The sequence below is a fragment of the Nocardia sp. NPDC049149 genome, from assembly GCF_043197455.1.
Lineage (GTDB): Bacteria > Actinomycetota > Actinomycetes > Mycobacteriales > Mycobacteriaceae > Nocardia.
Genome location: NZ_JBICTD010000006.1, coordinates 1821 through 57616 on the forward strand (window position 1 = coordinate 1821; position 55796 = coordinate 57616).

Annotated in this window: 57 protein-coding genes; 34 read left to right on the forward strand and 23 right to left on the reverse strand. The window is 66.6% G+C overall.

Features of this window, described 5'->3' with window-relative positions:
• Window positions 1–279: hypothetical protein (locus tag ACGFNJ_RS24220; protein ID WP_393452298.1), on the forward strand; the 279-nt coding region annotated here is incomplete at its 5' end.
• Between the two features lie 350 nt (window positions 280–629).
• Here ACGFNJ_RS24220 and ACGFNJ_RS24225 read toward each other — a convergent pair.
• The 5 genes from ACGFNJ_RS24225 to ACGFNJ_RS24245 all read right to left on the reverse strand — a co-directional run bounded on the left by ACGFNJ_RS24225 (window position 630) and on the right by ACGFNJ_RS24245 (window position 4741).
• Window positions 630–935, reverse strand: coding sequence for a response regulator transcription factor (locus ACGFNJ_RS24225; RefSeq protein WP_393452301.1), 306 nt, complete (start codon window positions 933–935; stop codon window positions 630–632).
• Window positions 936–1059: 124 nt separating this feature from the next.
• Window positions 1060–2223 carry a hypothetical protein gene (locus tag ACGFNJ_RS24230; RefSeq protein ID WP_393452304.1) on the reverse strand — a complete coding sequence of 388 codons (1164 nt, stop codon included), beginning with the start codon at window positions 2221–2223 and terminating at the stop codon, window positions 1060–1062.
• Between the two features lie 211 nt (window positions 2224–2434).
• A complete protein-coding gene (locus tag ACGFNJ_RS24235) occupies window positions 2435–3631 on the reverse strand; it encodes a sensor histidine kinase (RefSeq protein ID WP_393452307.1) in 1197 nt (398 codons plus the stop codon).
• Window positions 3628–4323: a response regulator transcription factor gene (locus tag ACGFNJ_RS24240; protein WP_069160161.1), complete on the reverse strand. Its 696-nt coding sequence runs from the start codon at window positions 4321–4323 to the stop codon at window positions 3628–3630. Before ACGFNJ_RS24240 ends, ACGFNJ_RS24235 begins: the two co-directional genes overlap by 4 nt.
• Window positions 4324–4546: 223 nt before the next feature.
• Window positions 4547–4741, reverse strand: coding sequence for a hypothetical protein (locus ACGFNJ_RS24245; RefSeq protein ID WP_069160160.1), 195 nt, complete (start codon window positions 4739–4741; stop codon window positions 4547–4549).
• 358 nt (window positions 4742–5099) lie between these two features.
• Here ACGFNJ_RS24245 and ACGFNJ_RS24250 point away from each other — a divergent pair, with 358 nt between their 5' ends.
• From ACGFNJ_RS24250 to ACGFNJ_RS24265, 4 genes are all read left to right on the forward strand, one after another.
• The gene (locus ACGFNJ_RS24250; RefSeq protein ID WP_393452310.1) at window positions 5100–5267 is read left to right on the forward strand and encodes a hypothetical protein; all 168 of its coding nucleotides are present in this window, start codon (window positions 5100–5102) and stop codon (window positions 5265–5267) included.
• A 77-nt stretch (window positions 5268–5344) separates the two neighbouring features.
• A complete protein-coding gene (locus ACGFNJ_RS24255) occupies window positions 5345–6091 on the forward strand; it encodes a PRC and DUF2382 domain-containing protein (protein ID WP_393452313.1) in 747 nt (248 codons plus the stop codon).
• A gap of 162 nt (window positions 6092–6253) precedes the next feature.
• Entirely contained in the window at window positions 6254–6427 is a 174-nt protein-coding gene (locus tag ACGFNJ_RS24260; protein WP_167837545.1) for a hypothetical protein, read from the forward strand.
• 210 nt (window positions 6428–6637) lie between these two features.
• The gene (locus ACGFNJ_RS24265) at window positions 6638–7345 is read left to right on the forward strand and encodes a PIG-L deacetylase family protein (RefSeq protein WP_393454100.1); all 708 of its coding nucleotides are present in this window, start codon (window positions 6638–6640) and stop codon (window positions 7343–7345) included.
• A 130-nt stretch (window positions 7346–7475) separates the two neighbouring features.
• Here the strand turns inward: ACGFNJ_RS24265 and ACGFNJ_RS24270 are convergent, their stop codons facing one another.
• Complete coding sequence (locus ACGFNJ_RS24270; protein ID WP_393452317.1) at window positions 7476–8051, reverse strand: HD domain-containing protein; 576 nt, start codon at window positions 8049–8051, stop codon at window positions 7476–7478.
• A 123-nt stretch (window positions 8052–8174) separates the two neighbouring features.
• Between ACGFNJ_RS24270 and ACGFNJ_RS24275 the strand changes: the two genes are divergently transcribed.
• The 3 genes from ACGFNJ_RS24275 to ACGFNJ_RS24285 all read left to right on the forward strand — a co-directional run bounded on the left by ACGFNJ_RS24275 (window position 8175) and on the right by ACGFNJ_RS24285 (window position 10896).
• Entirely contained in the window at window positions 8175–9338 is a 1164-nt protein-coding gene (locus ACGFNJ_RS24275; protein ID WP_393452320.1) for a glycosyltransferase, read from the forward strand.
• A 128-nt stretch (window positions 9339–9466) separates the two neighbouring features.
• Window positions 9467–9658 carry a DUF3046 domain-containing protein gene (locus ACGFNJ_RS24280; RefSeq protein WP_069160226.1) on the forward strand — a complete coding sequence of 64 codons (192 nt, stop codon included), beginning with the start codon at window positions 9467–9469 and terminating at the stop codon, window positions 9656–9658.
• Entirely contained in the window at window positions 9622–10896 is a 1275-nt protein-coding gene (locus ACGFNJ_RS24285; protein WP_393452325.1) for a phosphotransferase, read from the forward strand. The genes ACGFNJ_RS24280 and ACGFNJ_RS24285 overlap by 37 nt, the downstream gene beginning before the upstream one ends.
• Window positions 10897–10949: 53 nt before the next feature.
• Here ACGFNJ_RS24285 and ACGFNJ_RS24290 read toward each other — a convergent pair whose 3' ends face one another.
• Window positions 10950–11468, reverse strand: coding sequence for a CGNR zinc finger domain-containing protein (locus ACGFNJ_RS24290; RefSeq protein WP_393454103.1), 519 nt, complete (start codon window positions 11466–11468; stop codon window positions 10950–10952).
• 153 nt (window positions 11469–11621) lie between these two features.
• On the opposite strand from ACGFNJ_RS24290, the gene ACGFNJ_RS24295 reads away from it, so the two are divergent.
• From ACGFNJ_RS24295 to ACGFNJ_RS24305, 3 genes are read left to right on the forward strand one after another with little or no spacing between them, the layout of a single operon-like run.
• Window positions 11622–12083 (forward strand): VOC family protein, encoded by a 462-nt coding sequence (locus ACGFNJ_RS24295; protein ID WP_393452328.1) that lies wholly within the window; start codon window positions 11622–11624, stop codon window positions 12081–12083.
• A gap of 56 nt (window positions 12084–12139) precedes the next feature.
• Window positions 12140–13027 (forward strand): pyridoxamine 5'-phosphate oxidase family protein, encoded by an 888-nt coding sequence (locus tag ACGFNJ_RS24300; RefSeq protein ID WP_393452331.1) that lies wholly within the window; start codon window positions 12140–12142, stop codon window positions 13025–13027.
• Window positions 13028–13039: 12 nt separating this feature from the next.
• Entirely contained in the window at window positions 13040–13489 is a 450-nt protein-coding gene (locus ACGFNJ_RS24305; RefSeq protein ID WP_393452334.1) for a nuclear transport factor 2 family protein, read from the forward strand.
• Window positions 13490–13572: 83 nt separating this feature from the next.
• On the opposite strand, the gene ACGFNJ_RS24310 is transcribed toward ACGFNJ_RS24305, so the two are convergent.
• Window positions 13573–14979 carry an MFS transporter gene (locus ACGFNJ_RS24310; protein WP_393452337.1) on the reverse strand — a complete coding sequence of 469 codons (1407 nt, stop codon included), beginning with the start codon at window positions 14977–14979 and terminating at the stop codon, window positions 13573–13575.
• Window positions 14980–15077: 98 nt separating this feature from the next.
• On the opposite strand from ACGFNJ_RS24310, the gene ACGFNJ_RS24315 reads away from it, so the two are divergent.
• The 3 genes from ACGFNJ_RS24315 to recX all read left to right on the forward strand — a co-directional run bounded on the left by ACGFNJ_RS24315 (window position 15078) and on the right by recX (window position 18231).
• Window positions 15078–16115: an Lrp/AsnC family transcriptional regulator gene (locus ACGFNJ_RS24315; protein WP_393452340.1), complete on the forward strand. Its 1038-nt coding sequence runs from the start codon at window positions 15078–15080 to the stop codon at window positions 16113–16115.
• A 168-nt stretch (window positions 16116–16283) separates the two neighbouring features.
• Window positions 16284–17324, forward strand: coding sequence for a recombinase RecA (gene recA, locus ACGFNJ_RS24320; RefSeq protein WP_393452343.1), 1041 nt, complete (start codon window positions 16284–16286; stop codon window positions 17322–17324).
• Window positions 17325–17682: 358 nt separating this feature from the next.
• Window positions 17683–18231, forward strand: coding sequence for a recombination regulator RecX (recX, locus tag ACGFNJ_RS24325; RefSeq protein ID WP_393452346.1), 549 nt, complete (start codon window positions 17683–17685; stop codon window positions 18229–18231).
• Between the two features lie 173 nt (window positions 18232–18404).
• On the opposite strand, the gene ACGFNJ_RS24330 is transcribed toward recX, so the two are convergent.
• Window positions 18405–18725 (reverse strand): hypothetical protein, encoded by a 321-nt coding sequence (locus ACGFNJ_RS24330; RefSeq protein ID WP_393452349.1) that lies wholly within the window; start codon window positions 18723–18725, stop codon window positions 18405–18407.
• 75 nt (window positions 18726–18800) lie between these two features.
• On the reverse strand, window positions 18801–19058 hold the full coding sequence (locus tag ACGFNJ_RS24335) for a hypothetical protein (protein WP_393452352.1): 258 nt from the start codon (window positions 19056–19058) through the stop codon (window positions 18801–18803).
• A 72-nt stretch (window positions 19059–19130) separates the two neighbouring features.
• On the opposite strand from ACGFNJ_RS24335, the gene ACGFNJ_RS24340 reads away from it, so the two are divergent.
• Together ACGFNJ_RS24340 and ACGFNJ_RS24345 are read left to right on the forward strand one after the other, a co-directional pair.
• Window positions 19131–20069 (forward strand): MerR family transcriptional regulator, encoded by a 939-nt coding sequence (locus ACGFNJ_RS24340; protein ID WP_393452355.1) that lies wholly within the window; start codon window positions 19131–19133, stop codon window positions 20067–20069.
• 380 nt (window positions 20070–20449) lie between these two features.
• Window positions 20450–21109 carry a VOC family protein gene (locus tag ACGFNJ_RS24345; protein WP_393452358.1) on the forward strand — a complete coding sequence of 220 codons (660 nt, stop codon included), beginning with the start codon at window positions 20450–20452 and terminating at the stop codon, window positions 21107–21109.
• A 12-nt stretch (window positions 21110–21121) separates the two neighbouring features.
• Here ACGFNJ_RS24345 and ACGFNJ_RS24350 read toward each other — a convergent pair whose 3' ends face one another.
• Window positions 21122–21583 carry an Lrp/AsnC family transcriptional regulator gene (locus tag ACGFNJ_RS24350; RefSeq protein ID WP_393452361.1) on the reverse strand — a complete coding sequence of 154 codons (462 nt, stop codon included), beginning with the start codon at window positions 21581–21583 and terminating at the stop codon, window positions 21122–21124.
• Between the two features lie 127 nt (window positions 21584–21710).
• Between ACGFNJ_RS24350 and ACGFNJ_RS24355 the strand changes: the two genes are divergently transcribed.
• From ACGFNJ_RS24355 to ACGFNJ_RS24365, 3 genes are all read left to right on the forward strand, one after another.
• On the forward strand, window positions 21711–22574 hold the full coding sequence (locus ACGFNJ_RS24355; protein WP_393452364.1) for a hypothetical protein: 864 nt from the start codon (window positions 21711–21713) through the stop codon (window positions 22572–22574).
• 48 nt (window positions 22575–22622) lie between these two features.
• A complete protein-coding gene (locus tag ACGFNJ_RS24360; RefSeq protein WP_393452367.1) occupies window positions 22623–23090 on the forward strand; it encodes a DUF6299 family protein in 468 nt (155 codons plus the stop codon).
• Window positions 23091–23159: 69 nt separating this feature from the next.
• Complete coding sequence (locus ACGFNJ_RS24365) at window positions 23160–23891, forward strand: YitT family protein (protein WP_393452370.1); 732 nt, start codon at window positions 23160–23162, stop codon at window positions 23889–23891.
• Window positions 23892–23894: 3 nt separating this feature from the next.
• Here ACGFNJ_RS24365 and ACGFNJ_RS24370 read toward each other — a convergent pair whose 3' ends face one another.
• The 5 genes from ACGFNJ_RS24370 to ACGFNJ_RS24390 all read right to left on the reverse strand — a co-directional run bounded on the left by ACGFNJ_RS24370 (window position 23895) and on the right by ACGFNJ_RS24390 (window position 29640).
• Complete coding sequence (locus tag ACGFNJ_RS24370; RefSeq protein ID WP_393452373.1) at window positions 23895–26129, reverse strand: M20/M25/M40 family metallo-hydrolase; 2235 nt, start codon at window positions 26127–26129, stop codon at window positions 23895–23897.
• Window positions 26130–26278: 149 nt separating this feature from the next.
• Window positions 26279–27169, reverse strand: a complete 891-nt coding sequence (locus tag ACGFNJ_RS24375; protein WP_393452376.1) for an amino acid ABC transporter permease — start codon at window positions 27167–27169, stop codon at window positions 26279–26281.
• Entirely contained in the window at window positions 27166–27846 is a 681-nt protein-coding gene (locus tag ACGFNJ_RS24380; protein ID WP_393452379.1) for an amino acid ABC transporter permease, read from the reverse strand. The genes ACGFNJ_RS24375 and ACGFNJ_RS24380 overlap by 4 nt, the downstream gene beginning before the upstream one ends.
• Before the next feature lie 170 nt (window positions 27847–28016).
• Window positions 28017–28853 carry a glutamate ABC transporter substrate-binding protein gene (locus ACGFNJ_RS24385; protein WP_393452382.1) on the reverse strand — a complete coding sequence of 279 codons (837 nt, stop codon included), beginning with the start codon at window positions 28851–28853 and terminating at the stop codon, window positions 28017–28019.
• 58 nt (window positions 28854–28911) lie between these two features.
• Entirely contained in the window at window positions 28912–29640 is a 729-nt protein-coding gene (locus ACGFNJ_RS24390) for an amino acid ABC transporter ATP-binding protein (RefSeq protein ID WP_069160224.1), read from the reverse strand.
• Window positions 29641–30001: 361 nt separating this feature from the next.
• On the opposite strand from ACGFNJ_RS24390, the gene miaB reads away from it, so the two are divergent.
• From miaB to ACGFNJ_RS24405, 3 genes are all read left to right on the forward strand, one after another.
• On the forward strand, window positions 30002–31507 hold the full coding sequence (gene miaB, locus ACGFNJ_RS24395; protein ID WP_393454111.1) for a tRNA (N6-isopentenyl adenosine(37)-C2)-methylthiotransferase MiaB: 1506 nt from the start codon (window positions 30002–30004) through the stop codon (window positions 31505–31507).
• Window positions 31508–31555: 48 nt separating this feature from the next.
• Window positions 31556–32308, forward strand: coding sequence for a hypothetical protein (locus ACGFNJ_RS24400; protein WP_393452385.1), 753 nt, complete (start codon window positions 31556–31558; stop codon window positions 32306–32308).
• Between the two features lie 146 nt (window positions 32309–32454).
• Window positions 32455–32895: a hypothetical protein gene (locus ACGFNJ_RS24405; protein ID WP_393452388.1), complete on the forward strand. Its 441-nt coding sequence runs from the start codon at window positions 32455–32457 to the stop codon at window positions 32893–32895.
• Between the two features lie 112 nt (window positions 32896–33007).
• On the opposite strand, the gene ACGFNJ_RS24410 is transcribed toward ACGFNJ_RS24405, so the two are convergent.
• Window positions 33008–34375: a DUF349 domain-containing protein gene (locus ACGFNJ_RS24410; RefSeq protein WP_393452391.1), complete on the reverse strand. Its 1368-nt coding sequence runs from the start codon at window positions 34373–34375 to the stop codon at window positions 33008–33010.
• Window positions 34376–34628: 253 nt separating this feature from the next.
• Here ACGFNJ_RS24410 and ACGFNJ_RS24415 point away from each other — a divergent pair, with 253 nt between their 5' ends.
• The 6 genes from ACGFNJ_RS24415 (at window position 34629) to ACGFNJ_RS24440 (ending at window position 41162) form a co-directional block, all read left to right on the forward strand.
• Window positions 34629–35381: a hypothetical protein gene (locus ACGFNJ_RS24415; RefSeq protein ID WP_393452394.1), complete on the forward strand. Its 753-nt coding sequence runs from the start codon at window positions 34629–34631 to the stop codon at window positions 35379–35381.
• Window positions 35378–36307 carry a tRNA (adenosine(37)-N6)-dimethylallyltransferase MiaA gene (gene miaA / locus ACGFNJ_RS24420; protein ID WP_393452397.1) on the forward strand — a complete coding sequence of 310 codons (930 nt, stop codon included), beginning with the start codon at window positions 35378–35380 and terminating at the stop codon, window positions 36305–36307. Before ACGFNJ_RS24415 ends, miaA begins: the two co-directional genes overlap by 4 nt.
• A complete protein-coding gene (locus ACGFNJ_RS24425; RefSeq protein ID WP_393452400.1) occupies window positions 36304–37140 on the forward strand; it encodes a TrmH family RNA methyltransferase in 837 nt (278 codons plus the stop codon). Before miaA ends, ACGFNJ_RS24425 begins: the two co-directional genes overlap by 4 nt.
• A gap of 34 nt (window positions 37141–37174) precedes the next feature.
• A complete protein-coding gene (gene dapF, locus ACGFNJ_RS24430; RefSeq protein WP_393454114.1) occupies window positions 37175–38104 on the forward strand; it encodes a diaminopimelate epimerase in 930 nt (309 codons plus the stop codon).
• Window positions 38105–38395: 291 nt separating this feature from the next.
• Window positions 38396–39844 (forward strand): GTPase HflX, encoded by a 1449-nt coding sequence (gene hflX / locus ACGFNJ_RS24435; RefSeq protein ID WP_393454117.1) that lies wholly within the window; start codon window positions 38396–38398, stop codon window positions 39842–39844.
• A 412-nt stretch (window positions 39845–40256) separates the two neighbouring features.
• A complete protein-coding gene (locus tag ACGFNJ_RS24440) occupies window positions 40257–41162 on the forward strand; it encodes a lysophospholipid acyltransferase family protein (RefSeq protein ID WP_393452403.1) in 906 nt (301 codons plus the stop codon).
• Window positions 41163–41286: 124 nt separating this feature from the next.
• Here the strand turns inward: ACGFNJ_RS24440 and ACGFNJ_RS24445 are convergent, their stop codons facing one another.
• Complete coding sequence (locus tag ACGFNJ_RS24445; RefSeq protein ID WP_393452406.1) at window positions 41287–43278, reverse strand: ArnT family glycosyltransferase; 1992 nt, start codon at window positions 43276–43278, stop codon at window positions 41287–41289.
• Between the two features lie 256 nt (window positions 43279–43534).
• On the opposite strand from ACGFNJ_RS24445, the gene ACGFNJ_RS24450 reads away from it, so the two are divergent.
• Window positions 43535–44680 carry an acyl-CoA dehydrogenase family protein gene (locus ACGFNJ_RS24450; protein WP_393452409.1) on the forward strand — a complete coding sequence of 382 codons (1146 nt, stop codon included), beginning with the start codon at window positions 43535–43537 and terminating at the stop codon, window positions 44678–44680.
• A 63-nt stretch (window positions 44681–44743) separates the two neighbouring features.
• Here the strand turns inward: ACGFNJ_RS24450 and ACGFNJ_RS24455 are convergent, their stop codons facing one another.
• From ACGFNJ_RS24455 to ACGFNJ_RS24475, 5 genes are all read right to left on the reverse strand, one after another.
• Window positions 44744–46153, reverse strand: coding sequence for a lipase family protein (locus ACGFNJ_RS24455; protein ID WP_393452412.1), 1410 nt, complete (start codon window positions 46151–46153; stop codon window positions 44744–44746).
• A gap of 210 nt (window positions 46154–46363) precedes the next feature.
• Window positions 46364–47752: an FAD-binding protein gene (locus ACGFNJ_RS24460; RefSeq protein WP_393452415.1), complete on the reverse strand. Its 1389-nt coding sequence runs from the start codon at window positions 47750–47752 to the stop codon at window positions 46364–46366.
• 162 nt (window positions 47753–47914) lie between these two features.
• A complete protein-coding gene (locus tag ACGFNJ_RS24465) occupies window positions 47915–48631 on the reverse strand; it encodes a hypothetical protein (protein WP_393452418.1) in 717 nt (238 codons plus the stop codon).
• 193 nt (window positions 48632–48824) lie between these two features.
• Window positions 48825–49337 (reverse strand): hypothetical protein, encoded by a 513-nt coding sequence (locus ACGFNJ_RS24470; protein ID WP_393452421.1) that lies wholly within the window; start codon window positions 49335–49337, stop codon window positions 48825–48827.
• Window positions 49338–49381: 44 nt separating this feature from the next.
• A complete protein-coding gene (locus ACGFNJ_RS24475) occupies window positions 49382–50851 on the reverse strand; it encodes an FAD-dependent monooxygenase (RefSeq protein ID WP_393452424.1) in 1470 nt (489 codons plus the stop codon).
• Window positions 50852–50944: 93 nt separating this feature from the next.
• On the opposite strand from ACGFNJ_RS24475, the gene ACGFNJ_RS24480 reads away from it, so the two are divergent.
• The 5 genes from ACGFNJ_RS24480 to ACGFNJ_RS24500 all read left to right on the forward strand — a co-directional run bounded on the left by ACGFNJ_RS24480 (window position 50945) and on the right by ACGFNJ_RS24500 (window position 55792).
• Window positions 50945–51592 carry a TetR/AcrR family transcriptional regulator C-terminal domain-containing protein gene (locus ACGFNJ_RS24480; RefSeq protein ID WP_393452427.1) on the forward strand — a complete coding sequence of 216 codons (648 nt, stop codon included), beginning with the start codon at window positions 50945–50947 and terminating at the stop codon, window positions 51590–51592.
• Between the two features lie 68 nt (window positions 51593–51660).
• Complete coding sequence (gene hypA, locus ACGFNJ_RS24485) at window positions 51661–52035, forward strand: hydrogenase maturation nickel metallochaperone HypA (RefSeq protein ID WP_069160124.1); 375 nt, start codon at window positions 51661–51663, stop codon at window positions 52033–52035.
• On the forward strand, window positions 51993–52847 hold the full coding sequence (gene hypB / locus ACGFNJ_RS24490; RefSeq protein ID WP_393452431.1) for a hydrogenase nickel incorporation protein HypB: 855 nt from the start codon (window positions 51993–51995) through the stop codon (window positions 52845–52847). Before hypA ends, hypB begins: the two co-directional genes overlap by 43 nt.
• Before the next feature lie 81 nt (window positions 52848–52928).
• Complete coding sequence (locus ACGFNJ_RS24495) at window positions 52929–53984, forward strand: hydrogenase expression protein HypE (RefSeq protein WP_393452434.1); 1056 nt, start codon at window positions 52929–52931, stop codon at window positions 53982–53984.
• An 11-nt stretch (window positions 53985–53995) separates the two neighbouring features.
• Window positions 53996–55792, forward strand: coding sequence for a nickel-dependent hydrogenase large subunit (locus ACGFNJ_RS24500; RefSeq protein WP_069160121.1), 1797 nt, complete (start codon window positions 53996–53998; stop codon window positions 55790–55792).
• The last annotated feature ends 4 nt before the right edge of the window (window positions 55793–55796 follow it).

Here is a 55796-nt window from a genome sequence, read left to right on the forward strand (position 1 = left end):
AGTGCCGGATGGACCGATCCCGTATGTGCCGGATGGACCGATCCCGTATGTGCCGGATGGACCGATCCCGTATGTGCCGGATGGACCGATCCCGCGCGTGCCGGATCGACCGATCCCGCGCGTGCCGGATCGACCGATCCCGCGCGTGCCGAATGGATCTCCCTCGCACGTGCCGAATGGACCACCCTCGCGCGCGTCGGATCGGCCAACCCCGCGATGGCCGACGAGACCCGTCCGATGCGTTCTTGCATGAACTCTCCTCCGAACGATGTCCGGTGATCGTCACACTCGGCGCGTGGGCTGCGCTTCCAGAAACCTGCGGTCGGCGAGGTGCTGCTCGCCGTCAGGTGATCGAATCTGTGCGGGGCGGCAGGCTCGGGACCGCGCAGCCCTCATTTTCTGCGCGGCCCCGAGCACTACCCGGCGGCGTTGCCGTGCGAAAGGCCAGGGGCACCACGGTCGGCGGGCGTTGCCGCCGCCCCGGAAGGGAGGCGGGCGGCGGCAACACCCCTCGGCGCGCGGTCGGGTAGCGGCGCCGTATCGGGCGGTTCCCGGTGCGGGTAATCCGTTGGGGTACCAGGGAACCGGGGTGTGGGATTGTCGGGGCCTGCGCCCAGGGGAGGCGTCGACTACAGGTCTTCCAGGCCGACGAGACCGTCCTGCAGGGCTCGAACCACCAGTGCCGCTTTGGTGTTGGCGGTGCGGCCGACGGCGGCGTACTTTCCGCGGATGCGGGTGATGTGGGTGTTGACGGTGCCTAGCGAGAGGTACAGGCGCTGCGCCACATCGGTTTTGGAATCGCAGACCACCCAGGTGATCAGCACTTCACGTTCGCGTTGCGAGAGGCCCGCGTCGGGCCAGTGATGGGCCGGTACCGCCGCTAGCGGGGAGGGGTGCATCGGCTGGGGGAGCGAGTGCGAAACTGCGGCTATCATTATTACATTCCTTGCGTTTGACACCGGCGGGTCTCGTTCGAGGGCAATCGCCCCGGGAATCCGGCGGCCGGACATCGTGGATCGACTCTATGCCTCGGCAAACAATCAGGAAATTCGCTACTACTCAGCCCTTAGTTTCGGGGGCTCCGTTCGTCGCGCTAACGGAACTCTGGTGATCCAGGTCGGATCGCACGACCCCCGCCGCGCTCACATCGATCCGGAGTTCTTCCTTGTCACGCAACAGAATCGATACCACGGTGGCCCGTCCCGGCGGAAGTACCCGCGCGGTCATTTCTCCGCCGTCGGCGTAGTCGAGCGCGTCACGTAACACCGTACGCACCATGTCTCTAACCTGATCGTCGGCGTCGTCGAGCCCTCCGCCATCATCGAGCACCACTCGCACACCGCGTTGTCTGGCGAATCTGGCAGCCGCCGTGACCGCCTCGTCGACCATCAGCCCACCGATGATCTCGTCACGCAACTGCGCTTCGACGAGCCGGCACTCCTGTTGTTCCTCGAAGGTCAATGGTCTTCCAAGCGCGATGATTTCGAGCAACGGCCGCGCCGCGCCGTCCAGCCGGGCGATGCGCGCGTCCCGTTCCGACTGTGCGGCAAGCGCTGCCGCCTCCGCCGCGGCGCGCTCGGTCTCCTGCCTGCGCAGGCTGAGGATCGAACGGGCAATGGGGCGAACGACTTTGGCGAAGAAGGTGGCCATCAGCAGCGGCGTCGCATTGATGAAGGAGAACCCTGCGCCGAGCAACGCCCCCTGCCCGGTGGCCGCCGTCCACCAGGTGCAGGCGATGATCTGGCCGAACAGCGCGAGCCACGCCAACAGCCCAGCGCCTCGAATGCACAGAAAGTTGAGATACGCCGAAGCTGCACCGAGGAACCAGATCTGGGTCGAATTCACCATCGGCACCGGCAGCTGCCACAGGGCGAGCACCGTGCCGAGCGGCGCTGCCGCGGCCAGCGGAATCGCCACGCGCAGCGGTATTTTGTCGCCGGAGGCAAGGATGGTGCCGACTCCGGCACCGAGGATGATCGTCGCCGCCAACCCGGTGATCCAGAGATGACGAATCCCATCGTCGGCCGCGAACGCCATCGAGTAGATCGCGACCGTGAACAACCCGCACAGCACCCACGCCGTCGGCGTGCGCATGCCGAGAATGTCGCGCACGTCCGCGGGTTCGTCCCGCTGCGCCGCGATCCCCAGAAACCCGCGCCGCACCGCAACACTGAACGCACCGCGCTGCGCCGCCGCAGCGCGGATACTCCGCAACGCCGTCATGTCACCCACTCGTCATCGACGTCGGCACCGCGTTCACCGCTGGCTTGCCTGCACCATCGTGCCGCACCGCGACATCGGCCCGCGCCCTCATGCCGCACTCCAACACCGGTCCGCGCCCTCATGCCGCACCGCGACACCGGTCCGCGCCCTCATGCCGCACTCCAACACCGGTCCGTACCTTCATGCCGCACCACGACACCGGCCCGCACCCTCATGCCGCCCACCCCACGCTGACCCGGCTGCCGCGTCCCGGCGCGGACTCGATGGCGGACCACCCGCCGGGCAGTTGGGCGATGCGGTCGACGATGCTGGCGCGTAGCCCGAGGCGGTCGGGGGGAACGGCTTTCGGGTCGAACCCGATGCCGTCGTCCACCACGTCGATCCGGATGTCGGCGGCGCCCGCGGTCACGGTCACCTCGCAGGCGGCGTCGTGCACGGGCGAGGCGTGCTTCTTCCAGTTGCGCAGCGCCTCGCCGGTGGCCGCCGCCAGCGCGGTGGCCACATCGGGCGGCACGGTGAGTTCGGTGCCTGCCGCCGGTTCGACGCGCAGCGGAATCGAGTCGTCGATCTCGGCGGCCGCAGCCCGGATGCCCGCGACGACCAGTTCCAGATCGAGATCGTCCTGGGCGGGCAGCCCGGAGCGCAACCTGCCGAGGTTGCGCAGTGTCGTCTGCGCGTAGTGCGCGAGGATCGGCGAGTTCGGCGCGCGTGAGGCCTCGAGCAGTGTCGCGATGACACCGTCGTGGGTGAGCGCGTCGAAGCGGCGCCGTTCGAAGCGACGAGCTTCGGCCGCGGCGGCCGACGTCGCGGTCGCCAGCGCGGAGGAGGAGGTCTGGTCGAGCATTCGCCCGAGCCGCACGAAGACCACGCACGCGGCGCACGGGAACGCGGAATAGGCGAAGGCGAACAGGATTTCGGGCAGCAACGGATTGTGCACGTCGGGCCCGCGGGCGAGCATGCCGTCGACTTGCGCGACGATCCCCGCACAGGCCAGATAGGCGAACGGCACCCGACGCCAGAACAGGCACAGCGCCACCGCGGGCAACCCGGGAATCCACACCAACCACAGCGACGCTTCGGGTTCGAGCAGCTCTCCGGTGCGAACCAGCGGCCAGCTCAATGCGGCGAATGCGTAGCCGAAGGCGAAGGCCGCCACCGCTTTCCGCACCAGGTCCATCTGCCACCTCGCGGCCGCGACGATGATCAGGACCGGCGGCAGATAGGTCGTGAGGAACGCGACCGGCGTCCACCATGCCGCGGTGAAGTGCGCCTGGGTGAATGCGGTCGGCGCGGTGAGCGCCGCATAGAACAGCCCACCCGAACCGACGAAAAGGCTTGCGCCTCTGACCAGTTTGGCTTCGGCGCCGCGTGGTGCGTCGGTAACGGCAGGCTGCTGCGTGCCGGTCATCGATCCCGCGGCTCCTCGCCGATGATGCCGTCGCGGGCCGCTTCTCGGTACAGGTCCACTCTGGTGCGCACCGGCCTGCCTGCTTCGGCGTAGCGGCGACGGATGCGCGCGAGGTAGTCGTTGACGGTGTGTTCGGACAACTCGAGTTTGCGCGCGACGGAGGCCGCGGTCTCGCCGTTGGCGTAGAGCTCGAGCACTTGGCGTTGCCGCGGCGGCAGGTCGATGTTGGTCAGTGCCGGGTCGCTGTCGATGGCCGAGGCCCACACCGTCGTCGCCACTTGGCGTCCGGAGGCGGCGGCTCTGACCATCGCGGTGGTCTTCTCGGCCGGGTCACTCTTCAATGCCACCCCGAGCACGCCGGCCTGGGCCGCGGAGCGGATCAGGTCACGCCAGTCGCCGGTGGTGTACACGAGGACGTCGATGCCGTGTTCGCGGAGCAGTTCGACGTTGGCGCGCGGGCTCGACCCGTCCGGCAGGCGCAGGTCGAGGATCGCCAGGTCGAGATCCTTGGTTTGCTGGAGGAGCGCCGGAACTGTCGGCGCCATCGCGACCACGGTCAGATCCGGTTGCTCGGACAGGATCGCGGCGAGTCCGACCGCGACGGCCTGGTGGTCCTCGACGCAACCGATCCGGCGAACTTGGCCAGGTACCGCGTAGGCGCCTGGTAGGTCGGTGACGGCGACACCTGCCATGGCAAGTAGGCGGCGAATCCCCATGAACCGGATTGAAGCATCAAGAGACCTTGCCTGCCAAGGAAATTCGGCAATTGTGTACCTGATGGAAATATCCTGCGCGAAATTCGAGACCGGCCAGTACCTTTGCGATTGCTGCCGGATTGCAAGTGGTCAATTGACCTGATGGTTAAGCACTTCCGCGACATCGGTGGCGAACCCGCCGCCACCGATGCCCGGCGAATCAGCTGAGACGGTCCTTGCGGCGTAGTTCTTCGGCCCTGGCGCGCAGTGCGGCACCGACCAGTTCACGGCCTTCGGCCATCAGGTCGAGCACTTCCCAGGACGCCTTGCGGGCGGCTCCGCCGACAATGCCTGCGATGGCACCACCGTGGCGGCGGGCGGCCGCGGCGAGCTCTTGAGCGAGTTCGTTTTCCATCAGTCACCGACCGTTACGTGGGATTCAGTGAATAACTGTGTGCTGAGCGTGGTGTGTACATAGGCCGACCATCCCTTCCTGACTGCCGCTAACCGCAACGCTACGCAAGAGTTCAGAGTACAACCGTACACTGATCTTGAGCAGGCTCGGCAGCGCACAAGATCGATAGCTCCGCGAAGCATAGTCGGAAGATTGTCCGGTTGGAACCAGGCGTCTGAGCAGCGGCGGCCGGTCGATCGCCCATTTCGACGGCGAGGTGTTTGGTGCCGACAGCGTCGGGTAGTTGCCACTTTGTAGCTGATCGGCCCGATCTCGAAGCGGGATCGGGAACTCTCACCTACTGGGCAGGAGCAGACCGATGCTTGACATTGCCTACCGAAAATCCGTGATCGATCAGGACACGCAACGGCTCGACGTCCGTCGATATCTGGCCATGGACGCCGCCGACGATCCAGCGCGCCGGGCCCGGCGCGCGCGACGGATCGCCGACGAGCTCGAGCATCTCGACCAAAAGGCAAGCGCCTGAAGATCTTTCATCCCACGCGGTAGCCGGGCCGCACCCGTGGCCCGTGCATCGCGCCGAATCGGAACACGGAGGAAATCATGACCGGAATGCTGGAAGAACTCATCGGCAGCGCCGTCTACGACCCCGAGGGCGACAAGATCGGCAAGGTCAAACGGATCTACATCGACAACTCCTCGGGCTCGCCCACCTGGGTCGCCGTCTCCACCGGACTGTTCAGCGGCGATTCGCTGGTGCCGTTGGCGGGCGCTCAGCTGCGCCACGATCCGGAGGCACTGCAAGTGCGGGTCGAGAAGGAAGAAGTGAAGACCGCGCCACATCTCGATCGGGACGGCCTGATCAGTCCGCAAGCCGAGCGCGAACTGTTCGAGCACTATCACATCGACCCGAGCCAGGCCGCCTGGGACATGGGCGGTAAGCAGCAGATGCGCGGCGGCACCAAGCCCTCGGATGCCGGACTGGTGCGGTCCGAGGAGCGACTCGCGGTCGACAAGCAGACCGAGGCGGCAGGCACCGCCCGCCTGCACAAGTACGTGGAGACCGAGGAGCAGTCCGTCACGGTGCCGACGATGCACGAGGAAGTCCGGATCGAACGCGAGCCGATCACCGACCCGTCCGCCGTCCGCCGCGCCGACATCGGCGAGCAGGAACGCGAGGTCACCTTGCATGAGGAGCGAGTGACAGCGCGCAAGGAGACCGTGCCCGTCGAACGGGTCCGCCTCGCCGTCGACCAGGTCCAGGACTCGCAGACCGTGTCCGACACCGTGCGCAAGGAGCGGATCGAGACCGAGGGCGTCGACCGCGACCGCAATCGCGGGCGTCGATAACCAGTCCTGCGGCGGATCGATAGTGCCGGGTGCGGCTCAGGGTTCACCCTGATCTTCACCCGGATATCGGTTTTGACCTGGTGATTTCTCGTCGCGCAGCTGCCAGCATGGAACATGTCGGGTCGTCGAGGGGCGGTTCGCGAAGACATCGGAGGCTGGCAAATGTTGTGGAAGATTATCGGAATCGTCGCGGTCGTCTGGATCGCGCTGGCCATCATCGGTGCGCTGATCAAGGGACTGTTCCCGATCCTGGTGATCAGCGCCATCGTGTTCGGGCTGTACCTGCTGTACAAGGCGGTGTCGAGCTCGGACAACTCCCCGGTGAGCAAGCTGTAGGTTTCCGCACGCGAAGCGGCTTCAGCGCGCACGGGTAGCGCTGCGAAGCCGGATCGTGAGCGGGGGGTCGGGCGGTTTTTCCAGGTGTGGCCGGGATGCCACCAGGTAGTGCGAGCGAAGTCGCACACCGTCCGGCGCGGGGCCGTGCGTGAGTCGTCGGGACAGCGCACGGCCCTTGTTCGTGTCTGAGACTCTGTTTGAATGACACGTGTGGAGCAGTTTCCGGAGGACTGGCAGCGCGGGGTGGTGATTGTCGCCCACCCCGACGACATCGAGTACGGGGCGGCAGCGGCGGTGGCCCGCTGGACGGGGCAGGGCAAGGACATTCGCTATGTCCTGGTCACCAGTGGCGAGGCCGGGATCGCCGGACTGCCGCCCGCCGAATCCGGGCCGCTGCGTGAGGCCGAGGAGATCGCGGCCGCCAAAGCCGTTGGCGTGCAGCAGGTGGAGTTCCTCGGCCATCCGGATGGCCGGGTGGTGGAGTCGCTGGAGTTGCGCCGCGACCTTGCCGCCGCGATTCGCCGCCATCGGCCGGAACTGGTGGTGCTCTTCAACTTCGGCGATACCTGGGCGCCCGGCTTCGCCAACAGCGCCGACCATCGTGCGGTCGGCCGCGCCACGCTCGACGCCATCTCGGATGCGGGGAACGAGTGGATCTTCCCCGAGCTCACAGATAAGCCGTGCTCGCCCCGCTGGGGTGCGGTGGTCGGTCCGACGGCTACCCATGCCGTCGATGTCACCGAGGTGATCGATCAGGCAACGGCGTCGTTGGCCGCGCATCGCCGGTATCTGGAGGTGCTCAGCGATGAGCCGGTCGAGGACCAGGTGCGCGCCATCGTGGACCGGGCGACCGGGCCGATAGAAGGTTTCGCCGCGGAACGTGCGGTTGGGTTCGAGCTCTACTACTTCGGCGGCTGATCATCGTCGAAACAGGCTGCGATGCAGGCGGTATCGGTGTGGTTCCGCGTGGTCGCCGACCGATGCGTCGGATGGAATCTCTGGTGTAGGGGATGGAATCTGTTGTGGTGTAGCCGGTCCGAGCCTGCGGTCACGGTGTAGACACTGACGCCGTTTGTGCGGCAACACGTTCGATGACCGGCCGCCACTCGTCCAGTGGGGCGACGGTGAGGCCGACCACCTTGCCCGCGTCGTCGGCGTGCCGTAGCGCGATGGCGGCGTCGAAGTCGGGGTCGGTGCGGAATTCGGCGATTTCCGCCGCGCTCATCGGACCACCCTGTGCGATGAGGGTGCGCGCGCTGGAGGGGGACAGGGTGTGCGCCGAATCCGTCGCTGCCAGATAGCGTTTGGCGACAACGTGCAGCTCGACCAGGCGAGCGACTCTGGCACCGAGCAGCGCGCGGATCGCGTCGGCGCCGTGCCTGCCGTGCCCCGCGTCGTCGCCGGGGAAGAGTTGGTGGCCTACGTCGTGCACCAGCCCGGCGACCTGGAGTTCCTCGTCGTGCGGGTAACGCTGCCGGAGCAGTTCGGCGCACTGCCGGTCGTGGTCGAGGATGTCGACCGGATCGCCGCTGCGGTCCGGCATGTCCCAGACGTCCTCGCCGTTGGCCAACAGCACCATCAATTCGTCCACGGTGGACACCCGCACGATCGCTCCCTCGCTCATCCTTATTGGTCTAGACCATATCGCTGCGCGCGGTCGAGGTCACGTGAAGTTCTGTTGTCCACCAGGTGAAGACGCGGGTCGAGGGGGCGGCCCGGCCGGAATCGGGTGTGGCAGGCTAGGCGGATGCGAGTTGCCGTAGTCGCGGGGCCCGATCCGGGGCATGCCTTTCCCGCCATCGCGTTGTGCTTGCGTTTCCTGGCCGCCGGAGACGAGCCGGTGCTGTTCACCGGGCCGCGCTGGTTCGATGCGGCCCGCGACGCCGGGATCGGCGTGCGCAGGCTCAAGGGCCTGGCTCCGCGCCCTGCCGACGACGACGCCGACGCGGGCCAGCGCATCCACGAACGTGCCGCGCACATCTCCACCGAGATCCTGCCCGACCTCAGCGCCATGCTGCCCGAGCTGGTCGTCTCCGATGTGCTGACCGCGGGCGGCGGTCTGGCCGCCGAGCGGCTCGGCGTGCCGTGGCTCGAGCTGTCGCCGCATCCGTTGTATCTGCCGTCGAAAGCCTTGCCGCCCATCGGGAGTGGGCTGGCGCCGGGCGAGGGGCTGCGCGGGCGCATGCGTGACGGGGTGTTGCGCACGATGACGGCTCGCGATATCAAGCACGGTCTGCGGCAGCGGGAACAGGCGCGCGAGAGCGTCGGCCTGCCTGCCACCGATCCTGGTCCTGCCGCGCGCTTGATTGCCACCTTGCCCGCTCTCGAGGTGCCGCGGCCGGACTGGCCCGATAACGCCCACGTCATCGGGCCGCTCTTCTGGGAACCGACCGACGCGACCCTGGCGTTGCCGCCCGGCGACGGGCCATTGGTGATGGTCGCGCCCTCGACCGCGCACACCGGCGTGCACGGGATGGTCGAGACGGTGCTCGAAGCGCTCGACAACACCGGTGTGCGCGTGGCGATCTCGTCGCTCGACCCGCCACCCGCCGACTTACCCTCCTGGGCCACTGCGGGTTTGGGGCGCCAGGACGAACTGCTGACCCACGCGTCGGTGGTGGTCGGTGGCGGCGGACACGGGCTGCTGGCGAAGTCGCTGTCCGCTGCCGTGCCGGTGGTCACGGTGCCCGGCGGCGGCGATCAATGGGAGCTGGCCAATCGCGCTGTCCGGCAGGGGAGTTCCCTGCTCGTCCGGCCCATGACCGCCGAGGCGGTGCGCGCCGCCGTCCTCGAGATCCTGTCCGAACCGCGGTTCACCGCCGCGGCCGAGCAGGCGGCCGCGAGCGCGGCCGCGGTCGCCGATCCGCTCGAGTTGTGTCACGCCGTGCGCGATTCGGTCAACGCGGGATAGGTCGGGCGGAGCCGTCCGATGGTCCGCGCAGCGCGCTCCTCGCCGGCTGTTGCCCGGCGCAAATGTCCTGATAGCCGGGGATAAGGCAGGTTCGCGGGCCGTCACGCGAAACGAGTATCTTGGGCACGGTGCGATTGACGGAGTTTCAGGAGCTGTTGCATACCGAGTTCGGGACGGCACGCGGAGACGCCCTGCTGACCGATCACGTGATCCCCTCGCTGGGCCGAACGGGCTCCGCCGCCATCGAAGCGGGCGTCGATCCGCGCGACGTGTGGCGAGCGCTGTGCTCGGAGTTCGACGTGCCGCGGGGCCGGTGGTGAGCACGCCGGGGCGGGCCGTTGACGCGGACGGACTATTCCGCTTCGACGAGCGGCACCGGATGATCCCGGTCGATCCCGAACGGCTGGCCGCGCGGCTGGCGGCGGCCGATCCGGTTGATTTCGCCGGGTACCGGCAGACCGGGATCGAGGCGATGCTGCTCGGACATTACGACGAAGCACTCGACCTGCTCGATCGGGCGCTGGAGCTGGTGGACACCGAGGAGCGCCGGATCACGGTGTGGATCAACCTCGGTGACGTGTACCGCTATCACGGCGAGGGACCCACCGCGGAGATCCTGTACCGGCGGGCGGTCGAGCACGCGCGGGTCGCCGCGCCGGATGTGCTGTCGTTCGCCGTGCAGCATCTGGGAAAGGCGCTGGCCGAACAGGATCGGCTGACCGAGGCGCACGACCTGCTGCGGGAAGCGCTCGATCTGCGCATCGCCGAGGGCGATCCCGAGTTGATCGAATCCACCAGGGTCGCTTTGGAGACGCTGCCGTCGTTGCCGATTCCGTTGCCGCAGCGGGTGGCCGCGCTGCTCGGGCCCGCGCCGACCTGGTCGGCGGAGCACGAGGGCATGAGCGGTGGCGTCGCGCTCGTCAACGACAGGTATTGGCTGAAGCGGGGTCCCAAAGCGGTTGCCGAAGAGCAGCGGCTGAACTGGTTGCGGGACCACGGAATTCGGGTGCCGGAGATCGCCGTGTTCGACGGTGATGTGCTGGTCCTTGCCGACGCGGGTGCGCCGAGTTTGGCCGCGCGAGCCGAGGCCGGGACAGGCGCGGACTCGGTCGGCGCGATCATGGGTGCGCTGTTGCGCAGGCTGCACAGCCTGCCGATCGCGGAGTGCCCGTTCGATGGGCGACTCGACGGCGTGCTGGCCCAGGCGCGCAGGCAGGTGGTCGAGGATCTGGTCGATCCCGACGACTTCGATGACGACAACCAGGATTCCGGCCCCGACGAGGTGCTGGCGCGGCTGCTCGCCGAACGCCCGGACGGCGAGGATCTGGTGGTGGCGCACGGTGATTTCACCCCGCCCAACGTGCTGGAGGGCGCGATCTTGCTCGACGTCGGTGCCCTCGGGGTGGCGGATCGCTACCGTGACCTGGCGTTGGCCGTGCGGGATCTGCGGGAGGATTTCGGTGCGGACGAAGTGGCTGTGTTTTTCGCCGCGTACGGCCTCGACGATCCGGATGAGCAGCGCTTGGAGTACTACCGTCTGCTCGACGAATTGTTCTGAGCTCGAAGGGTGCTGACGACTCGAAGGGCGCAGCACGCCGAATGTGCTGCGGCTCAGACCTTTTTCGCGTAGTGGCGGGCCGCCTTGGTGCGGTTGCCGCACGTCGACATCGAATGCCAGCGGCGGGTGCCGTTTTTCGAGGTGTCGTAGAAGAAGAGCACGCAGTCGGGGTGGGCGCATTGCCGGATGCGATCCGGCGCTTCGGCCAGTAGATCGAGCAGATTGGCCGCCGCCAACCAGGCGGGCAGCCAGGTGGTATCGGGTACGTCGATGACCTGCGATGGCCCAGTGTCGGTGAGCGCGCGCCGGATTCGGCCTCGGTCGAGTACTTCGTTCAATGCGGCGGGGGCGGCGTGCCGCACGACGTCGTAGATGGCCGAGCGGGCGGACAGTACCGCGTTCAGCGTCGCCTCGTCGGCGTTCGCGCGATCGGTCAGCCCGGCCGAGGACAGCCAGACGCCGAGGCCTGTCACATCGGTGAGCAGGTCCTGCGGCTGTCCGTGCGCGTTCCACCGCGTGTCCAGCAGGTCGAGTGCCAGCGGTTCGCCGAGGTGGGGGCGTGGATCGTGCATGCCTGAGGGTATCGACCTCCTTCTGGTCACCTCGATCATCACGGTCATCTAACCGTCTATATGCACTTTACAGGTTGACCGCACTGGCCCGTTGTCGTTATTGTCTAACCAGTTAAACCACTTAAGACGGTTTGACCCGTCGAGGAGGATCACATGACCGCAGTTGCCGCACCCCAGCTCGTCACCGGGCACATCGGGCTGAACGTCGCGGACCTGAACCGTTCGGTGGAGTTCTATCGCAGCGCGCTCGGCTTCGAACCGCTCGGCGCGAGCACCGACGGCGACAAGAAGTGGGCGTTCCTCGGCGTGGACGGCAAGCTGCTCGTGACGCTGTGGGAGCAGAGTGCGGGCACGTTCTCCACGGAAACGCCGGGCCTGCACCACCTTTCGTTCCAGGTCGACACCATCGAGCAGGTGCGGGCGATCGAGGCGGTGCTGCGCGCACAGTCGGTGCCCTTCGCCTACGACGGCGTCGTCGCGCACGGCGAAGGCGCGGCCTCGGGTGGCATCTTCTTCACCGACCCCGACGGCATCCGGCTGGAGATCTACGCGCCGACCGGCGCTGAAGGGGCGTCGGCGCCGAGCGGTGGCGCACCGACCTGTGGATTCTTCTGACCCGCTCGGCTGTTGACCATGCCGATGAGCCTCTCTTCGTGACAAGGAGCCCGCTGATGACGCCCTTTCATTCCGGCGAACTCGAGGTCCAACGACGGATGGGTCAGGCGGAGATCGCCGGCCGGGTCGGCAGGGGCATCCGGGCCGACATTCCGGATGTTGCCGCGGCGTTCCTCGCCGAGCAGCCGATGATCGTGATCGCGGCCGCCGATGCCGCTGGCCGGTTGTGGGCGAGTGAGCTGGTCGGTCCCGCGGGCTTCGTGCACGCGGTCGACGCGGACACCATCGCCGTCGACGCCCGGCCCGCCGAGGGGGATCCGTTGCGGGAGGCGCTGACTCATCCGGCTCGGGTCGGCATGATCGCCCTGCAACCACAGCGGCGCAGGCGAATGCGCGTCAACGGCAGTGCCACCGCGGTGGGTGCCGGGTTGCGCATCAGTACCGACCAGGTCTATGCGAACTGTCCGAAGTACATCTCCCGCAGGCAGGTCGAGTCCTATCGGCCGGATGTGATGCCGCCACCGCCGCGCCGCACAACCGAGCTCGACGCGGCTCAGCAGGCGGCGATCAGGGCGGCCGACGCGTTCTTCGTCGCGACCTCTGACGCCGACGGCAATGCCGACGCCTCCCACCGCGGCGGGAATCCCGGCTTCCTGCAGGTGCTTTCGCCGACCAGGCTGCGCTGGCCGGACTACCGCGGCAACTCGATGTTCATGACCCTCGGCAACATCGCGGTGCAGCCGCGCTGCGGAATCCTCGTCCCCGACTGGACGACCGGCGGCACCCTCCAGCTCACCGGCACCGCCGAACTGCGCTGGGAGCACGAGACGTTCGCCGTCGGCGCCCAATGTTCGATCGACTTCACCATCACCGAGATCGTCGAGCGATCCGGTGCGGGCCCGCTGCACTGGGGCCCGCCCGAACTCTCGCCCGTCAACCCTTGAAAGGATCGTTTCATGCGACCCCCACTGCCGCCGTTCGACCTGGAATCGGCCAAGACCAAGGTGCTCGCCGCCGAAAACGCCTGGAACACCCGCGATCCCGAGCGGGTCGCCGCCGCCTACACCGAGGACTCGGTCTGGCGTAACCGGGACGAGTTCTTCACCGGCCGCGCCGCCATCGTCGAATTCCTCACCCGCAAATGGTCTGTCGAGAACGGGTACGCGCTGCGCAAAGACCTCTGGGCGTTCGACAGCAATCGCATCGCCGTGCGCTTCCAGTACGAATGGCACGACGAGACAGGCCAATGGTGGCGCAGCTACGGCAACGAGCAGTGGGAGTTCGCGCCCGACGGGCTGATGTCGCGCCGCGAGGCCAGCATCAACGACGTCCGGATCGCCGAAGCCGATCGCCGCATCTTCGGCCCGCGCGAGGCAGGGGACACCTCGATTCAGCCGCAGCAGTAGGGATCTCCCGCCGCCCCTATGACCGCCGGCACGCCGCGCACCTGATCTGGTGCGCGGCGTGCCGATAGTCGTGGCGGAGCACGTCAAGCGGCGACGACTTGCTGCTCCTCCTTGGCGGATTCGGCCTGCGGACGCCGGTGGAACAGGCCGAAGGCGATCGCGCCGAACACGATGCCGACCGCGGCGGCGACCGCGAATGCCGCGTCGAGGCCGGCGACGAAGTGCGGCAACGTCATCGGGTGACTTGCATCCGCCACCCCGCGAAACACCGTGCCGAGCACCGCGACACCCAGCGCGAGGCCGAGCTGCCGCGCGGTGTTCACCGCACCCGCCGCGGTGCCGCCCTGGTGTGGCGGCACCGCGGCCATGCCCACCGACACCAGCGCCGGCGCGTTGATGCCGATGCCTGCGCCGATCACCACCAAACCGGGAACCAGTGCCACCCAGGACGATCCGGCATCGACCACGGTCAGCAGCCCGCTGCCGACGCCGACCACCACCAGGCCTGCACCGATCGTCCACTTCGGCGCCGCGTTGTGCGCGAGCCGTCCGAACGCGCCGGCCACCACGAACGCGGTCACCGCCATGGGCAGCAGTGCGAGACCTGCGTGCAGCGGCGACATCCGCAGCTGTTGCTGCAACCACAGTGACACCAGGGGAGTGCACGCGAACGCCGCAAAGGTCTGCCCGCTCGCTCCAAGCAGCGTCGCCCCGAAATTCCGGTTGCGCAGCAGCGTCAGCGGGAACATCGGTGCGGCACTGCGCGATTCGACGGCGACGAAGACCGCCACCGCGAGCGCGCCGACCACCAGCGCGATCACCGTGCGGCCGTCGGTCCAGCCGTGCTCACCGCCGCGAATGACACCGTAGGTGAGCCCGGTGGCCGCGGTGGCGAAGGAGAGCATGCCCGCGATATCCACGGAACGGTTCGCGTGGCGGGCCGACGCCGGAAAGACGAAGGCGGTCAACACGATTGCCAGCACCGCGATGGGTAGGTTGACGAAGAAGATCCACCGCCACGACAGCGCTTCGGTCAGCACGCCGCCGAGCACGACACCGATGCCCGCCGCCGCACCGGCCACCGCACCCCAGATGCCGAAGGCGGTGCCGCGGTCACGGCCGAGGTAGGTCGCGTGCAGCAGCGAGAGCGTTGTCGCGAACATCGCCGCGCCGCCGATGCCCTGAAGCACCCGTGCCGCAATGAGATTCGTCGCGGTATCGGCGATGCCGCAGCCGAGCGAGGCGAGGGCGAACAGGACGAGCCCGGCGAGATAGGTGTGTTTGGCGCCGATCCGGTCGGCGAGGGAACCGAGCACGAGCAGCAGCGCGGCCAATGCCAGCGCGTAGCCGTCCACCACCCATTGCAGGCCGGCCAGTCCGGCGTGCAGATCGGTGGCGATGTCGGGCAGTGCGACGTTCACGATGGTGACGTCGATGAGCAGCATGAGCGTGCCGAGGCACGCGGCGAACAGGGGGAGCCATTTCTTCACTGGAGCCTCCATGGCGGAATCGAACGATATCGACGCCAAGCGTGCGATAATCGAACGTATCTACCTAGCCAGATGGCCTTCTGCGTTAGATTCCTCCTATGCAGTCCGAAGAGCCCTCGGAATCCTCCGCACTGGACGTTCTCGACAAGCAGATCCTGTACGCGCTGGTCTACGACGCCAGGATTCCGTTCGCGAAGCTCGGCGGCCTCCTCGACGTCTCCGAGCAGACGGTCGCGCGTCGCTACCGTTCGCTGCGCCAGCGCGGCATCATGCACGTGTCCGGGCAGGTGAACGCGGTGCCGCTCGGACACGCGCGCTGGGTGCTGCGAATCAGGACCGCCCCGGACAAAGCGCTGCGCTTGGCCGAATCCCTGGCCAGATTCCCGGATTTGAGCTGGGTCAGCCTGCTGTCCACCGGATCTGAGGTGACCTGTGTGAGCAGGCCGCGCTCCATCGAACAACGCGACGCCTTGCTGCTGCACACGCTGCCGAAGGCGAGTCAAGTGCTCGGGGTGAGCGCGCACGAGGTGATGCATCGGTTCGTGGCCGACGAGGAATGGCCGCGGTTCAGTCGCCTCTTCACTGAGCAGCAGCTGTGCGAACTGGGGCAGCGCTCGGGTTGTGCGTTCGGCTCGCCGCCGGACAGTGCCGGTCCGGATGCGCCGGTGGATCTGTCCGCTGAGGACGAGGCCATGCTCGCGTTGCTCGGGCGGGACGGGCGGGCGCCGTATGCGCAGATAGCCGCCGAAATCGGTTGGACCGCACCACGAGTCGCGCGGCGGATGGCCGAGCTCGAGCAGGCGGGGGTGCTGTACTTCGACCTCGACTTCGCGGTCGAGCGGATGGGATACGCGGTGCGTGGTGCGCTGTGGTTGCGGGTGCGCCCGTCCGATCTGGACGCGGTGGGCCGGGCGATGGTGACCCATCCCGAGATCGTTTTCGTGGCTGCGACCACCGGGTCGACCAATCTGTTCGCATCGTTCCTCTGCCGCGACACGCCCCACCTCTACCGCTACATCACCGAGCGTTTGGGTGCGCTCGATGGCATCACCGACCTGGAGGCGACACCGTCGTTGCGGGTGCTGAAACAAGCCCAGACGCTGCTGACCAGCGCTCGCGTCGCACCGCTTCGGTGATCGCGCCGCGTTTGCCGAGGACAGCGAAGTCCGTTCGCGTGTTGCTGGGCGCGTCGCTTGACTCGAACACCTGTTCGTCTACTCTTGGCGCCAGAACTTGTCGGTGCCGCCCTCTAATGTTGGCGCCAACCACGGAAGAGACTTACCCGTCGAAAAGGGGATCAGGACATGGCACCACAGGCGTACGACCGCGACAAGGCTCTCGAACTCGCGCTGTCCCAGGTCGAGAAGAGCTTCGGCAAGGGTGCGGTCATGCGCCTCGGCGAAGAGGTGCGTCAGCCTCTTGCGGTGATCCCGACCGGCTCCATCGCGCTGGACGTCGCGCTCGGCATCGGCGGCCTGCCGCGCGGCCGCATCATCGAGGTCTACGGTCCGGAATCCTCGGGTAAGACCACGGTCGCGCTGCACGCGGTGGCGAATGCGCAGGCGCAGGGCGGTATTGCGGCGTTCATCGACGCGGAGCACGCGCTCGACCCGGAATACGCCAAGAAGCTCGGTGTCGACACCGATGCCCTGCTCGTCTCGCAGCCGGACACCGGTGAGCAGGCGCTGGAGATCGCGGACATGCTCGTTCGCTCGGGCGCCATCGACATCATCGTCATCGACTCGGTGGCCGCGCTGGTGCCGCGCGCCGAGATCGAAGGCGAGATGGGTGACAGCCACGTCGGTCTGCAGGCCCGGTTGATGAGCCAGGCGCTGCGCAAGATGACCGGTGCGCTGAGCAACTCCAACACCACCGCGATCTTCATCAACCAGCTGCGCGAGAAGATCGGCGTGATGTTCGGTTCTCCCGAAACCACAACGGGTGGTAAGGCGTTGAAGTTCTACGCCTCGGTCCGTCTCGACGTGCGCCGCATCGAGACGCTGAAGGACGGCACCGACGCGGTCGGCAACCGTACCCGGGTCAAGGTCGTGAAGAACAAGGTCAGCCCGCCGTTCAAGCAGGCCGAGTTCGACATCCTCTACGGCCACGGCATCTCCAAGGAAGGCTCGCTCATCGACATGGGTGTCGAGCACGGCTTCGTGCGCAAGTCCGGCTCCTGGTACACCTACGAGGGCGACCAGCTCGGTCAGGGCAAGGAGAACGCCCGAAAGTTCCTGCTGGAGAACACCGATGTGCGGGACGAGATCGAGAAGAAGATCAAGGAGAAGCTCGGCATCGGCGCCGATGTGACCGCGCCTGCTGCCGAGGTCCCCGCCGATTTCTGATTCGACGAACAGCCGGCGCTCGCCCCAACCGCGCCGGACCGCGCCCGATGAGTCGCGGTCCGAATCGGTGCAGGAGATGCGGCGCCGGCTCCAAGAACTCCTGTCTGCCCACGGTGCCGCCACCGATCCTGTCGGATCTTGGCCCGGCGGACAGGAACCCGGACGAGTCCGGTCGGCCGAAGGTGGTTCGGCTGCACAGGACACCATGGGAACTCGGTCGAGCGCGCCCGATCCGCAGCGGGCGCGTTCGACTGGGTCCCGCGCGGGGTCGTCCCGTCGTGGACGTCGAAAGACGTTCCAGCCCACAGACTCCCATTCGGCTGACGCTGAACGTTCCGAAGGCCGATGGGCGGATCCGGTGGCGGCCGGATCCGAGCGGGATGCGCGCTCCTCGGAGTCCGCTCCGCAAGGCGGGACGGTCGAGCAGGCGAAAGAGGCGTGTCTTCGTCTGCTCGCCGTCCGCGCCCGCAGCCGAGCCGAACTTGCCCAACGCCTGGCCGCCAAGGGCTACACCTCCGACGTCACCGACCGCGCCCTGGATCGGCTCACCGAAGTCGGCCTCATCGACGACGCCGCCTTCGCCGAACAATGGGTCCACTCCCGCCACACCTTCTCGGGCAAAGGCAAACAGGCTCTGGCGCAAGAACTCCGCCGGAAAGGGGTAGACCCCGCCGACGCCGCGCCCGCCCTGGAAGCCATCAGCTCCGACGACGAAGAGTCCCGCGCCCGCGAACTGGTCCGCCGCAAACTCCGCACCATCCCCGCGAGTCTCGACCGCGACAAAACAATCCGTCGTTTGGTCGGCATGCTCGCTCGGCGCGGATACAGTCAGTCCACTGCGTACGCGGTGGTCAAATCTGAACTGTCCCAAGGTGATGCCGACCTGTCCGATCCTGAGCTGGATTGACATCGCGCTGGACGGGTCGCTGCGGGGGATGGTGAAACAAGATGGGTGGTTCCTGACAGGGCCTTCTGCCCTGGGGCGGAGTCGGGTGGCACACGCAGATCTCTGTCCCTTGCCAGGTGGATGGGTTCTGGCGCAAACAAGCCCTCGACGAGGCCGCTCGCAGGGGCGCGAGATCAGCCTTTTTCCCGGCCCGGCAGGGACGCACCCGCCAGGAAGGCGTGATAGGTCTCGACAGTGTCCGGCTCGATTTCGGGGTTGAAGGGGCCGTAGCGGGTGTCGGTGCGATCCCGCTTCGGCCCGGAGACCCAGAACCTCTCGTAGGTCTGCACGTCGTAGAAGTTCGCATCGAACATCCCCCCGAACCGGCGCAGTGTCCTCCCGTGAAAATACGCAGTACTCCAGGTCTTCGAGAAGTCCACCCACCCGATCCACGAGGGTCCGCGGTCGGTGTTGTAACCAGTCTTCAACTGCACGAACATGAGACGTCGAGGCATAGGCTCAGGGTCCTATGCAGACCGCATCCATGACCAGCCATTTTTGTGGGCCCCAACCTCGACCTTTCGTGACGTTCAGTCGGCGCGACAGCACCTTGCCCAGATCGTGCTGCCGGTTGCCATCGCTAAAGTCCTTGCCAGATACTGTGTTTCGTCCGTGTGCAGGGTATCGGGGTCACGCATGATCCAGCCGGTCACCACGCGGATCTTCGGTTTCGGCGGTGGGACGGTTACTGGCCGAGTCGATGTCGGGCCGACGCGGTAAGGCCGCAGGAACCGGTAGACGTTGTTGGGGCTGCCGCGATAGCCCAGTTCGTGCAGTTCGGCGCTCACGGCCGCGATGGCGCGGATGGGTGGATAGATCAGACTTGAGTCTCCATCAGGGGGAGACAGCAGGGTTGAGGCATGGATGACGCGACGCTCTTCACGATCGGGGCACTGGCCGAGCGGACCGGTTTGACGGTCAAAACGATTCGGTTCTACTCCGACAAGGAAATCGTCCCGCCGACCTGTCACAGCCCGGTCGGCTACCGCCTCTACGACGTCGATGCTCTCGCACGTCTGGAATTGGTCCGGACGTTGCGCGAGCTGGATATCGACCTGCCCACCGTCCGGCGGATCCTGGCCGGTGAGACCTCATTGGCCGATGTCGCCGCGGCGCATGCTGCCGCGCTCGACGCGCAGATCCGTGTGCTGCGCCTGCGGCGCGTGGTGCTGCAGGCGGTCGCCGCCCGGGAATCGAACCCCCAGGAGATGGATCTGATGCACAAACTGGTGAACCTGACCCAGTCCGAACGACACCGCTACATCCACGAGTTCATCGATGACACCTTCGGCGGCGTCGACGCCAACCCGGCCATGGTGGAGCTGCTGCGCACGAGCATGCCCGACCTACCGGAGGACCCCACCGCCGCGCAGGTCGAGGCATGGATGGAACTCGTACAATTGGTGCAGGACAACGACTTTCGGCTTGCGGTTCGGCAGATGGCCGAATATCAGGAGCGGCAGCGCGCCGAAGGCGACAACACCGGCCTGCACCATGACTTGACCGAGACGGTGCGCGAGCAGGTCGGCCGAGCCCTGGCCGCAGGCACCGCACCGGATAGCCCCGGTGCCGCGGCCATCGTCGACACGTTGACCGCGCGCTACGCCGAAACATTCGACCGGCCCGACGACACCGACCTTCGACGCTGGGTGCTCGAGCGCTTGGAGATCGCCAATGACACTCGGGTCACCCGCTACTGGCAGTTGGTGGCGACGATCAACGAGTGGCCGCCGATGGCTGATCTGGAACCGGTGTTCACCTGGTTCGGCCAAGCCTTGCGCAGCCACCCCACCAAGTAACAGCCGAGTCGGGGCCGAGCCGGGCGGATAACGGGCCGTGGTCATCGACGGCACCCACCCCTGAGTCGGCAACACGGCCAGCCTCGCCCCAACGCCGAAATCCGCACCCCTTCTGTGTATCCGCACCCTTTCTAGGTGTCCAGAGCTAGTGCGGATCCACGGAACGAGTGCGGATTTTTGAATCCCGAACTTCGTCATTTCGTATGGTCTGGAGGCTCTTTGACGCGAGTGGTCGCCGCGAATGTGTGCATCGTCACATGAGTGCGTGTGTGGGATTTTTCGATATTGCGCGACCCAAAGGTTGTCTCTACAGTTGCGAATTCGCACAGGAGTAGTACGCGTTCTTATTGGTTCATCTCTGACTAGAGACGGGTGCCGGTATGGATGACATTACGAGGCGGACGTTGTTCGGTGCGGGGGCGGTCGGGGCCGGACTGGGCCTTGCCGGTTTGTCGGGGTTGATGGCTCCGCGTGCCGCTGCGGCCGATATCTCTGTTGGGCCGCTGCCGATGCCATTCGGTGCTGATGCGGCGGGCCCGAATCGCCTGCTTGTTCCCGTTTTTCATCAGGTCGCCTGGATCGTCGACGATATCGAAGCCGCGGAGCAGTACTTTCTGCACAAGGTGGGGACGACACCGTTCGTGCGGATGCGGAACGTGCGCGCCGAGGACACCAACGGGACGTATCTCGGCCAGCCGGGGCAATGGTCGGCGGACCTCTACAACGGGTTTCATGGTGACCTCAACGTCGAACTTATTCGGCCACTTTCGGGCGAAAGCATCTACTCGACCTGGTTACGGGATCGTGGGCCGTCGATCCAGCATGTGGCGTATCTCAGTAGCGATCTGGCCGGAGACCGAGACAACATGGTGGCCAACGGTTTCCCCATGGTGCAAAGTTTCTGTCTGCCCAGCGCGCAACTTCCGCTGATGACGATCAACTATTTCGACACCACCAAGCTGCTCGGCCACATCACCGAGCTGATCGGTCTGGATCCCAATGGCGGCGCGGAGTTTCTGTACAAGGCCAAGCAGCTGTGATGGCGGTGCGCATCACCGAAGCGTTGAAATCCCCAGCAGCCGAGACGGATCCAGCTCGACCTCGCTGAGGACGACCCTGCTGCGGAGTTGGCGCGCGCCGTGTCCACGCTTGAGGATTTCCACGACTTGCTCGAGCTCGCCCGGGTCGGTGCACGCTATCCGGAGCTGGTAGTCGTACTCGCCGGTGGTGTGTGCGGCGGAGACTACCTGCGGCACGGCATGCAGACTCTTTTCGAAGTCCCGGCCGGAGACATCGTCGCGCAGCCGCACATCGGTGAGCGCGACCAGGGTGCGGCCGAGCACCCGAAGATCGAGCTCGGCATGGTAGCCGCGCAACAACCCGCTGTGCTTGAGGCGTCGGATCCGCTCCGCAACAGCGTTGGCGCTCAACCGAACTGCACGAGCGAGCTCCTGGTAGGTCATTCGACCGTCGCGCACGAGGGCGCCGAGCAGGTCTCGATCGATGTCGTCCATAGCGAGCCACTCTATCTGCGGCATTCTCGGTAGATCAACTGAAATACTGCGGATCTACCAAGTCATCGAGGCAATTTGCCGCAAACTCAGTGACAATCTCAGCGGTTTTGCTGAGAAAGTCGAGGTCGTGGTTGTTCTGCTACTGAAACTCCTGCTCAGTCCACTCTTGATCGTCGCGGTGACGCTTGCTGTGCGCCGGTTCGATCCCCTCGTCGGGGCGTTGCTGGTCGCGCTGCCGTTGACGGCGGGCCCGGCGCTGGTAGCCGTGCGATTCGCCTACGGGTCGGAGTTCGCCGCCGAGGTCGCGCGCGGTGCCTTCGCCGGTTTGCTCGCCTACGTCGGCTTCACCGTCGCCTATGCCGTCACGGCACGAAACTGGTCCTGGCCTGTCTCGCTCGCGATGGCCCTGGGGTGCTACGCCGGTCTGGCGACCGTGCTGCACTGGTGGGCGCCGTCACCGCTGTTCGCCGCGTTCACGGTGCTGGTCGGGATCGGCGTGCTGCTGTCCTGCTGGCCCGAGCGACAGCCCGTCGCCGGTGCCGCACCGGTCGACCCGAAACCTTGGGAATTGCCGGTGCGCTGCGCGACCGCGGTCGCCGTCACCGCCGTAACCACCACGACCGCCGGCGAAATCGGCAGCTACGGAACCGCTTTGATCGGCCAACTGCCCCTCTTCGGCGTCCTCATGACGGTCTGCACCCATCGGCGTACCGGCGGCACAGACGTAGTGCGCTCCCTGCGCCGCGCGATCATCAGCGCACTGTCCTGCGCGGCCTTCTATGCCTGCCTCGCATCGACTTTGCTCGACTGGGGACCAGCCGCCGCCTTCACATGCGCGACACTCACCGCCCTCGCCGTCACTACCTCGAGCTACCTGACACGAATCCGTCTCGACAGCATCCAGCGCACGTGCCGAGCGATACTGGCCCCAGCCCGCCAGCTTCCGCGATTGGGGCCCGACTGGGCTGGCCGCGCCGACTCTCGGTGGTGACGGGAGGTCCCTGGTGTTGGACCCATCCGGGCTTATGTTCGGTGGCGAATGTCGTTCGTCAGTTGTTCCCCTGCCGAAGAAGGAACACGAATGCCTAGTAGGCCCGGCTTTTCTGCGGCGGTTGCTGCTCTGGCGGCGGTGGCGGCAGTAGCTACCGCACCGACAGCAGCCGCGGCCGGAGCGACGATCACGGTTGACAAAACCGGCACTACATCCGGAGACGGCACGGCGACCGTCACCGGCACCGCCTCGTGCAGCGGCGGCGGTAAAGGTGCAGTACAAGTTCGCGTGAGTGTGCAGGGTTCCTCCTATCGAGGGAATTCCGACAAGTACATTCCGTGCGATGGCGAAACCCTCGCGTGGGAAGCTCGGGTGTACCTCGACCCCCACGGCGAGGCGGACCAGCATCACAAGGTCCAGCCTGGCGAAACCGGGACAGCACAGGCCTCGATATCCTGGGACCTCAAGGACTTCGCCCTCGCCTCGAATGTGACGGTCGAGTTCGAGAAGGCGTGACGCGCAACAAAACCAGCAGCCTGCGTCTGGCTATGGAATCACCGACCGGAAGTCGTCGAGGATGGGCTGATGCCATCGCCTACCTCGCCGAACAAGGAACCGGGCACAGAAACCCATCGCGGTGACGGTTTCGTCATCCGCCGCCTGAACGCGGCCGAGCAACTGCGTGCTGGGCGGAAGCTGCGCAGGTTCCCGCAGTTGCTCATCGGCCTGGTTGGTTACGGTGCGTCGGTGATGGTGCTCGTCACCTCCGGTCTGGGCGCGGCAAGTTGGAGCGTTCTCACGGATGGCTTAGCCAAGACGGTCGGCATTTCTTTCGGTACAGCAACGAATCTCATCGCGGTGATCGTGCTTGTCGCGTGGATCCCGATGCGAGAGCTGCCCGGTGTGGGCACGCTGCTCAACGTTGTCCTCGTCGGGGTGGCTGCCGACGCGACGGCGCTGATCCTCCCCACGCCGACCGGTCTCGGCGCCCAAGCATTCTTCTTGGTCGCCGGAATTGTCGGGCTCGCGTTCTTCGACTCGGTCTATCTCGGTGCGCAGTTCGGCGCCGGCCCCCGGGACGGACTCATGACCGGCTTGGTCCGGCTCACCCGGCAACCGGTCGCGGTGGTGCGTACCTGCATCGAGGTCACCGTCGCCACGATCGGCTGGGCGCTCGGCGGCATCGCGGGCATCGGGACCGTGCTCATCGCGGTGACGATGGGCCCGCTGGTCGGCTACTTCCTTCCGAAGGTGGCCGTCGAAATCTCCTACGGCAGGGGTGAATTCGGAGCCGCTCGGCAAGAGTCGTCCGACTGACGCTCAGAGCCCGGGGATGGTGCGGAAGACGGCGGCGGTGCTGTCTTGACGGAGGAAGACGTCGGGAGGTGGCGAGAGGGCGAGGCCGGCGTCGGAGAGCCAGGTGTAGTCGACGAGGTGCAGGGGACCTGCGGGGGACGTGACCTGCACTTCGATGCCTTCAGACGGAGGTGCGTTGAAGAGGATGCCCTTCGCGGGGACAGGAGTCAGATCGCGGCCTGCCACGGTGAGAGAGCTGGGCGCGGTGTCGTAGCGGAGGGCGATGCTGGTGGCGTCGCGGGTGCTGCGGAGGCGGAGGTGGACGGTGCGTTGGTTCGATTCGGTGGTGTCGGAAAGGATTTCGGCGGTGGGTGGTGAGAGGGGCTGGGTGGCGGCCGGTCCGCTGGAGACGGCGTTCGACCACAACTGAGCGAATGGTGTTGTCGGGGTGGTTTTGTCGACGAGCGTGTGGGTCCAGCGGTTGGGTGCGTCGCGAGAGAGCCATTGTGCGGCATTGTGATCCGCATCGAGGGCGTAGACGAGTTGGGAACCGAGCGGATGGTTGTCGTCGCTGCGGTCGACGGCCAGTCCTACCGTGGCGAGTGCAATCGCGAGGACGAACGCGGCGGCGGGGATGGTCCAAGCGCGATGCGTGGGCCAGGCTCGGGTGAGCGTCAGGGCGAGGAGCCCGCCGAACAGCAGCACCGCAGGAGCCACCAGGAACGGTGCAGTGGTGATTCCGGTCTGGAGCAGCGGCCAGGTCGCGGTGCCGAGGAATACTGCTGCGGGCGTGAGGAATACGGTGAGCACCGGCAGCCGCCATCGTTCGGGCAGGACGAAGGTCGCCGCTACGCCCAGTGCGGCCGCGCACGCGGGCACGATCAAAAGGTGTGCGGTCGTGGGGAGTAGGGCCGCGCACACCGCGCCGATCACCGTCGAGGTGCCGAGCATGCCTGCCGCCGCCGCTGCGGTGTCGAAAAGGCGTCGCGCCAGCAGGTACCAGGCCGCGAGCACGCTGGTGGACAGCACGAGGATCGCGAGGTAGTAGAACTCCGGCCGGTAGGGGTCGACGACGAGGGGCCTGTAGTCGGGGCGGATCAGTTTGATCACCTCCCACAACCCGTAGGCGGCGCCCGCCGCGATCGGTGCGGCGACGAGAACGGTTGCGGCAGCACCGAGTACGCGCGCCAGGCTGGTGTCGCCCGCCCGGATGAGGTGCCGGATGATCCAAGTCACCGCGAGGACCGTGGCGACCGCGAGGGCGATGATCACCCACACCGGCAGCACCACGAGGATGCCGAACGGCAGCTGGAAGTACGTGCGATCGACCGCGTCTTCGGCGGTGAGGTCTTGCCCGCCGAATGCTTCGGCCAGACCGAGGCTGTTGTCGCCCAGCTCCTGCACGGTCGGCAGATCGACGTGGGCCGGGTCGTCGAGCCGGTTGTGGTAGTACGCGCTGCGGCCGACGTAAGCCCAATCCAGCACCCGCAATCCGCTCGGGTCGAATGCGGAGTAGTCGGTGCTGCTGGACGTCCGAGCACTGGCCACCATGGTGGCCACCGAGTCGGTGTTCGGGCGGGGCGCCGCGTCGGCGACGGTGCGGATGAGCGCGCCGTCGGGCCTGCTGGTCCGCCACAGCAGCAGCGGTCCGCCTGCACCACGCGCCTCGTGGTTGATGACGACGCCGGTGTCTCTGCCGTCCTTGCCCGCGGTGACGAACGCTTCCGCGCCGAGCAATCCGGCTTCCTCGCCGTCGGTCAGCAGGACGACCACGTCGTTGCGCAGCGGCTGTGCGCTCGCGCGCAGCGCCCGCACGGTTTCCAGCACCGCCGCGACACCGACACCGTCGTCATTGGCGCCGGGCCCGGACGGGACGGAATCGTAGTGCGCGGTCAGGAATACCGTGCCCTTCGACTGCGTACCCGGCAGTCGGGCAACGATATTCGCGACCCGCCCCATCGACAGCACGTCGCGTTCGATCGCCGCAGGAGCCCGCCCGACTCCGGTCTGCACTTCGGTGTCGAGCCCCAGCGTCCGCAGTTGCTCGACGAGGTAATCACGGACCCGGTCGTGTTCGGCGGTACCGATCGGATGCGGCCGTTGCGCGATGGCCGTCACGGTCCGCATCGCGCGTCCGGCACTGAACTCCGTTGCGGGCGCGGATTCCGTGCGATACCCGTGCGGCTGCCGATCCCACGCGGTCACGACCACCACGGTCAGCAGCACCAGAAAGGCAAGCAACCCGGAAATCTTCCGCACGGTGCGATGGTAGTCGGCCGCTATGGACCAATCGCCGTGCTCGCGCAGATCCGTGGCAGACGGGCTTGCGAGTACAGAAACGCCGGTGCGCTGGAGCGGAGTACCGCATCCAGCGCACCGGCGCTCAATCGTGTTGTCCCGGAGGAGAACTACTTTTTGGTGAGGTCCATCCCCGGCGCTGCGTCGGTGAGGATCGAATCGGCCGTGACCACCGCGCCCCGACCCTTCTTCCGCGCACGCAACCTCGCTTCCAGCTTGGTCGCCACGAAGGTCAACGCGCTGTTGAGCGAGATCATCACGATCGCGATCACGAACAGCGAGGGGATCGTGTTCTGCTCCGCCGCGCCGAGCTGCTGACCGGACCGGACGATCTCGGTGTAGGTGATCTGGTAGCCGAGCGCCGAATCCTTCAGCGCGACAACCATTTGCGAGACCAGCGCGGGCAGCATCGCGGTGACCGCCTGCGGCAGCAGGATCAACCGCATCAGCTGGTTCTTGCGCATCCCGAGCGCGACGGCCGCCTCGGTTTGCCCCTTCGGCAACGAACGAATGCCCGCACGCACGATTTCGGCGATGACCGATCCGTTGTAGACGGTCAGCGCGGTCACCACCGCGGCAAGTGCCAGATCGTCGGAGGGGAAGATCTGGTTCTTGGAGAACAGCCCGAACAGGAAGATCATCAGGATCAGCACCGGAATGGCCCGTGCCACTTCGACGATCGTGCCGGCAACCCAGCGCACGGCCCGATGATCCGACAGCCGGAGGATGCCGAAGATCATGCCGAGCACGAGCGCGAACACGATCGACAGCAACGCCGCGACGACGGTGCCCTTCAGACCGGGCAGCAGGTAGGTCTCCCAGACCTCGGCGTCGAGGAACGGCTTCCACTTGGCCGCCGTGAACTGTCCCGTCTTGTCGAATCCGCGGTACAGCACCCACAGAAACGCCGCGACGGCGGCGACGACCACGACCGTGTAGATGTGGTGCCTGATCCGTCCGCGGGGTCCTGGTGCGTCGAACAGCACCGAAGCTGAACTCATCGGGCGACCTCGAATCGCTTGGCGAGCCAACCGAAGAGCAGGCCGGTCGGCAGGGTCAGGATGACGAACCCGAGGGCGAAGATGGCGCCGACGGCGATCACATTCGCCTCGTTCTCATTGACGTTGGCCATCAGGAACGCGGCCTCGACAACGCCGATGGCCGAGGCGATCGTGGTGTTCTTGGTGAGCGCGATCAGCACGCTGCCCAGCGGCGCGATGGTCGCGCGAAAGGCCTGCGGCAGCACGATGAGTCGCAGATTCTGCGCGAAGGTCAGGCCGAGCGAACGGCCCGCTTCGGACTGGCCCATCGCGACGGTGTTGATGCCGGACCGCAGCGACTCACACACGAAACTGCCGGTGTAGATGCTGAGGCCGATGATGGCGTAGCGGAAGTTGTTCTGGGCCACCGAATCCGGGCCCTCGCCCGCCAGCTTCCAGCCCATCGTGGTGTACAGGCCGAGCGACATGAAGACGATGATCAGCGTGAGTGGGGTGTTGCGGAAAATGGTGACGTAGGCGGTGCCGACCGCGCGGGCGATCGGCACGGGGGACACGCGCAGCGCGGCGACGAAAGTGCCCAGGATCAGCGCTCCGACCGCCGAGAGCACGGTCAGTTGGATGGTCACCCAGAAGGCGTCGAGGATTTGATCGTCATACCTCGAGATCAGGTCGAACACGGCGTACGCGTCCCTCCCATCGGGTCTCGATGTTCATTGGTCATCAGCGGAGCTCTGCGTGGTTACACAAGCTGCCGCCTCCGGGCTTGACCCGCTCATGCGGGCGTCAGGGGAAAAGTGCGGCGGGTGGCTCGACCCGGTGGGGTCGAGCCACCCGTGCGTGGGGAATCTCAGTACCGGTCGACCTTCGGCGGCGTCGGCGCCTGGTAGCCGGACGCACCGACGGTCGCGTCGAACGCCTTCTTCCAGGAGCCGTCCGAGATCATTTCCTCGATCGCGCTGTTCACCTTGTCGCGGAGTTCCTTGTCGCCCTTCTTCAGGCCGATGCCGTAGTTCTCCGTGGTGAACGGCTTGCCGACGACCTTGAACGCGCCGGTGCTCTGCGAGGCGTAGCCGGCCAGGATGATGTCATCGGTGGTCACCGCATCCCAGGAGCCCGCGCGCAGGCCCTCGAGGCACACCGAGTAGGTGTCGTTGGCCTGCAGCTGGGTGTCCTTGAAGTTCTTCTCGATGTTCTGGGCCGGGGTGGAGCCCTTGACCGAGCAGACCTTCTTGCCCTTGATGCTGTCCGGGCCGGTGATGTCGGTGTTGTCGGCGCGCACCAGGAACGACTGACCCGCAACGTAGTACGGGCCTGCGAAGTCGACCTTCTGCTTGCGGCTGTCGGTGATCGAGTAGGTGGCCACGATGTAGTCGACCTGGCCGTTCTCGATCAGCGTCTCGCGCTGGCCGGACGGCGATTCCTTCCAGGTGATGCCGTCGGGCTTCACGCCGAGCTTGCCCGCCACATACTTGGCGACCTCGACGTCGAAGCCCGTGTAGGAGCCGTCCTTGGTCCGCAGGCCGAGGCCCGGCTGGTCGTACTTGATGCCGATGGTGAGCTTGCCGTCCTTGGCGTGATCCAGGGCGGACTTGGAGTCGCCGCCACCACACGCGGTGGCGAGGGCGGCGGTCAGGGTCAGAGCGACGGCTCCGACACCGAGCCGAAGGGCACGGTTGATCCTCATCGAGTTTCCTTCTCTTTCTCGTCGGTTTGTTGGTTTGTGGTGAGCCGGACCCAATGGCTCAGTGGCTCAATATCTTGCCGAGGAAGTCCTTCGCACGGTCGGACTTCGGCGCGGTGAAGAACGCTTCCGGTTCGGCGTCCTCGACCACCTGTCCGTCGGCCATGAACAGGACCCGGTTGCCCGCACGCCGGGCGAAGCCCATCTCGTGCGTGACGACCAGCATGGTCATCCCGTCCTTGGCCAGCGACACCATCACGTCGAGCACTTCCTGGACCATCTCCGGGTCCAGCGCCGAGGTCGGTTCGTCGAACAGCATCACCTTGGGGTTCATGGCGAGCGCGCGGGCGATCGCGACGCGCTGCTGCTGACCGCCGGAGAGCTGGGCGGGGTACTTGTCGGCCTGGTTGGCGATGCCGACGCGGGTCAGCAGCTCCATGGCGTGCGTGCGCGCCGCGTCCTTCTTGATCTTGCGCACCTTCATCGGCGCGAGCATGACGTTCTCCACGATCGTCTTGTGCGCGAAGAGGTTGAACGACTGGAACACCATGCCGACGTCGGCGCGCAACGCGGCCAGGCTGCGGCCCTCCGCGGGCAGCGGCACGCCGTCGATGGCGATGTCACCGGAGTCGATGGGTTCCAGGCGGTTGATGGTGCGGCACAGCGTCGACTTTCCCGACCCCGAGGGGCCGAGAACAATGACGACCTGTCCTTTGGGGACTTCGAGGTCGATATCGCGCAGCACATGCAGGTCACCGAAGTGTTTTTGCACATTGCGCATCGAGATCATCGGCGCGCTGGTGGCGGCGCTGGCGTCCCCGGTTGAAGCGTCCCCCGTTGTATCGGGCGCGGCGGCGTCGTCGGTCATGGTCAAAGACCTTAAGCGGAAAACGTGGATTTGCCCGAGTTTCTGCGACACACCGTCGCGCCGCGCCGTATTGACATGTGTCTGTAATCCTCCCGAAAGGTGCATCGTGGGCGGTCGGAGCGTCGTCACGTGACCGGGTGACCGGATCCCGCCACTGGAGTGCGGCGGGCGCTGAGTCCTGCGCCGATGCCCGCGAAACTCGCGTTGCCCGTCCCCGTACCCTTGATGGGTGGATTCGATCGGACAGGACGTGCTGACTCTCGCTCAACTCCCTGTGGACGGCATGCGCAGTTACGAGGTCCGCACCTTCGGTTGCCAGATGAACGTGCACGATTCCGAACGCTTGTCCGGCCTGCTGGAGGACGCGGGTTATGTGAAGGCCGCGCCGGGGGCGTCGGCCGACCTGGTCGTACTCAATACCTGCGCGGTGCGCGAGAACGCCGACAACAAGCTCTACGGCACCCTCGGCCACCTCGCGTCGATCAAGGCCGACCAGCCCGGCATGCAGATCGCGGTGGGCGGCTGCCTGGCGCAGAAGGACCGCGGCACCGTGGTGCGCAAGGCGCCGTGGGTGGACGTGGTGTTCGGCACCCACAACATCGGCTCGCTGCCGGTGCTGCTGGAGCGGGCACGGCACAACGCCGAAGCGCAGGTGGAGATCCTGGAGTCGCTGGAGGCGTTCCCGTCGAGCCTGCCCGCCAAGCGCGAGTCCGCCTACGCGGGCTGGGTGTCGATCTCGGTGGGCTGCAACAACACCTGCACGTTCTGCATCGTGCCGTCGCTGCGCGGCAAGGAGGTCGACCGCCGCCCCGGTGACGTGCTCGCCGAGGTGCAGGCGCTGGTGGACCAGGGCGTGCTCGAGGTGACGCTGCTCGGACAGAACGTGAACTCCTACGGCGCCTCGTTCGCCGACCCGGACGAGCCGCGCGATCGTGGCGCGTTCGCCAAGCTGCTGCGTGCCTGCGGGACCATCGACGGCTTGGAGCGCGTGCGCTTCACCTCGCCGCATCCGGCCGAGTTCACCGACGACGTGATCGAGGCGATGGCCGACACCCCGAACATCTGCCCGCAGCTGCACATGCCGCTGCAATCCGGTTCGGACAAGGTGCTCAAGGCGATGCGGCGCTCCTACCGCAAGGCGCGCTACCTGGGCATCATCGAGAAGGTGCGTGCCGCGATGCCGCACGCGGCGATCACCACCGACATCATCGTCGGCTTCCCCGGCGAGACCGAGGAAGACTTCCAGGAGACCCTGGACGTGGTCCGCCAGGCGCGCTTCACCAGTGCGTTCACCTTCCAGTACTCCAAGCGCCCAGGCACCCCCGCCGCAGAGATGGCCGACCAGCTGCCGAAAGCCGTTGTGCAGGAACGGTATGAGCGGCTCATCGCGTTGCAGGAGGAAGTCTCGCTCGCGGCGAACCGGGCGCTCATCGGCACCGAGGTCGAGCTGCTGGTGGCCGAGGGCGCAGGCAAGAAGAACGCCGCGACCGCACGCATGAGCGGGCGCGCCCGCGACGGCAGGCTGGTGCATTTCCGGCCGGGCGGGACCGCCGAGACGATCCGTCCCGGCGACATCATCACCGTCGATCTCACCGAGGCGGCGCCGCATCATCTGATCGCGGATGCGCCGATCACATCGCACCGGCGGACCGCGGCCGGTGACGCGCACGAGCAGGGGATCACCCCGAAGACCCAGCCGATCGGGGTCGGGCTCGGCCTGCCGCGTATCGGTGCACCCGCGCCGGAACCGGCTGCCGCCGCGGGATGCTCGACCGGTTGTGGTGCGTGAGCAACTCCGTTGCGGCCGTGGACGTTCCAGTCACAGTGAGGTGGGGGCATGAGTGAGCGACCGGCTGACGGGCACGCGGACCGCACGCCCGACGGCGAAAAGCCGGAAACATCCGAACCTACTACCGACGGTAGTGGGTCGGCCGCGGGAACCGAACCCGGAGATGGCACAGTGGACGCGGGCAGTGCAGCGAACCACGAACAAGCCGAACGAAACGAGGGTTCCGTGAACGCGGTCGAGAGCAGCAACTTCGAACAGTTCCGTGACGACCTGGACGCGGTGGAACGCCGCATCGCCGGCGAGATCGATCCCGGGGTGCGCGCCATGGTGGTCGCGGGCGCGGTGTTCGTCCTGCTGCTCTCGCTGGTGCTGCCGCACGCGGGCGGCGCCCGCGGTTTCGATGTGCTGCTCGGCACCGACGCCGCCCGGCTGGAGCACATCGGGCTGCCGTCGCGGATCTTCGTCTGGTTCCTGGTGATCTTCGGCGTCGGCTTCTCGACGCTGGCGCTGATGACCCGGCGCTGGTTCCTCGCCTGGATCGCCGTCGCAGGCACCGCGATCACCAGCGTGTTCGGCGTCTTCTCGATCTGGCACCGCCAGACACCCGGCATCGGCAACTACCACGGCGCAGGCCCGGCCATCGGCCTCATTCTCGGCACCCTCGCCGCAATCGTGTTGACCTTCCACTGGGTTCGCGTCGTCTGGAGCCGCACCGCCCTGCAACTGGCCGCGGAAGAGCAGCGCCGCAACGCCTCCGCCGTCGCCGAGGAACGCGACCGCCGCCGCCTCACCGGCGAGTAACTCCGACCGCGCGGAGTCACCGAATAAGATCATCAGCACCGATCAGGAATCGAGAAGCGCTCGTCACAGAGTTCTCACTACCGTCTGCGTCACCGAACCACGTTCCGGCAGATCGCCGGGTTGCTCGGATTGCACAGGAGGACGCGATGAACTGGAACAAGCGAATCCGGCAGTTCCACCGATGGGTGGCGATCGTCTTCACGGTGACGGTCGTGCTCACCGTTGTCGTCTTGGCGGTGCAGGGACCGGAATGGGTGTCCTACGTGCCGTTGCTCCCGCTGGCCCTGCTCGCCTTCTCCGGGATCTACCTGCTGGTGCGGTGGTATCGGACGAGCAGGCGGTCCAGCAGTAGCCCACCGGCCGGTGCGGGCCGGGCCGCCTGGGTTCGGCCGTTGCACCGCTGGTCGGCCGTCACCTTCCTGGCGACCGTCCTCGTCACGTTCGTCGCGCTGTCGCTGCCGGATCCGATCATCTGGGTGTCCTACATCCCGCTGCTCCCGCTTGCGGCGCTGCTGATTTCAGGGCTCACCATGTTCACCCAGGTGGCAATGGCGCGGCGGCGCACCGGCCGAGCGCTGCCCGCGTAGCTCTGGCTCGCGAGGCCGCTGCTGCATTGAGGCCGCGGCGACGTCACTCGGCCGCTGATTCACCCTGCGCCACACCACGAGTCGCGGTTGGGCGCAGCGCACCCGGCGGCGCTCAGCGGTTGGTGACCGCGCCTTCCGCGGCCTCGGCCCACTCGCGCCACTGCTTGGCCTGTTCCAGTGCCTTCTCGGCGTCCCGAGCCTTGCCTGCGGCCTGCGCCTTGGCGGCCTGCTCCTCGAATTGCGCTACCCGCTCACGGAATTGGGCGGCGCGCGCCATCGCCTCCGGATCGGTGCGCCGCCACTGGTCGTCGGCCGCGTCGCGGACCCGCTTCTCGATGGCGCGCAGCTTGCCTTCCAGTTCCTGGATGCGTTCGCGCGGCACCTTGCCGATGGCGTCCCACTTGTCTTGCAGCTCACGCAAAGACGCGCGGGCGGCTTCCAGGCCGTTGGCCGGGTCGATGTGGTCGTAGGAATGCAGGAGCTCTTCCTTGGCGGTGGCGTTGTGCTCGAACTCGGCGTCGCGCTCGGTGACGGCGGCGTTGCGGGCGGCGAAGAACACGTCCTGCGCGCTCTTGAAGCGCCGCCACAGCGCCTCGTCGGCCTCGCGCGGCGCCCGGCCCGCGGCCTTCCACTCGGCGAGCAGATCACGGAAGACACTCGCGGTGCCGACCCAGTCGGTGGAGCCGGACAGTTCCTCGGCGCGCACGCACAGCTCTTCCTTGCGCGTCTTCGCCGCGGCCCGTTCCCGGTCGAGCTCGGCGAAATGCGCGCCGCGCCTGCGGTTGAACGCCTCGCGCGCCTTCGAGTACCGCTTCCACAGCGCGTCGTCGACCTTGCGGTCGACGCCGCGGATCGACTTCCACTCGTCGAGGATCTCGCGTAACCGGTCGCCCGCTGACTTCCACTGGGTGGATTCGGCGGCGATCTTCTCGGCCTCGGCGCACAGCGCTTCCTTGCGCTCGGTGTGCTCGTGCCGAGCCCGGTCCTTCTCCTCCTTGGCGTGCGCGGCCGCCTCTTCGGAGTGTTCGGCGATCGCGTCGAGGCGCTTGGCGAGCCCGTCGATATCGCCGATGACGGCGGCGGTGGGCAGCGATTCGGCGAGGGCGACCGCGGCGGCCTTCGTCTTGCGCGCGTCCGCGCCCGCGGCGAGGCGGGCTTCCAGTAGCGCGACCTCGGTGGCCAAGTCGTCGAACCGGCGGCCGAAGTGGGCGAGCCCCTCGGCGGCGTCGCCCGCCTGCCAGGAGCCGACCTGGCGTTCGCCCTCGGCGGTTTTCACCCAGGCGGTGCCGTCGTCGTCGACGCGACCCCACGCACTGGGGTCGGTGACGGTCGGCACCACGACGGGATGCGGGTGCTGCTGAGCCGGGCCCGGGGTCGCGTGCGGCTTGGGGGGTTGGATCGAGCCGCCGGGTTTCGGGGCACCGGAAGAGCGCGGCATCTTGCCGGGGCTGGCTTTCGCGGTTCCGTTGCTGTCGGTCATAGCTCCTCGTCCCTGCCGCGCGTCACGGCTGCCTGGTTACGCTCTAGCTCATCCCATTGAACCCGGTCCGAGCCCTTGTGACCATCGACCCACGCCTTCACTCGGAGGAATCACGGGATTGCAACCCCTGATGACCTGGGTTGTAGCTCTTCGAACAGTATCAATCCCGACCACCTTTGCGGCAGAGACACTCGAAGCCGGGCCGCTACCCGCGGTGCACAGCGGCGGTCGGGGCAACAGATACGGTTACGACGTGTTCTCGATTGCCGCGCTGGTCCCGTCGCCACCGATCCTGGTGCCCGAGCTCTGCGGCGGCGCGACCGGCCCGATCCCCGGTCATCAGGACGATCCACGGGTGGCGTTGCGGGCCGAGGTGCTTGCCGCCGCGACCGCCATGGCCGCGGTGTCAGACCGGTGGACGGTCGTCGGTGTCGGCGCCGCCGACCAGGCATTCGGTCCGGGAACGGTCGGCACGTTCCGTGGGTTCGGCGCCGATGTGCGGGTGGCGCTGTCCGCGATCGCGTCGGCGACGCCGGATCCGCGGCTTCCGTTGCCCGTGTTGATCGCTGGATGGTTGCGAGAACAGGTCGCACCGGCCGTTGCCGCCGATGTCCACATTGTTGCCGAGGACACCGATCCGGACGATTGCCGCGCGCTCGGCATGAAACTTCGTGCCGAAGCGGACGGTTCGGACGCGCGGCACGGTGTGCTGGTGATCGCCGACGGCGCCGCGACTCTGACGCTGAAGGCGCCCGGCTACCTCGACGAGCGCGCCGCCGCGGTGCAAGCGGACCTCGATCGGATGCTGCGCACCGGTGATCTCGCGGGACTGCGCGCGCTCGACCCCGTGCTGTGCGCCGAGCTTGTGCTGTCCGGCCGCGCCGCGTATCAAGTGCTGACGGGGTTGTTCGATACCGCTCCGAGCGTCGAGACCCGGTACCAGGCCGCACCATTCGGCGTCGGCTATCACGTGGGCCTGTGGCGGGCCGCGGAGGCGCAGTCGTGACCGACCCGATCACCCCGATCGCCGTCGTCGGCCCCACCGCCACCGGCAAATCGAACCTCGGCCTCGACCTCGCCGAACGGCTCGGCGGCGAGATCGTCAACATCGACGCGATGCAGCTCTACCGCGGCATGGACGTCGGCACCGCGAAACTCACCGTCGCCGAGCGCCGCGGCATCCCGCATCACCAGCTCGACGTGCTCGACGTGACCGAAACCGCGACCGTCGCCGTCTATCAAGCCGCGGCAAGTGCCGACGTCGAGGCGATCATGGCGCGCGGTCGGGTGCCGGTGATCGTCGGCGGCTCGATGATGTATGTCCAAGCGCTGCTGGATGAATGGGCGTTCCCGGCCACCGATCCTGCCGTGCGTGCGCGCTGGGAGGCGGTGCTCGCCGACGGCGGTGTCGACGCGGTGCACGCGGCGCTGCGGCAGGCCGATCCGGCCGCGGCGGCCACCATCCTGCCCACCGACGGCAGGCGGATGGTGCGCGCACTCGAGGTCGTCGAACTCACCGGAAAACCTTTTGCCGCCTCCGCGCCCGAAATCGGCACGCCGCGTTGGGGAACCGTCATCATTGGGGTCGACCGCGAGACAACCGAACTCGACGAACGGATCGAACTGCGCACCGAGCTGATGTTCGAACAGGGGCTCGTCGACGAAGTGCGCGCCCTGATCGAACTCGGTCTGCGCGACGGTGTCACCGCCCGGCGTGCCATCGGTTACGCACAAGTCCTCGCGTACCTGGACAACGAATATGACTTTGAGCATGCGCGGGAACGCACCCTGATCGGCACTCGGCGCTACGTCCGACGGCAGCGCTCGTGGTTCCGCCGCGATCCACGGGTGCGCTGGGTGGACGGCGCCGCCGCCGATCTGGTGCCGACCGCGCTCGCCCTGCTCGACGAGAAGGAACGGAGTCCCCAGTGACCCGACGTGTGAGCACCCGCAATGCCTCCGTGCAGGTGTGGCAGGCGTACTTGAACAACCGGACCAAACGCCATCGCGACGGGCGCTTCCTGGTGCAGGGCGTCCGGCCGATCAGCCAGGCGGTCGCCAACGACTGGCCCTTGGAGACGCTGCTCTATCGCCTCGGCACTCCCGACCTGTCGAACTGGGCCAGGGAACTGTTGGACGCCAGCGATGTTCCGCAGGTCGGCCTGGTGCCGGAATTGATGGCCGAACTCGGCGAAAAGGCAGGCGGCATACCGGAAGTGGTGGCCGTTGCGGTGTCGCGGCAGGACGAGCTCGACACCTTCGCGCCGGGGGAGCCCGGCGAGGACGCGCCCGTGGTCGTGGTGTTCGACCGACCGAATTCGCCGGGCAACCTCGGCACGCTGATCCGTTCAGCCGACGCGTTCGGCGCCAGCGGCGTGATCGTCACCGGGCACGGGGCCGACCAGTACGACCCGCAGGCGGTGCGCGCGTCGACCGGATCGCTGTTCGCCATGCCGGTGCTGCGCGCGGCCGGGCCCGCGCAGGTGAGCGAATTCCGGGATCGGCAGGTGCGGCGCGGAATTCCGACGCGGATCGTCGGCACCGACGAGCACGGTCCGCGCGCGGCCTACGACTACGACTTCACCGAGGCGACGATCCTCGTCATCGGCAACGAAACCAGCGGCATGAGCGCGGCCTGGCAGCAGGCGTGCGACGCCATGGTGCACATCCCGATGGGCGGCACCGCGAGCTCGCTGGGCGCGCCGTCGGCGGCGGCCGTGGCGCTGTACGAAATTTCCCGGCAGCGCCGGACGTTTGCCAAGTGACAACCGAGTAGGGAGAAACACGCACGTGTCGGATATCGAGTTCGCCAAGGGCCACGGCACCCAGAACGATTTCGTGGTGCTGCCCGACCTCGAGGTACGCCTCGACCTGACGCCGGAGCGGGTCAGCGCGCTGTGCGACCGGCAGCGCGGACTCGGCGCCGACGGGGTGCTGCGGGTGGCGCGCGCCGGCGCGTTGCACGCCGCAGGGGTGCTCGCGGAGATTCCGGCGGGGGTGGCTGCCGACGATTGGTTCATGGACTACCGCAACGCCGATGGGTCCATCGCCGAGATGTGCGGCAACGGGGTGCGGGTGTTCGCGCATTACCTGGTGGCGTCCGGGCTGGAGACCAGCAGTGAGTTCGTTGTCGGCAGTCGCGCGGGTTCCGGGCCGGTCACCGAGTTCGTCGTCGGCAGCAGGGCAGGCGCTCGGCCGGTCAAGGTGCACGCCGCGACCGCGGTCGACGGTGACGTCACTGTCGACATGGGCCAGGTCCGTCAGCTGGGTGAATCGACGGCGACCGTCGCGGGATGGGCCTACTCCGGCCTCGGCACCGACGTCGGCAACCCGCACCTGGCCTGCGTCGACCCCGGGCTGTCCGCGGAAGGGCTCGCCAAGCTCGACCTGACCGTGCCGCCCGGCTACGACCCGGATCTGTTCCCGCACGGCGTCAACGTGGAAATCGTGACCGCGCTCGATGCCGACGGTTCCGTCGATATGCGGGTGTACGAGCGCGGCGTCGGCGAAACCCGTTCCTGCGGAACAGGAACCGTTGCCGCGGCGGCAGCGGCTTTGGCAGACAAGGGTTTCGATCTCGCCACCGACAGCGGTGAAGTGCGCGTTCGTATTCCGGGTGGCGAAGTCACCGTCGGCATCGCGAACGGTGCTGCCTGGTTGCGGGGGCCCTCGGTCCTCGTTGCCAAAGGGCACCTGGCGCAGGACTGGTGGCACGCGATCTCGAGTTAGCTCGAACGGTGGAACCAGTCGAAACTCGCTTGACCTCGCGCACCGGGTCGAGGACGCTGAGGGGCGTAATCTGGGAGGAAGTCGGCACAAACCTTGTGCCAAAGAATATGTCGATATGCTCCCCCGCCGCGCAGGTCTCCTGCAGGTCAGGACAGCGATCGATGAGGTTGAATGACGAAATCTAAGACGTTTGAATTCACGCCAGCCGACGAGTTCGAGGCGGCCGAGGACAGCACACAGCCGACGGACGATCAGTCCGAGGGTGACGTGGTGGCCGAGCATGCCGCGCGGATGAAGCGGTCCGGCGGTTGGACGGCCGCCGAGCCGACGGTCGGCGAGATGCAGCTCGACGAACGCAGCTCGCTGCGTCGCGTGGCCGGGCTTTCCACCGAACTCACCGACATCACCGAGGTCGAGTACCGGCAGCTGCGCCTGGAACGCGTTGTGCTGGTTGGTGTCTGGACCACCGGCAGCGCGGCGCAGGCCGACGCGAGCATGACCGAACTTGCCGCGCTCGCCGAGACCGCAGGCTCGGAGGTGCTCGAAGGGCTGATCCAGCGCAGGGACAAGCCGGACCCGGCCACCTACATCGGCTCGGGTAAGGCCGACGAGCTGCGCGCTGTCGTGCTCGAAACCGGCGCCGACACCGTGATCTGTGACGGTGAACTCACCCCTGCGCAGCTGACCGCGCTGGAAAAGGTCGTCAAGGTCAAGGTGATCGACCGGACCGCACTGATCCTCGATATCTTCGCCCAGCACGCCACCTCCCGTGAGGGCAAGGCGCAGGTCGCGCTCGCGCAGATGGAATACATGCTGCCGCGACTGCGCGGCTGGGGTGAGTCGATGTCCCGGCAGGCCGGTGGCCGCGCGGGCAGCAACGGCGGCGTCGGTCTGCGTGGTCCCGGTGAAACGAAGATCGAGACCGATCGTCGCCGAATCCGCGAACGAATGGCCAAGCTGCGCCGCGAGATCCGGGAGATGAAGACCGCCCGCGACACCATGCGGGCCCGCCGCAACTCCAGCGGCATCCCGTCGGTCGCGATCGTCGGCTACACCAACGCGGGCAAGTCCAGCCTGATGAACGCGCTGACCGGGGCGGGCCTGCTGGTGCAGGACGCGCTGTTCGCCACCTTGGATCCGACCACCCGTCGCGCCGATCTCGACGACGGCCGCGAGGTCGTGTTCACCGATACCGTCGGTTTCGTGCGGCACCTGCCGACTCAGCTGGTCGAGGCGTTTCGCTCCACCCTCGAAGAGGTGACCGGCGCCGACCTGCTGCTGCATGTGGTCGACGGTTCCGACGCACTGCCCGCCGAACAGATCAAGGCGGTCCGCGAGGTGATCACCGACGTGATCAAGGAGCAGGGCACCTCGGCCCCGCCGGAACTGCTGGTGGTCAACAAGATCGATGCCCTCGATCCGATGGCGCTCACCCGCCTGCGCGGTCAGCTCCCCGATGCGGCGTTCGTCTCCGCCAACACCGGTCTCGGCATCGACGCCCTGCGCGATCGCCTCGCCGAGGTGCTCGGCGGCCTCGACGTCGAAATCGGCGTGCTGCTCCCGTACACCCGCGGCGACCTGCTCGCCCGCATCCACGCCGACGGCCGCATCATCTCCGCCACCCACGAGGAAGGTGGCACCCGGGTCCGCGCCCGCGTCCCGCACTCGCTGGCCGCGGCCCTGTCGGAATACGCCCACGCAGGCGGCACCCCGGAATCCAACGGCCACGCCCCAAGCTGACCCGCCCTTTCCGGGCGTCCGGAACGAGTGCGAATCCCAAGAAAGGGTGCGAACCCGCACCCTCAGGAGTTCGTCGACTGATCATGGGAACTGGTGCAGGCATCGCCCGAGAAGCCACCTGCACCAGTTCCCCTCGACCCGAAACCACGCTTACGCAACCGAGCAATTGACTGGCGAATGTTGGTGTGGGGGAGTGCTCGTGGGTTGCGCGGGGGGTAGATCTGGGTCACGTGGGTGGGGGGCGTAGTGATTGCTGCCACATTTCGTGGTGATCAACTATGTCGGAATTGTGGTTGGTGGCGGTGAATCATGCTGTGCATCAAAGGGTTTGGTAATCGTCCTGGTGCTGTATGGCGTGCCACACAGTCTATTTTGTTGCGATATCGTGTCGAATCGACATCAGGAGGGTTCTATGTCGAACGATCGTTCAGGCTCGGCCGGTTCCGGAGACCGGTCATCAGGTGTTCAGCTACTCGACCGGCCGACGCTCAGTGATGGTGCGCCGCTGTCGGTTTCGCTGACCGATACCGACGTGCGGGTGATCGAGGCGCTGCTCGCACCCCTGCGTGCCTGGACGAGCCCGCGCTTCTACGGACTCGACAACATCCCGACCGACGGACCGGTTCTGCTGGTCGGCAACCACAACCTGATGGGCGGCATCGACGCTCCGCTGCTGCTCCCCGAGGTCCTGCGCCGTCGCGGACGGCTGATCCGCGGCCTCGCCGAGAACGTGCTGATCGCGGTCCCCGGCCTGCGCCACTTCCTGCATCGCTACGGCGCGGTCCGCGGCACCCGCGGCAACTGCCTGGCATTGCTGAAGCGCGGCGACGCCGTCATCGTGTTCCCCGGCGGTGGTCGAGAAGCCGTGCGCCGCAAGAACGAGAAGTACGCCCTCAAATGGGAGGGCCGCACCGGCTTCGCTCGGATGGCGATCGAGGCAGGCGCCCCGATCGTGCCGATCGCCATGATCGGCGTCGACGACGCCTACGACATCGTGGTCGACGGCGACCATCCTGTGCTGCGCCCGCTGCGCTGGACCGTCGAGGCGCTCGGCCTGAACCGTGAGCTGACGCCTCCGCTGCTGCGTGGCCTCGGCCCGACCCTCATCCCGCGCCCTGAACGCTTCTACTTCTCCGCAGGCGCCCCGATCGACCCGGCGCCATGGCGCGACGCGGACGACATCGCCGCTGCGGCAAAGGAACTGCGTGACGTGGTTCGCAAAGCCCTCGAGGAGGAACTGAAGTTCCTCTTCACCGAACGTGACCGCGACTCCGGCCGCACGCTTGCCGGCCGGGTGCAGGGCTGGTTCCGCCGCTGATCGGCGCGCGCATCCGCGGTGGGTTGTCCACGTCGGCTGCGGGTGTGTCCGCCGACAACGTCTGACCGTGATAGTGACTTCGGGCGAAGACTGCGGCCGTAGTTAGCTGGGCGGTCGGCTGGATTCAGTTCGGGTGTTCGGTCAGGTCGTAGACGGCGATATTGCCGATGCGGGTGGCGGGGTAGTGATCGGCTACCCACGTCGCGATCTCGGGGCTGCCGGTCACCTGCCATGGTTTGTCCTTGGGCGTCGTGGCGCCGGGCTGGCCCGGGACGCGCCACGATGCGGGGAGCGGCATTTCCTGCACCAGATAGTAGGTGAGCTCGTGCTTGGCGAGGATCTGCTGGAACTGGGGCAGGGTGGGGACCGGATCGTCGGCCGCGAACCCGCCGATCGCCATGACCGGTGTGCGGCTGGCCAATTCGAGTGCGGCCGCGATCGAACCGCGATCGACGGCAGCCGACCAGCGCGTGGTCGAGTTCATCAGCATGGCCACGAGCTGCGGCTTGAGGAATGCACCGCCGTCCGCGAAATTCTGGGTCTGCCGGTGGATCAGCGCCTCGATGCCGGTGTCGACCGGCTTGGCCGGTCCGACGACGGGACTGCGGCCGGTGTGGGCTTGCGGAATCGTGGCCGCCGCGTAGGCGGTCGAGCCGCCGAGCCCGGCGAGCACGCCGATGACCACCAGCACCGCGGCCACCCGGCTGCGCGCCACCCGCAATCCTGCCGGGGTCGGGATCGCGGCGAGTAACAGCCCGAGGGCTGCGACGCCTGCCGTCGCCGCGATGGTCCAGCGCAGCCAGGGCAGCCAGTCCGAATTACGTTGCAGCACAATAAATGACCACGCGCCCATGCTGAGGATCAGTGCGGCGGCACCGATCCGGCCGACCGCATGATCGCGGCGCTGCCACAGCTGGTGCAGGCCGATGGCGAGCATTCCGGCGACGGCAGGCGCGAGAGTCAGTGTGTAGTAGGCGTGTTCGGCCGCGGCCATGACACTGAAGGCGCCGCCCAGCGTGATCAACCACAGCCCGAAGATCAGCGTGGTCCCGCGCACCAGATCGGTGCGCGGCGCCCGCCGCAGCGCCAACACCAGCAGGAACGCCACCAGTGCGGCGGGAAGCAGCCAGGAGATCTCGAATCCGCTCTCGCCGGCGAACAGTCGGCCGGGGCCGGGGGAGCCGAAATCGTTGAAGCTCTGCAGCAGGCCGTTCGGCGCCTGATACCCCTCGGGCAGTGCGATCCGTTCGGCTGGCGGGGTGTGACCGAGGAATCGGCCGAAACCGTTGAAGCCGAACACCGCATCCATGAAGGTGTTGTCATCGGATCCGGCCAGATACGGCCGGGACGAGGCGGGCCAGAGCGCGGTGAGCAGCACATACCAGCCGGACGAGACGATCAATGCGGCGGCGGCACCGACCAAGTGCAACAACCGGTTTCGCAATGACGTGGGTGCCACGATGAGGTAGGTGACCGCCAGCGCGGGCAACACCATGAGTCCTTCGAGCAGCTTGGCCAGAAAGGCGAAGCCGAGCGCCGCACCGGCCAGCATCAGCCAGCGCCCGCTGGCCCGTTCCAGCGCGCGGACCGTCCCGTAGGCGGCCGCGGTCATCAGCAGCACCATCACCGCGTCGGGATTGTTGAACCGAAACATCAAGGCCGCCACCGGAGTTGCCGCCAGGATCGCACCGGCGAGCAGTCCGGCGCCGCGACTACCCGTCGTGCGCGCGACCGTCGCATACAGCAGCGCCACCGCGGCGACCGCCATCAACGCCTGCGGGACGAGCATGCTCGCGCTGCTGAACCCGAACAGCTGACCGGACAGCCCCATCACCCACTGCGACGCGGGCGGCTTGTCGACGGTGATGAAGTTGCCCGGATCGAGCGACCCGAAGAGCAGCGCCTTCCAGCTGCGCGATCCGGCCCAGGCCGCGCCCGCGTAGAAGTTGTTCGCCATACCGTTGACGGTGATATTCCACAGGTACGCGGTCGCGGTACCGAGCAGCAGCAGGATCAACCCGACGCGTTCCACGGGCCGGGCCGATGATTGGTCTGTCGGGTCTGCGGGGGAGGCGACGGAGCCGGTCGGAGCCGTCGCGATGAGGGTCGCCGCCATGCGGTTCACGGTCGCATGCTGATGTTCACCAAAAGTTGTACAGCGGGTTAACACGGCGTCGAACTTGTGTGGGCCACGACACCGCCGTTCGCCGTGGGTTTGTCGAGAATCTCGCCGTTCTTCCGCAGACCTCGCCGCCGTACCTGGTGAGGCAACAATTCCAGGACGGAAGTGAACTGAGATTCTCGTTCCGGGTACCGTGTGTGACAACGACGGGTCGGTGTGGACCGGCCAGGGTTGTCACTAGGAGGTTGGTGTGGAGCGCACACTGTTCGAACCCGAACACGACTTGTTCCGGGAGTCGTTCCGCAAGTTTCTCGACCAGCATGTCGCGCCGAACCACGCGAAGTGGGAAGAGCAGGGGATCGTCGACCGCTCGGTCTGGCTGGAAGCGGGTAAGCAGGGCTTCCTCGGCATGGCCATGCCGGAGGAGTACGGCGGCGGTGGGGTCAAGGACTTCCGCTACAACGCGATCGTCGCCGAGGAGTCGGTGCGCGGCCAGTACTCCGGTCTCGGTTTCGCGCTGCACAACGATGTGATCGCCCCCTACCTGCTGGAACTGGCCAACGACGAGCAGAAGCAGCGCTGGCTGCCCGGCTTCTGTTCCGGCGAGATCATCACCGCGATCGCCATGACCGAACCCGGCACCGGCTCCGATCTGCAGGGCATCAAGACCCGCGCGGTCCGTGACGGCGACGATTGGGTGCTCAACGGCTCGAAGACCTTCATCACCAACGGCATCAACTCCGACATCGTCATCGTGGTCGCGCAGACCGACCCCGACAAGGGCGCGATGGGCTTCAGCCTGCTGGTCGTCGAGCGTGGCATGCCTGGCTTCGAGCGTGGCCGCAACCTCGACAAGCTCGGCCTGAAGGCGCAGGACACCGCCGAGCTCAGCTTCACCGACGTGCGGGTGCCCGGGGCCAACCTGCTCGGTCAGGAAGGCGCGGGCTTCATCCACCTGATGCAGAACCTCCCGCAGGAGCGCCTGTCGATCGCCGTGATGGCGGCCGCCGCCATGGAGGCCTGCCTGGACATGACCGTCCAATACGTGCGCGATCGCAAGGCGTTCGGCAAGCCGATCGGCACCTTCCAGAACACCCGCTTCGTCCTCGCCGAACTGGCCACCAAGACCACCGCGGTGCGGGTGCTGGTCGACCGCTTCATCGAGGACCTCAACGCGGGCCGCCTGTCCGTCGAAGACGCCGCGATGGCCAAGTGGTGGAGCACCGAGGAGCAGGTCGAGCTCATCGACCGCTGCCTGCAGCTGCACGGCGGGTACGGCTACATGAAGGAATACCCGATCGCCAAGGCGTACATGGATGCTCGCGTCCAGACCATCTACGGCGGCACCACCGAAATCATGAAGGAGATCATCGGTCGCTCCCTGAAACTGTCCTGATACCAGGCGGTTTCGCCGGAGTAGCGGGTGGCACTCGGCCGAGTGCCACCCGCGTCGGCCCGGTTACCTCCCGGCTCCGAGGGGTTGGCCGAGCATGGCGAGCAATGCGGCGCCGATACTGCCGCCGAGGGCGTTGATCGCGGCGGGATCGAGCAGGGTCGAGGCGACGGTGCGGATATCGCAACCGGGTTGTGGCGCTTGGCCGTCGAGACGATCGGCGAGCCAGTTGAGTGCGTCGGGTGCGCCCATGACGGCGAAGTTGACGTGCGGGCTGACCACGGGCGGGAACTGATCGCGCCGATAGGTGACCGAAGTGCCTTGCGAGCAATAGGAATTCGCGAGCGCGTCGGAACCTGCGACGGTGCTGACTTCGTCGCTGACGCTGTTGTAGAGGTAGACAGGCGTTGTCGGGGCGCGTTGACCCAGCGTGCGCTCATCGATGGCCGCTTTGATGACCGGATCTCGGAACAGCTCGTCGAACGAGACGTTCAGGTACCGCGTGAGGTCGGGCAGTCCGTAATGCCGGATCAGTTCGTGCAGTGTCGTATTGAGGGCGGTCTGGCTGGTGCACCGCCCGATGACGTCCGCGACGAGCGCCTTTCCTTCGGGGGAGATGTAGCGGTCGACGGCGGCGGCGAACTCGGGTGAGTCCTTGGAGATTGCCGCCACAGCGATCGGGATGAGTCCGCCGAGCAAGCCGCCGTTCACCGCTCGCAACCCGCCGTAGAGGTCGGCGACGGGCGCGCCGACCGCAGCGCCGACGATATTCAGTTCCGGCGCGTACGCGGGCTGCATCTCGGCCGTCCAGGCGGTGGCGATGCCGCCGCCGGAGTACCCCCACAGCGCCACCGGCGTCCGCGCGCCGTCGAGCCCGAGCGGAGCGAAGCGTTCTGCGGCGCGGATGCCGTCGAGCGCCACATAGCCGGGTTCGCGCGGCGTGGCGAAGCGGTTGTCCACGCCGCCTTGATCGGGTATCGACACCGCCCAGCCGCGAGCGAGACCGCTTGCTGCCAAGAGGATTTCGATAGCACCGTTGCCTGCGGTCAGCGGGCCCGCCGGATTGGTGAAGTCGATCGGCGAGCCTTGCCGCAGCGAATAGGAGGCGCTGCACATTCCCGAGATCGCATCGACCGCGGTGTGATACGACAACAGCGGGCGTGGCCTGACCGGTCCTTCCGGCATCATCACGGTGGTCACGGAGGTGTACGGCTGGTTGTTGAAGTCTGTTGTGCGGTAGAGCAGTTGCCACGCCTGCACCCGGACGGGCAGCAGGTTGAGCGCAGCGACGGTCACCGGACGTGAGCGCAGAATGGTGCCGGGTTCGGTGCTCTCGTAGCCGAGGGGCGCTGCATAGAACGGATCATCCTGCGGCAGTGGTGGCGCCGCACTCGCCGTCGCGCTTACCAGCGTCGTGAGTCCGAAGATCAGACAGGCAATCATGCCGAGAACGAGGCTGTGCGTGCGGATCCTCATCGGGATGGCCCTCCCCAGTCGCGAACCTCTGCCCGGCCGCCGTCACCAGCGCTCGCAGAAAGAGAACTATAGTTTCCTTAATGTAAGGTGGCGGTGATCACAATGTCAACGAGGTGTTCTTCGCTGTGCGGCATGCGTTCTCGGGGGTACGCGGTTTCGCGTCCGGCGGGCGAAGACAGCTGTTGTCGCCCACCGGGCGCGCGGGCGTGACTATCCGTCGACCAGCTGGAGTCGGCGGGCCAGGTCGGAGACGAAGATCCGATTCGGGTCGACCGCGTCGCGAATCCGCCGCCACTCGTTCAGCCGTGGGTACATGGCGCGGACCATATCCGGTGTGGTGCGAGAGTCTTTCGCGAAGTACAGGCGCCCGCCTGCGGCGAGCACCTGTCGGTCGAGTTCGTCGCAGAACTCGCCGAGTCCCGGTTTGAGCGGAAAGTCGAGGCTGAGCATGAATCCTGGGTGCGGCCACGACAAGGGGGCCGGGTTGCCTGCGCCCATGCGCTTGAACACGTTCAGGAACGACCGATGGCCCGAGTGTGCGATCGCTCGAACCGCCTCGGCGAGTTGCTGTTCGGCGCCGAAAGGCATCGAGAATTGATATTGCATGAAACCGCGGCGGCCGTAGGCGCGATTCCATTCGCCGAGCAGATCCAGCGGGTGATAGAACTGGGTGAGGTTCTGGATCTGGCCGCGAGCGTGTTTCGGATAGAAACGGTAGGCCGCCGCACCGGCGATTCGGGTGGTCAGATTGTTGACCATGCCGTTGGGGAAGATATCGGGCACGGTGAACAATTGCGGCGCATCGAATTTCAAGGGATCGCGCCGAAGTTTGGCGGGCAGTTGGTCGCGGGTGGCGAGCGAGCCGCGGCTGAAGGCGGCGCGGCCGAGATGCGGCCCGGTGCTGATCGTGTCCGGCACCGACATCGAGTACTCGTAGCCGTCGTCGGAACCGTTGGTCAGCAGCTCCATCGTCTCGTCGAGGTTGTCGGTGCGGTCGTTGTCGACGACGAAGTAGGCGGTTTCGGTGTGCTTCATCCGAATTCGCGCCCGCACCACGATCCCGGTGAGCCCCATGCCGCCGACCGTGGCCCAGAACAGTTCGGCCTGCGGCCCTTCCGGGGTGAGCGTGCGCACCGAGCCGTCGGCGGTCAGCAGCTCGAGCGAGAGCACGTGGTTGCCGAAACTGCCGTGCGAGTGGTGATTCTTGCCGTGGATGTCGGAGGCGATCGCGCCGCCGACGGTGACCTGACGCGTGCCTGGCAGCACCGGAACCCACAATCCGTGCGGTAGAGCGGCCCGCACCAAGGTATCCAGGCTGACGCCCGCGTCGACATCGACGACGCCATTGTCGGGATCGATCGAATGGATGCGATCGAACACGGTCATGTCGACGACGAGACCGCCGCTGTTCTGCGCCGGATCGCCGTAGCTTCGCCCGAGCCCGCGCGCGATGACGCCGCGCGGTCCCGCGGTGCCGACAGCCTGTGCGACCGTGTCGATGTCGGGTATGGAAAGCACCCGGGCGACGGTCGGTGCGGTACGACTCCAGCCGGTCAGCCTGCGTTGCTCGATCACCGATTCCCCTGTCCTGGAATTCACCCCGTCACCGTAGTCGCCGATTGCGCGGCGGTGTCGAGCTGTGTCGAAGGGATCTCCGACGTCAATGCCCGACACGACGCCGCCCGCCTGGCGCGGGCCAGGCGGGCGACGGGCGACACTGCTTCAGTCGAACTTTCCTGTGGCATGCGAACTAGCAGATCATTATTCGCTTGCCGCTGCCTCGATTTCTTCGATGGTCGGGATCTTCTCGGTAGCCGGGCTGCCGTTGAAGGCTTTCTGGCAGGCTGCGAGGGCTTCGTTCTCCATCTCCGCGGCCACGTCGGCGAGTTTGATATTGGTGGGATCGTCTGCCGCTTCGTCGGCCGCCAGTGCCGCGTTGGCAGAGGCCACGAGAGCCGCGGCGATATTGTCGCCGACCTTTGCGTTGTTAGTGGCGACGGCACCTGCGGCGGCAGCGGCCTTGTTGAGGTCTTCGTCGGTGATGCCGGCACGTGCGGCTTTCGCGGCGGCAGTGGCGGCCGTCTTCGGTGTACTTGCTTTGTCCGCTTCGTCAGCGGCGGCAGTGGCGGCCTTCGAGGCTTCGTTGGCCGCCTGGGAGGCCAGGGCGGCCGCGGCGGAGAACTGCTCGACACCGGACGCGATCACCTCGAGGCGATCGGCGGCACTGCGCGCCCTTGCCTGCGACTGGGTGATCAACGCCTTGGTGGTGGCATCGGAGGTGGTGGTGGTATTGGAGTCGGATTTGGTCTCCGGATCGGATTTGGTCTCCGGGTCGGCGACGGTGTGAATGCCGAGGGGCGACGCGATATCGGCGACGGCCGGCGCGGCCACACCGATGACGGTGAGCAGTGCGGTCGCCGCAGTGGCGGTAATGAGTGCGGAACGGGGAACGAGCACGGGTCCTCCAGTAATGGTCATGGATCAATGCCAGAACAAATGAGAGACTGCCCATGGTGCGCCGCTGCCCGAAGGTAGCGGACTTATTTATTGGACCGGGTAGCTACTTTAGGGCAATGATTTGTCCGATTCAGGTGCGCGGACGTTGTGACCGGTCGGCTCGGCGTGCCGACAACTCGCATTCGGTGAACATCGTGGAATTCGAAGACCTCGATTACGCCGCGGCAAAAATGAGATCGGTGCCGCGGATTGCCCAGCTGCCCCCGGTCTCGGTAGCGCCGCGCAGCCCGTCCAGGACGTCGGGCCCGGCCAATGCGCCGCATCGTGGATCAGCGAGCGCCGCGAAGCCGAACGTCCGTCGCGCGGTCCAGCGGGTGGAATACACGAGTCGCCTGCTCAATTGCACGAAGCCGGGGACTGCCGCGGCGATCACCCACGCATCGGGGTCTCCTGCGGTGAGACGTTGTGCCTGTCGAAGCCAGGATGCCGCGTCCTCGGGCCAGTCGACCACGGCCGACACGCGATATCCGTGATCGCGCCACGCCGAGACGAATGCTGTTGCCGCAGCGCGCGAATGGACATCCCGGCTGTGCCCGACGGCGACGGTGCCGCCGCGCGGACGCGGTTGCTGCACCATCGCCAGCAACCGCGCCAGCTCGGCGTCGGTGTGTGCTTCCGGTGGCGGACCCGAGACGTGCAGGCCACGCAGTCGTGGCGAGAGGCTCATGCCAGGTAGACGACGCGCACTCGCCATTCGTGAGATTCCGTCCGCTAGTCGGTGCCGAACCAGGTGCTCAGCGCTTCGGTGAGGCCGGTGTCGTCGGAATGGGCGGCCGCCCAGGCCACATACCCGTCGGGGCGAATGAGAACTGCTGCGGGCACGGGGATTTCGCCGAGCCCGGGGACGGACCAGCGCTGGGTGCTGTTGGCATCGATGACATCCACCCGCGATCCGGCGGCCGAGCCGAGCTGGTGTCCGTTGAGGCGCAACAGGATCGGCCGCCCGCTGCGCAGCAGTTCGGCGATGCGGGTCGCACCGTGTTCGGTGCTGAGATCGGCATCGGGTACTCGACGCCCGGCCAGCGGGTGATCACCCTTGGTGTCGTAGCGGATATCCAAGGCGGTGATCATGAGCCCGAGCCGCTGCCGGACCACGTCCATGTCGATCAGGTCGCCCATGGTTTCGCGCAGTGCGTCCATGTGCGGACCGGGTCGTTGCAGCGCGGTCTGTGCCCGCGTGTTCTGCAGGACGCGCGCACCGATCGGCCACCGCTCGGACTCGTAGGTGTCGAGCAGCTCGTCGGAGACGTTGCCGCGCAGGGCAATCGCCAACTTCCATCCGAGATTCACCGCGTCCTGGACGCCGAGGTTGAGTCCCTGCCCGCCTGCGGGGTAGTGGATGTGGGCGGCATCGCCTGCGAGGAACACCCGGCGGTCCCGGTAGCGGTCGGCCTGTCGCGCGGCATCGCCGTAGTGGGTGACCCAGCGAGGGCTGTGCATGCCGAAGTCGGTGCCCGCGATCTCGCGGTAGCTCGCACGGAAGTCGTCGAAACTCAGTGTCGCGCCGCGTGGCAGCACGAGATCGTGCCGTTGCACGATCAGTCGGTACCACCCCGGCTCGAACTGCACCGCCGAATAGTCACCGGCCCCGCGGCGGTGGCCGAAGAACGGTCCGTCCGGCGGATCGGCCAGCTCCACGTCGGCGAGCATGCCGGTCACGGTCGCGTCGGTTCCAGAGAATCCGATGCTGGCCAGTTTGCGTACGGCACTGCGCCCGCCGTCGCAGCCGACCAGATAGGACGCACGGATCTTGCGGGGACCCGCCTGCCCGCCGATCTCGACCTCGATACCTGTTGCGTCTTGGGCGAAGCCGACCACCGGTGCACCCCACCGCACCGTCGTCCCCAATTCGGTGACCCGCTGGTCGAGTTCGCGTTCGACGACCGACTGCAGCACCGCGAGCATGTACGGGTGGCGCGTGTCGAAGTCGCTGAAATCCAAGGGCAGCGCGCCGAAATGCCCTGCCTGCATCCGACGGCCTTGGGGCCGTAGGTGTTCCAGCAGCCCGCGCTGATCGAAGAGCTCCATCGTGCGGGCATGGACGCCGCCGGCGCGCGACTCCCCGGTGCGCGCGGCAAGGCCGTCGACGAGCACCACATCGATGCCTGCGAGCCGCAGTTCGCAGGCCAGCATCAGCCCGGTCGGCCCGGCGCCTGCGACGACCACCTCGGTCTTTTCCATGACCGTCTCCTTAACAACGTTAAGCGATTTAACGTTGTTAAGGAAACCTCGAACGCTGTTAGTCTGTCAAGAGATTCCCCACAGGAGGCGGCAGTGAAGCTCGACACCCAGGTCATCGCGCAGGCAGCGCTGGATCTGCTGGACGACAACGGCCTCGACGGACTGACCATGCGCAAGGTCGCGTCCGCGCTCGATGTGCAAGCGCCCGCGCTCTACTGGCACGTCAAGAACAAGCGCGAACTGCTCGACGCGATGGCCAGAACCGTCTTCGTCGCCGCCGTCGACGGGGTCGAGGCGCCGCGGCACGGGGTGGACTGGCAGGACTGGATGGTCGAGCTCGCAGGCAGGCTGCGCACGTCGATGCTGCGGTATCGGGACGGCGCGAAGGTCTTCGCCGGCACCTACATCAACGACGAAGCCATGTGGCGCACAGTGGAATTAGCGCTGCGCACGCTGGAGGACGCGGACTTCTCGGTTGCCGACGGCGGCCGCGTGTTCGCGATCATGCTGCACTACACCGTCGGCTTCGTCATCGAGGAACAGGCGCGCACCGGCGCGGACTACGACACCAACCCGTACCGCAGCGAACGCGTGGCCGACGGCATCGATACGGTTCGGTACCCGCGGACCGCCCACCTGGTCGTCGACCTGACCGAGGTCGACTACGACGCCGAATTCGAGCTCGGCCTGCGCGTCATCCTGGCCGGAATCCGTGCTGTCCGAACCGAACAGGAGCGCTGATTCGCCGCGACGATCGCGGGCGCGGAGGTAGCCTCGAAAGGGGTCCTACTCGATGATCCGAGACCGCGATGCACGAAATGGCCATCACCCAGAGCGTCATCGACGCCGTGTGTGAGCATGCGGCGGGTCGGACCGTACACAGCGTCACCGTCGAGGTCGGCGCACTGTGTGCGGTGGTGCCCGACGCAATGCAATTCTGCTTCGAACTCGCTGCCGAAGGGACGGTCGCCGCAGGCGCGCGACTTGTCATCCAGCAAATACCCGGCGCCGCCGAGTGTCGGTCCTGTGGCGCCGAATTCGCGCTGGCCGATCAGATTGTGCTGTGTCGTTGTGGGAGCGCTGACATCGAGATCCTTTCCGGACGCGACCTCCGCATCCGGTCGATGGAAGTGAGCGAAGCATGTGCGCAACCTGTGGATGTGGCGACGACGCAGCGGCCGTGATCCGTATTCCACACGGACACAGTCACGAGCACGGCGACCATCAGCACGACCATCAGCACGGCGAGCATCATGATCACCACCACGGTCCAGGCGCCGATCATGTGCACCTGCCGCCCACCGAGACGGTGACGCTGGAACTGAAGGTGCTCGCGAAGAACGATCAACTGGCACAACGTAATCGGCAGTGGCTGGCCGAGCGCGACATCCTCGCGTTGAACATGATGAGCTCGCCGGGCGCGGGCAAGACCTCGCTGCTGGAGCGGACGATCCGTGAGCTGGGCGACGATCTTGTTGTCTCGGTGATCGAGGGCGACCAGGCCACGCTGTTGGACGCCGAGCGCATCCACGCGACCGGATGCAAAGTGGTGCAGATCAATACCGGCGCAGGTTGTCATCTGGACGCCGAAATGATGTATCGCGCATTGGAAACTCTCCAGCCCGCACCGGGATCGCTGCTGTTCGTCGAGAATGTCGGGAATTTGGTGTGCCCTGCTCTTTTCGATCTTGGTGAAAAAGGCAAAGTGGTGGTTATCTCGGTGACCGAGGGCACCGACAAGCCGCTGAAGTATCCGCACATGTTCGCGGCCGCGGAATTGGTGCTGGTCAACAAGATCGATCTGTTGCCGTACGTCGACTTCGATCTGGACAAGTGCGGAAAATTTGCTGCTTCCGTCAACCCCGGCATACAGCTTCTGCCACTGTCGGTTTCGACGGGTGAAGGCGTAGATCATTGGTACAACTGGCTTTTCGAGCAACGAAATCCTCTGAAATCGTCAACTCTTGAGGGTGCCGTCAAGCAAGGCTTAGACTGACGTGATCAGGATCACAGTAGGGTGACGTTCTTCAAGCCCAGAGAGACCCACCCCTGATCCGCTGTGGAAGGTGGCAGCCCGATGCCAACTCAGGAAGCAGTGCGAGCCGAAGAGACTCTGATTCATGTGCTCTGGATCAATGCTGGTCTCAGTTGTGACGGCGACTCGGTGGCGTTGACTGCCGCCACCCAACCAAGTATCGAAGAAATTGCCCTCGGCGCGCTGCCAGGGTTACCCAAAATCGCGGTGCATTGGCCGCTTATCGATTTCGAGTGCGGCCCGACCGGCGGCGCCGATGACTTCTTGGAGTGGTTCTTCAAGGCGGACAGAGGCGAGCTCGAGCCCTTCGTGCTCGTCGTGGAAGGCTCGATTCCGAACGAGAACCTGCATGACGAAGGCTACTGGTGCGGGTTCGGCAACAACCCGGACACCAATCAGCCGATGACCACCAGTGAATGGCTGGATCGGTTGGCGCCCAAGGCAACTGCGATTGTCGCGGTCGGCACCTGCGCCACCTACGGCGGCATCCACGCGATGGCGGGTAACCCGACCGGAGCGATGGGCGTGCCCGACTATCTCGGCTGGGACTGGAAGAGCAAGGCAGGCATCCCGATCGTCTGCGTGCCCGGTTGCCCGATCCAGCCGGACAACCTCTCGGAGACCCTCACCTACCTGCTCTACATGGCCACCGGCCAGGCTCCGATGATCCCGCTCGACGAGGCACTTCGGCCCAAGTGGCTCTTCGGCGCGACGGTGCACGAAGGATGCGACCGCGCAGGCTATTACGAGCAGGGCGATTTCGCGACCGAGTACGGGTCACCGAAATGCATTGTGAAACTGGGTTGTTGGGGCCCGGTCGTCAAATGCAATGTGCCCAAGCGGGGTTGGATCAACGGAGTCGGTGGCTGCCCGAACGTCGGCGGCATCTGCATCGGCTGCACCATGCCCGGATTCCCCGACAAGTTCATGCCTTTCATGGATGAACCGCCCGGCGGGAAGTTGTCTTCCGCCGCATCAGGACTTTACGGATCGATGATCCGCAGTCTCCGACACATCACCGGCCGCACGGTCGACAAAGAGCCGCGCTGGCGGCACAAGGGCGAGCAGCTGACCACGGGAGCCACTCGCACCTGGTAGGAGGATCTTCGATGACTGCCATCGTCCCCGAGCCGTCGCACAAGAAGATCGAACCCAACAGCCTCGTCGAGATGGCCTGGGATCCGATCACGCGCATTGTCGGCAGCCTGGGTATCTACACCAAGATCGACTTCGAGAACCGCGAGGTGGTCGAGTGCCACAGCACCTCGTCCATCTTCCGCGGCTACTCGATCTTCATGAAGGGCAAGGACCCGCGCGACGCGCACTTCATCACCAGCCGCATCTGCGGCATCTGTGGTGACAACCACGCGACGTGCTCGTGCTACTGCCAGAACATGGCCTACGGTGTGAAGCCGCCGCATCTCGGTGAGTGGATCGTCAACCTCGGTGAGGCCGCCGAGTACATGTTCGACCACAACATCTTCCAGGAGAACCTGGTCGGGGTCGACTTCTGCGAAAAGATGGTCGCCGAGACCAATCCCGGTGTGCTGGCCCAGGCGGAGAAGACGCTCGCGCCACATTCGAACGAGCACGGCTACCGGACCGTCGCCGACATCATGCGGGCACTCAACCCGTTCACCGGTGAGTTCTACCGGGAGGCACTGCAAGTCAGCCGGTACACGCGCGAGATGTTCTGTCTGATGGAGGGCAGGCATGTGCATCCGTCGACGCTGTACCCCGGCGGTGTCGGCACCGTCGCGACCATTCAGCTGATGACCGATTACATGTCGCGGCTGATGCGTTATGTCGAGTTCATGAAGAAGGTCGTGCCGATGCACGACGATCTGTTCGACTTCTTCTACGAGGCGCTGCCCGGCTACGAGCAGGTCGGCCTGCGCCGCACCCTGCTCGGCTGCTGGGGGTCGTTCCAGGATCCCGACGTCTGCAACTTCGCCTACAAGGACATGGAGGAGTGGGGTCGCAAGATGTTCGTGACCCCCGGCGTTGTCGTCGACGGCAAGCTGGTGACCACGTCACTGGTCGACATCAACCTCGGCATCCGAATCCTTTTGGGCAGTTCGTATTACGACGACTGGACCGATCAGGAGATGTTCGTCAAGGCCGATCCGCTCGGCAACCCGGTGGACCGGCGCCATCCGTGGAATCAGCACACCAACCCGAAGCCGCAGAAGCGCGACATGGACGACAAGTACAGCTGGGTCATGTCGCCGCGCTGGTTCGACGGCAAGGATCATCTGGCCCTCGACACCGGCGGCGGCCCGCTCGCCCGGCTGTGGTCGACCGCGCTGGCTCGGCTCGTCGACATCGGTTACGTGAAGTCGACCGGCCACAGCGTGCAGATCAACCTGCCGAAGACCGCGCTGAAGGGCCCGGCCAGCTTCGAATGGAAGATTCCGGTGCACGGCAGCAACACCATTGAACGCAACCGCGCCCGCACCTACTTCCAGGCGTACGCGGCGGGCTGCGCGCTGCACTTCGCCGAGAAGGCCCTCGAAGAGATCCGGGCAGGCCACACCAAGACCTGGGAGAAGTTCGAGGTGCCCGACGAGGGCATCGGCTGCGGCTTCACCGAGGCGGTGCGCGGCGTGCTGTCGCATCACATGGTGATCAGGGACGGGAAGATCGCGAACTACCACCCGTATCCGCCGACACCGTGGAATGCCAACCCGCGGGACAGCTTTGGTACACCGGGCCCGTACGAGGACGCGGTGCAGGGTCAGCCGATTTTCGAAGAGAACGACCGCGAGCACTTCAAGGGCATCGACATCATGCGCACCGTGCGCAGCTTCGATCCCTGCCTGCCGTGCGGCGTGCACATGTATCTCGGCAACGGCAAGACGCTGGAGAAACTGCACTCGCCGACCCAAACGCTGACCGGCGAGTGAAGGC

Coding starts and splice junctions, on each gene's coding strand:
- ACGFNJ_RS24240 (WP_069160161.1), bottom strand. CDS start 4,323: ATGGCAGGTGTCGCCGTCACCGACCTACCAGGCGCCTACGCGGTACCT.
- ACGFNJ_RS24295 (WP_393452328.1), top strand. CDS start 11,622: ATGACCGCAGTTGCCGCACCCCAGCTCGTCACCGGGCACATCGGGCTG.
- ACGFNJ_RS24345 (WP_393452358.1), top strand. CDS start 20,450: ATGGATGACATTACGAGGCGGACGTTGTTCGGTGCGGGGGCGGTCGGG.
- ACGFNJ_RS24230 (WP_393452304.1), bottom strand. CDS start 2,223: ATGACGGCGTTGCGGAGTATCCGCGCTGCGGCGGCGCAGCGCGGTGCG.
- ACGFNJ_RS24275 (WP_393452320.1), top strand. CDS start 8,175: ATGCGAGTTGCCGTAGTCGCGGGGCCCGATCCGGGGCATGCCTTTCCC.
- ACGFNJ_RS24410 (WP_393452391.1), bottom strand. CDS start 34,375: ATGACCGACAGCAACGGAACCGCGAAAGCCAGCCCCGGCAAGATGCCG.
- hflX (WP_393454117.1), top strand. CDS start 38,396: ATGAAGCGGTCCGGCGGTTGGACGGCCGCCGAGCCGACGGTCGGCGAG.
- recA (WP_393452343.1), top strand. CDS start 16,284: ATGGCACCACAGGCGTACGACCGCGACAAGGCTCTCGAACTCGCGCTG.
- ACGFNJ_RS24315 (WP_393452340.1), top strand. CDS start 15,078: ATGCAGTCCGAAGAGCCCTCGGAATCCTCCGCACTGGACGTTCTCGAC.
- ACGFNJ_RS24225 (WP_393452301.1), bottom strand. CDS start 935: ATGATAGCCGCAGTTTCGCACTCGCTCCCCCAGCCGATGCACCCCTCC.
- ACGFNJ_RS24385 (WP_393452382.1), bottom strand. CDS start 28,853: ATGAGGATCAACCGTGCCCTTCGGCTCGGTGTCGGAGCCGTCGCTCTG.
- ACGFNJ_RS24290 (WP_393454103.1), bottom strand. CDS start 11,468: ATGCACGATCCACGCCCCCACCTCGGCGAACCGCTGGCACTCGACCTG.
- miaB (WP_393454111.1), top strand. CDS start 30,002: ATGCGCAGTTACGAGGTCCGCACCTTCGGTTGCCAGATGAACGTGCAC.
- ACGFNJ_RS24495 (WP_393452434.1), top strand. CDS start 52,929: ATGCCAACTCAGGAAGCAGTGCGAGCCGAAGAGACTCTGATTCATGTG.
- ACGFNJ_RS24330 (WP_393452349.1), bottom strand. CDS start 18,725: ATGCCTCGACGTCTCATGTTCGTGCAGTTGAAGACTGGTTACAACACC.
- hypA (WP_069160124.1), top strand. CDS start 51,661: ATGCACGAAATGGCCATCACCCAGAGCGTCATCGACGCCGTGTGTGAG.
- ACGFNJ_RS24500 (WP_069160121.1), top strand. CDS start 53,996: ATGACTGCCATCGTCCCCGAGCCGTCGCACAAGAAGATCGAACCCAAC.
- ACGFNJ_RS24470 (WP_393452421.1), bottom strand. CDS start 49,337: ATGAGCCTCTCGCCACGACTGCGTGGCCTGCACGTCTCGGGTCCGCCA.
- ACGFNJ_RS24375 (WP_393452376.1), bottom strand. CDS start 27,169: ATGAGTTCAGCTTCGGTGCTGTTCGACGCACCAGGACCCCGCGGACGG.
- ACGFNJ_RS24270 (WP_393452317.1), bottom strand. CDS start 8,051: ATGAGCGAGGGAGCGATCGTGCGGGTGTCCACCGTGGACGAATTGATG.
- ACGFNJ_RS24390 (WP_069160224.1), bottom strand. CDS start 29,640: ATGATCTCGATGCGCAATGTGCAAAAACACTTCGGTGACCTGCATGTG.
- ACGFNJ_RS24255 (WP_393452313.1), top strand. CDS start 5,345: ATGACCGGAATGCTGGAAGAACTCATCGGCAGCGCCGTCTACGACCCC.
- ACGFNJ_RS24245 (WP_069160160.1), bottom strand. CDS start 4,741: ATGGAAAACGAACTCGCTCAAGAGCTCGCCGCGGCCGCCCGCCGCCAC.
- ACGFNJ_RS24305 (WP_393452334.1), top strand. CDS start 13,040: ATGCGACCCCCACTGCCGCCGTTCGACCTGGAATCGGCCAAGACCAAG.
- ACGFNJ_RS24340 (WP_393452355.1), top strand. CDS start 19,131: ATGGATGACGCGACGCTCTTCACGATCGGGGCACTGGCCGAGCGGACC.
- ACGFNJ_RS24440 (WP_393452403.1), top strand. CDS start 40,257: ATGTCGAACGATCGTTCAGGCTCGGCCGGTTCCGGAGACCGGTCATCA.
- ACGFNJ_RS24235 (WP_393452307.1), bottom strand. CDS start 3,631: ATGACCGGCACGCAGCAGCCTGCCGTTACCGACGCACCACGCGGCGCC.
- hypB (WP_393452431.1), top strand. CDS start 51,993: ATGTGCGCAACCTGTGGATGTGGCGACGACGCAGCGGCCGTGATCCGT.
- ACGFNJ_RS24400 (WP_393452385.1), top strand. CDS start 31,556: ATGAGTGAGCGACCGGCTGACGGGCACGCGGACCGCACGCCCGACGGC.
- ACGFNJ_RS24365 (WP_393452370.1), top strand. CDS start 23,160: ATGCCATCGCCTACCTCGCCGAACAAGGAACCGGGCACAGAAACCCAT.
- ACGFNJ_RS24360 (WP_393452367.1), top strand. CDS start 22,623: ATGTCGTTCGTCAGTTGTTCCCCTGCCGAAGAAGGAACACGAATGCCT.
- ACGFNJ_RS24445 (WP_393452406.1), bottom strand. CDS start 43,278: ATGGCGGCGACCCTCATCGCGACGGCTCCGACCGGCTCCGTCGCCTCC.
- ACGFNJ_RS24260 (WP_167837545.1), top strand. CDS start 6,254: ATGTTGTGGAAGATTATCGGAATCGTCGCGGTCGTCTGGATCGCGCTG.
- ACGFNJ_RS24300 (WP_393452331.1), top strand. CDS start 12,140: ATGACGCCCTTTCATTCCGGCGAACTCGAGGTCCAACGACGGATGGGT.
- ACGFNJ_RS24455 (WP_393452412.1), bottom strand. CDS start 46,153: ATGAGGATCCGCACGCACAGCCTCGTTCTCGGCATGATTGCCTGTCTG.
- ACGFNJ_RS24405 (WP_393452388.1), top strand. CDS start 32,455: ATGAACTGGAACAAGCGAATCCGGCAGTTCCACCGATGGGTGGCGATC.
- ACGFNJ_RS24475 (WP_393452424.1), bottom strand. CDS start 50,851: ATGGAAAAGACCGAGGTGGTCGTCGCAGGCGCCGGGCCGACCGGGCTG.
- ACGFNJ_RS24350 (WP_393452361.1), bottom strand. CDS start 21,583: ATGGACGACATCGATCGAGACCTGCTCGGCGCCCTCGTGCGCGACGGT.
- ACGFNJ_RS24250 (WP_393452310.1), top strand. CDS start 5,100: ATGCTTGACATTGCCTACCGAAAATCCGTGATCGATCAGGACACGCAA.
- ACGFNJ_RS24465 (WP_393452418.1), bottom strand. CDS start 48,631: ATGACCATTACTGGAGGACCCGTGCTCGTTCCCCGTTCCGCACTCATT.